Origin of the sequence: Kitasatospora sp. NPDC088346 (assembly GCF_044740765.1) — a bacterium.
In the GTDB taxonomy this organism is placed as follows: domain Bacteria; phylum Actinomycetota; class Actinomycetes; order Streptomycetales; family Streptomycetaceae; genus Kitasatospora.
Genome location: NZ_JBIURH010000001.1, coordinates 227,037 through 282,471, shown reverse-complemented (window position 1 = coordinate 282,471; position 55,435 = coordinate 227,037). Strand labels below are relative to the sequence as shown.

50 protein-coding genes, 1 tRNA gene and 2 pseudogenes (2 of these 53 only partly in view) are annotated in these 55,435 nt (G+C 74.0%); 25 read left to right on the top strand and 28 right to left on the bottom strand.

The window, feature by feature from the left end; genetic code table 11:
• The 4 genes from ACIOFR_RS01255 to ACIOFR_RS01240 all read right to left on the bottom strand — a co-directional run.
• Nucleotides 1-120, bottom strand: the 5' end (the start) of a protein-coding gene (locus tag ACIOFR_RS01255) for an acyl-CoA dehydrogenase family protein (RefSeq protein WP_400991542.1). The gene continues 1,506 nt to the left of window position 1, outside the view; only the first 120 of its 1,626 coding nucleotides appear in the window; its start codon is at nt 118-120; its stop codon lies beyond the left edge, outside the window.
• Nucleotides 121-187: 67 nt separating this feature from the next.
• On the bottom strand, nt 188-805 hold the full coding sequence (locus ACIOFR_RS01250; RefSeq protein WP_400991541.1) for a TetR/AcrR family transcriptional regulator: 618 nt from the start codon (nt 803-805) through the stop codon (nt 188-190).
• Between the two features lie 130 nt (nt 806-935).
• Entirely contained in the window at nt 936-1,766 is an 831-nt protein-coding gene (locus tag ACIOFR_RS01245; RefSeq protein WP_400991540.1) for a serine protease, read from the bottom strand.
• Between the two features lie 107 nt (nt 1,767-1,873).
• Nucleotides 1,874-2,515, bottom strand: coding sequence for a TetR family transcriptional regulator (locus tag ACIOFR_RS01240; RefSeq protein WP_400991539.1), 642 nt, complete (start codon nt 2,513-2,515; stop codon nt 1,874-1,876).
• A 95-nt stretch (nt 2,516-2,610) separates the two neighbouring features.
• On the opposite strand from ACIOFR_RS01240, the gene ACIOFR_RS01235 reads away from it, so the two are divergent.
• Entirely contained in the window at nt 2,611-2,763 is a 153-nt protein-coding gene (locus tag ACIOFR_RS01235) for a hypothetical protein (protein ID WP_400991538.1), read from the top strand.
• Nucleotides 2,764-2,796: 33 nt separating this feature from the next.
• Complete coding sequence (locus ACIOFR_RS01230; protein WP_400992108.1) at nt 2,797-3,099, top strand: DUF4190 domain-containing protein; 303 nt, start codon at nt 2,797-2,799, stop codon at nt 3,097-3,099.
• A gap of 7 nt (nt 3,100-3,106) precedes the next feature.
• Here the strand turns inward: ACIOFR_RS01230 and ACIOFR_RS01225 are convergent.
• Both ACIOFR_RS01225 and gcl read right to left on the bottom strand, forming a co-directional pair.
• Nucleotides 3,107-3,229 (bottom strand): annotated as a pseudogene (locus ACIOFR_RS01225) (RICIN domain-containing protein); the annotation flags it as partial.
• Nucleotides 3,230-3,378: 149 nt separating this feature from the next.
• Complete coding sequence (gene gcl / locus ACIOFR_RS01220) at nt 3,379-5,160, bottom strand: glyoxylate carboligase (RefSeq protein WP_400991537.1); 1,782 nt, start codon at nt 5,158-5,160, stop codon at nt 3,379-3,381.
• Between the two features lie 300 nt (nt 5,161-5,460).
• Here gcl and ACIOFR_RS01215 point away from each other — a divergent pair, with 300 nt between their 5' ends.
• Both ACIOFR_RS01215 and ACIOFR_RS01210 read left to right on the top strand, forming a co-directional pair.
• Nucleotides 5,461-6,210, top strand: coding sequence for a PP2C family protein-serine/threonine phosphatase (locus tag ACIOFR_RS01215; protein ID WP_400991536.1), 750 nt, complete (start codon nt 5,461-5,463; stop codon nt 6,208-6,210).
• A 138-nt stretch (nt 6,211-6,348) separates the two neighbouring features.
• Nucleotides 6,349-6,540 (top strand): hypothetical protein, encoded by a 192-nt coding sequence (locus ACIOFR_RS01210; protein WP_400991535.1) that lies wholly within the window; start codon nt 6,349-6,351, stop codon nt 6,538-6,540.
• Between the two features lie 3 nt (nt 6,541-6,543).
• On the opposite strand, the gene ACIOFR_RS01205 is transcribed toward ACIOFR_RS01210, so the two are convergent.
• From ACIOFR_RS01205 to ACIOFR_RS01195, 3 genes are all read right to left on the bottom strand, one after another.
• Nucleotides 6,544-8,460, bottom strand: a complete 1,917-nt coding sequence (locus ACIOFR_RS01205; RefSeq protein WP_400991534.1) for a BTAD domain-containing putative transcriptional regulator — start codon at nt 8,458-8,460, stop codon at nt 6,544-6,546.
• Nucleotides 8,461-8,651: 191 nt separating this feature from the next.
• Nucleotides 8,652-9,986: a helix-turn-helix domain-containing protein gene (locus ACIOFR_RS01200; protein ID WP_400991533.1), complete on the bottom strand. Its 1,335-nt coding sequence runs from the start codon at nt 9,984-9,986 to the stop codon at nt 8,652-8,654.
• A 615-nt stretch (nt 9,987-10,601) separates the two neighbouring features.
• A complete protein-coding gene (locus tag ACIOFR_RS01195; protein ID WP_371496870.1) occupies nt 10,602-10,829 on the bottom strand; it encodes a hypothetical protein in 228 nt (75 codons plus the stop codon).
• 462 nt (nt 10,830-11,291) lie between these two features.
• On the opposite strand from ACIOFR_RS01195, the gene ACIOFR_RS01190 reads away from it, so the two are divergent.
• Together ACIOFR_RS01190 and ACIOFR_RS01185 are read left to right on the top strand one after the other, a co-directional pair.
• Complete coding sequence (locus ACIOFR_RS01190) at nt 11,292-11,495, top strand: cold-shock protein (protein WP_350636871.1); 204 nt, start codon at nt 11,292-11,294, stop codon at nt 11,493-11,495.
• Nucleotides 11,496-11,701: 206 nt separating this feature from the next.
• Nucleotides 11,702-13,216 (top strand): DEAD/DEAH box helicase, encoded by a 1,515-nt coding sequence (locus ACIOFR_RS01185; RefSeq protein WP_400991532.1) that lies wholly within the window; start codon nt 11,702-11,704, stop codon nt 13,214-13,216.
• A gap of 88 nt (nt 13,217-13,304) precedes the next feature.
• Here the strand turns inward: ACIOFR_RS01185 and ACIOFR_RS01180 are convergent, their stop codons facing one another.
• Both ACIOFR_RS01180 and ACIOFR_RS01175 read right to left on the bottom strand, forming a co-directional pair.
• Complete coding sequence (locus ACIOFR_RS01180) at nt 13,305-15,824, bottom strand: ABC transporter permease (RefSeq protein WP_400991531.1); 2,520 nt, start codon at nt 15,822-15,824, stop codon at nt 13,305-13,307.
• Nucleotides 15,821-16,630, bottom strand: coding sequence for an ABC transporter ATP-binding protein (locus ACIOFR_RS01175; RefSeq protein WP_400992106.1), 810 nt, complete (start codon nt 16,628-16,630; stop codon nt 15,821-15,823). Before ACIOFR_RS01175 ends, ACIOFR_RS01180 begins: the two co-directional genes overlap by 4 nt.
• Nucleotides 16,631-16,781: 151 nt before the next feature.
• Between ACIOFR_RS01175 and ACIOFR_RS01170 the strand changes: the two genes are divergently transcribed.
• Nucleotides 16,782-17,324, top strand: coding sequence for an NUDIX hydrolase (locus ACIOFR_RS01170; RefSeq protein ID WP_400991530.1), 543 nt, complete (start codon nt 16,782-16,784; stop codon nt 17,322-17,324).
• Between the two features lie 348 nt (nt 17,325-17,672).
• Here ACIOFR_RS01170 and ACIOFR_RS01165 read toward each other — a convergent pair.
• Nucleotides 17,673-17,744, bottom strand: a tRNA-Val gene (locus ACIOFR_RS01165).
• A 174-nt stretch (nt 17,745-17,918) separates the two neighbouring features.
• On the opposite strand from ACIOFR_RS01165, the gene ACIOFR_RS01160 reads away from it, so the two are divergent.
• From ACIOFR_RS01160 to ACIOFR_RS01150, 3 genes are all read left to right on the top strand, one after another.
• The gene (locus ACIOFR_RS01160; RefSeq protein ID WP_400991529.1) at nt 17,919-19,172 is read left to right on the top strand and encodes a hypothetical protein; all 1,254 of its coding nucleotides are present in this window, start codon (nt 17,919-17,921) and stop codon (nt 19,170-19,172) included.
• A gap of 77 nt (nt 19,173-19,249) precedes the next feature.
• Nucleotides 19,250-19,732 (top strand): DUF4442 domain-containing protein, encoded by a 483-nt coding sequence (locus tag ACIOFR_RS01155; RefSeq protein ID WP_400991528.1) that lies wholly within the window; start codon nt 19,250-19,252, stop codon nt 19,730-19,732.
• A gap of 19 nt (nt 19,733-19,751) precedes the next feature.
• Entirely contained in the window at nt 19,752-19,967 is a 216-nt protein-coding gene (locus ACIOFR_RS01150; protein WP_400991527.1) for a zinc ribbon domain-containing protein, read from the top strand.
• A gap of 79 nt (nt 19,968-20,046) precedes the next feature.
• On the opposite strand, the gene ACIOFR_RS01145 is transcribed toward ACIOFR_RS01150, so the two are convergent.
• The 4 genes and pseudogenes from ACIOFR_RS01145 to ACIOFR_RS01130 form a co-directional block, all read right to left on the bottom strand.
• Entirely contained in the window at nt 20,047-20,943 is an 897-nt protein-coding gene (locus tag ACIOFR_RS01145) for an ALF repeat-containing protein (RefSeq protein ID WP_400991526.1), read from the bottom strand.
• A 115-nt stretch (nt 20,944-21,058) separates the two neighbouring features.
• Nucleotides 21,059-21,901 (bottom strand): HAD family hydrolase, encoded by an 843-nt coding sequence (locus ACIOFR_RS01140; RefSeq protein ID WP_400991525.1) that lies wholly within the window; start codon nt 21,899-21,901, stop codon nt 21,059-21,061.
• Nucleotides 21,901-24,442 (bottom strand): annotated as a pseudogene (locus ACIOFR_RS01135) (phosphoribosyltransferase). The gene ACIOFR_RS01140 and the pseudogene ACIOFR_RS01135 overlap by 1 nt, the downstream one beginning before the upstream one ends.
• A gap of 71 nt (nt 24,443-24,513) precedes the next feature.
• Nucleotides 24,514-25,683: an HpcH/HpaI aldolase/citrate lyase family protein gene (locus ACIOFR_RS01130; RefSeq protein WP_400991524.1), complete on the bottom strand. Its 1,170-nt coding sequence runs from the start codon at nt 25,681-25,683 to the stop codon at nt 24,514-24,516.
• A 341-nt stretch (nt 25,684-26,024) separates the two neighbouring features.
• On the opposite strand from ACIOFR_RS01130, the gene ACIOFR_RS01125 reads away from it, so the two are divergent.
• Nucleotides 26,025-27,014: a TerD family protein gene (locus ACIOFR_RS01125; RefSeq protein ID WP_400991523.1), complete on the top strand. Its 990-nt coding sequence runs from the start codon at nt 26,025-26,027 to the stop codon at nt 27,012-27,014.
• Between the two features lie 51 nt (nt 27,015-27,065).
• Here the strand turns inward: ACIOFR_RS01125 and ACIOFR_RS01120 are convergent, their stop codons facing one another.
• Nucleotides 27,066-27,812: a Tellurium resistance gene (locus ACIOFR_RS01120; protein ID WP_371496880.1), complete on the bottom strand. Its 747-nt coding sequence runs from the start codon at nt 27,810-27,812 to the stop codon at nt 27,066-27,068.
• 347 nt (nt 27,813-28,159) lie between these two features.
• Here ACIOFR_RS01120 and ACIOFR_RS01115 point away from each other — a divergent pair, with 347 nt between their 5' ends.
• Nucleotides 28,160-29,278, top strand: a complete 1,119-nt coding sequence (locus ACIOFR_RS01115) for a DUF2637 domain-containing protein (RefSeq protein ID WP_400991522.1) — start codon at nt 28,160-28,162, stop codon at nt 29,276-29,278.
• A gap of 87 nt (nt 29,279-29,365) precedes the next feature.
• Here ACIOFR_RS01115 and ACIOFR_RS01110 read toward each other — a convergent pair whose 3' ends face one another.
• The 5 genes from ACIOFR_RS01110 to ACIOFR_RS01090 form a co-directional block, all read right to left on the bottom strand.
• Nucleotides 29,366-30,451: a DUF475 domain-containing protein gene (locus tag ACIOFR_RS01110; RefSeq protein WP_400991521.1), complete on the bottom strand. Its 1,086-nt coding sequence runs from the start codon at nt 30,449-30,451 to the stop codon at nt 29,366-29,368.
• 107 nt (nt 30,452-30,558) lie between these two features.
• Nucleotides 30,559-31,134 (bottom strand): TerD family protein, encoded by a 576-nt coding sequence (locus ACIOFR_RS01105; RefSeq protein WP_400991520.1) that lies wholly within the window; start codon nt 31,132-31,134, stop codon nt 30,559-30,561.
• Between the two features lie 251 nt (nt 31,135-31,385).
• Entirely contained in the window at nt 31,386-31,961 is a 576-nt protein-coding gene (locus tag ACIOFR_RS01100; protein WP_400991519.1) for a TerD family protein, read from the bottom strand.
• Between the two features lie 207 nt (nt 31,962-32,168).
• Entirely contained in the window at nt 32,169-32,627 is a 459-nt protein-coding gene (locus ACIOFR_RS01095; protein WP_400991518.1) for a peroxiredoxin, read from the bottom strand.
• A 250-nt stretch (nt 32,628-32,877) separates the two neighbouring features.
• Nucleotides 32,878-33,315 (bottom strand): DUF3052 domain-containing protein, encoded by a 438-nt coding sequence (locus tag ACIOFR_RS01090; protein WP_400991517.1) that lies wholly within the window; start codon nt 33,313-33,315, stop codon nt 32,878-32,880.
• Nucleotides 33,316-33,832: 517 nt separating this feature from the next.
• Here ACIOFR_RS01090 and aceE point away from each other — a divergent pair.
• On the top strand, nt 33,833-36,583 hold the full coding sequence (aceE, locus tag ACIOFR_RS01085) for a pyruvate dehydrogenase (acetyl-transferring), homodimeric type (protein ID WP_400991516.1): 2,751 nt from the start codon (nt 33,833-33,835) through the stop codon (nt 36,581-36,583).
• Between the two features lie 86 nt (nt 36,584-36,669).
• Here the strand turns inward: aceE and ACIOFR_RS01080 are convergent, their stop codons facing one another.
• Entirely contained in the window at nt 36,670-38,439 is a 1,770-nt protein-coding gene (locus tag ACIOFR_RS01080; protein WP_400991515.1) for a serine/threonine-protein kinase, read from the bottom strand.
• A 127-nt stretch (nt 38,440-38,566) separates the two neighbouring features.
• Here ACIOFR_RS01080 and ACIOFR_RS01075 point away from each other — a divergent pair, with 127 nt between their 5' ends.
• Together ACIOFR_RS01075 and ACIOFR_RS01070 are read left to right on the top strand one after the other, a co-directional pair.
• On the top strand, nt 38,567-39,883 hold the full coding sequence (locus ACIOFR_RS01075; RefSeq protein ID WP_400991514.1) for a cryptochrome/photolyase family protein: 1,317 nt from the start codon (nt 38,567-38,569) through the stop codon (nt 39,881-39,883).
• 144 nt (nt 39,884-40,027) lie between these two features.
• Nucleotides 40,028-40,246: a hypothetical protein gene (locus ACIOFR_RS01070; protein WP_400991513.1), complete on the top strand. Its 219-nt coding sequence runs from the start codon at nt 40,028-40,030 to the stop codon at nt 40,244-40,246.
• Nucleotides 40,247-40,324: 78 nt separating this feature from the next.
• Here ACIOFR_RS01070 and ACIOFR_RS01065 read toward each other — a convergent pair whose 3' ends face one another.
• Nucleotides 40,325-41,935, bottom strand: a complete 1,611-nt coding sequence (locus tag ACIOFR_RS01065; RefSeq protein WP_400991512.1) for an MFS transporter — start codon at nt 41,933-41,935, stop codon at nt 40,325-40,327.
• Nucleotides 41,936-42,171: 236 nt separating this feature from the next.
• Between ACIOFR_RS01065 and ACIOFR_RS01060 the strand changes: the two genes are divergently transcribed.
• The 7 genes from ACIOFR_RS01060 (at nt 42,172) to ACIOFR_RS01030 (ending at nt 49,179) form a co-directional block, all read left to right on the top strand.
• Nucleotides 42,172-42,852 carry a TetR/AcrR family transcriptional regulator gene (locus ACIOFR_RS01060; RefSeq protein WP_400991511.1) on the top strand — a complete coding sequence of 227 codons (681 nt, stop codon included), beginning with the start codon at nt 42,172-42,174 and terminating at the stop codon, nt 42,850-42,852.
• A 108-nt stretch (nt 42,853-42,960) separates the two neighbouring features.
• On the top strand, nt 42,961-44,244 hold the full coding sequence (locus tag ACIOFR_RS01055; protein WP_400991510.1) for a sensor histidine kinase: 1,284 nt from the start codon (nt 42,961-42,963) through the stop codon (nt 44,242-44,244).
• Nucleotides 44,241-44,915 (top strand): response regulator, encoded by a 675-nt coding sequence (locus ACIOFR_RS01050; protein WP_400991509.1) that lies wholly within the window; start codon nt 44,241-44,243, stop codon nt 44,913-44,915. Before ACIOFR_RS01055 ends, ACIOFR_RS01050 begins: the two co-directional genes overlap by 4 nt.
• A 129-nt stretch (nt 44,916-45,044) precedes the next feature.
• A complete protein-coding gene (locus ACIOFR_RS01045; protein WP_400991508.1) occupies nt 45,045-46,196 on the top strand; it encodes an alpha/beta hydrolase in 1,152 nt (383 codons plus the stop codon).
• Nucleotides 46,186-47,403, top strand: a complete 1,218-nt coding sequence (locus tag ACIOFR_RS01040; RefSeq protein ID WP_400991507.1) for an acyltransferase — start codon at nt 46,186-46,188, stop codon at nt 47,401-47,403. Before ACIOFR_RS01045 ends, ACIOFR_RS01040 begins: the two co-directional genes overlap by 11 nt.
• A gap of 38 nt (nt 47,404-47,441) precedes the next feature.
• Nucleotides 47,442-47,780 (top strand): MmcQ/YjbR family DNA-binding protein, encoded by a 339-nt coding sequence (locus ACIOFR_RS01035; protein WP_400991506.1) that lies wholly within the window; start codon nt 47,442-47,444, stop codon nt 47,778-47,780.
• A gap of 211 nt (nt 47,781-47,991) precedes the next feature.
• The gene (locus ACIOFR_RS01030) at nt 47,992-49,179 is read left to right on the top strand and encodes an alpha/beta hydrolase (protein WP_400991505.1); all 1,188 of its coding nucleotides are present in this window, start codon (nt 47,992-47,994) and stop codon (nt 49,177-49,179) included.
• Here the strand turns inward: ACIOFR_RS01030 and ACIOFR_RS01025 are convergent.
• Entirely contained in the window at nt 49,176-50,153 is a 978-nt protein-coding gene (locus ACIOFR_RS01025; protein ID WP_400991504.1) for a helix-turn-helix transcriptional regulator, read from the bottom strand. The two genes, ACIOFR_RS01030 and ACIOFR_RS01025, sit on opposite strands and share 4 nt — an antisense overlap.
• A 103-nt stretch (nt 50,154-50,256) precedes the next feature.
• Here ACIOFR_RS01025 and ACIOFR_RS01020 point away from each other — a divergent pair, with 103 nt between their 5' ends.
• Entirely contained in the window at nt 50,257-50,835 is a 579-nt protein-coding gene (locus ACIOFR_RS01020; RefSeq protein ID WP_400991503.1) for a TIGR03086 family metal-binding protein, read from the top strand.
• Between the two features lie 63 nt (nt 50,836-50,898).
• Here ACIOFR_RS01020 and ACIOFR_RS01015 read toward each other — a convergent pair whose 3' ends face one another.
• Nucleotides 50,899-51,903, bottom strand: coding sequence for an aldo/keto reductase (locus ACIOFR_RS01015; protein WP_400991502.1), 1,005 nt, complete (start codon nt 51,901-51,903; stop codon nt 50,899-50,901).
• Nucleotides 51,900-52,367 carry a MerR family transcriptional regulator gene (locus ACIOFR_RS01010; protein ID WP_400991501.1) on the bottom strand — a complete coding sequence of 156 codons (468 nt, stop codon included), beginning with the start codon at nt 52,365-52,367 and terminating at the stop codon, nt 51,900-51,902. The genes ACIOFR_RS01015 and ACIOFR_RS01010 overlap by 4 nt, the downstream gene beginning before the upstream one ends.
• Nucleotides 52,368-52,474: 107 nt before the next feature.
• On the opposite strand from ACIOFR_RS01010, the gene ACIOFR_RS01005 reads away from it, so the two are divergent.
• On the top strand, nt 52,475-53,308 hold the full coding sequence (locus tag ACIOFR_RS01005; RefSeq protein WP_400991500.1) for a serine hydrolase domain-containing protein: 834 nt from the start codon (nt 52,475-52,477) through the stop codon (nt 53,306-53,308).
• Between the two features lie 59 nt (nt 53,309-53,367).
• Here the strand turns inward: ACIOFR_RS01005 and ACIOFR_RS01000 are convergent, their stop codons facing one another.
• The gene (locus ACIOFR_RS01000) at nt 53,368-54,144 is read right to left on the bottom strand and encodes a pirin family protein (RefSeq protein WP_400991499.1); all 777 of its coding nucleotides are present in this window, start codon (nt 54,142-54,144) and stop codon (nt 53,368-53,370) included.
• 196 nt (nt 54,145-54,340) lie between these two features.
• Between ACIOFR_RS01000 and ACIOFR_RS00995 the strand changes: the two genes are divergently transcribed.
• Nucleotides 54,341-55,435, top strand: the 5' portion of a protein-coding gene (locus tag ACIOFR_RS00995) for a PucR family transcriptional regulator (RefSeq protein ID WP_400992105.1). 102 nt of this gene lie beyond the right edge of the window; only the first 1,095 of its 1,197 coding nucleotides appear in the window; its start codon is at nt 54,341-54,343; its stop codon lies beyond the right edge, outside the window.

The window sequence follows — 55,435 nt, the reverse complement described above, 5'->3', positions numbered from 1 at the left end:
CTCGGGTTCGGCCCAGCCGGCGCCGGCCCGGTGCAGGGCGGCGAGCAGGGTCGGGTCGGCGGCGACGTCGTGGCCGTACGGCGCGGGCACCTGGTTGGTGACCTCGTGGGTGGCGGGCATCAGCCTGTTCTCCTCGGTTCGGCGGGAGGTGCAGCGGGATGGGGTGCCCGGGGGGGCGGGGCGGGCCTCAGCCGGCCCGGTCCCGGTCGGGTTCCCCGAGGGCGCGGAGGGTGAAGGAGACCAGGGCGGGGATGACGTCGTCCGGTCGGCTGCCGCCGGCGGCGAGCGGCCCCACCAGTGCCTCGCCGACCGCACCGACCAGCGCGGCGGCGGTCAGCGCCGCCTCCTGCGGGGGGAGTTGGCCGTCGGCCAGCGCCTCGGAGATCTGCGCGGCGAACAGGTCGCGGAAGGCCTGGCGGAAGACCAGCCGCTCGGCGTCGACCACGGCGTCGGCCGGTTCGGCGAGCAGCGCGTAGGCGAGCCGCGGCGCCCTGAGCGCCCGGGCGGCGAAGGTCTCCACGATGGCGGCCATCCGGCGGTGCGGGGTGCTCTCGCGGCCGACGGCCTCGGTGACGGCGGCCAGTTCGCGGCCGACCGTGAGGCGGAAGAGCTCCACGGAGAGCTCGGCCTTGCCGGCGAAGTGCTGGTACATGGAGCCGGTCGCGATCCCGGCCCGGTGCGCGACGGCGGCCATCGAGCAGCCGCCGTAGCCGCGTTCGGACAGCAGCTCCACGGCGGCCAGCAGCACGGCCTGGCGCTGGGCGTCCAGCCTGGCCTGGACGGCGGGGGTTCGTCGGTATGCCACGTAAGAATTGAACCATTGATTCAGTTCTTTCGACAGGGCGCACCCCCGGGCGTCCCCCGCGGGCGTCCCCGGGCGTGCCGAGGGCCACCCGCCGGAGGGGTGCGGGTGGCCCTGGCCGCGGTGGGGCCGGTTACGGCCGGGGCAGCACGCAGCCCGCGAGGGTGAGGTCGAGCCGGTTGCCGGGCGCGAAGCAGGCCGGGATGCCGTAGGTCTCCTGGGCGTAGTTGATGCCCTTGCGGACGGTCACCGCGCCGCTCTGGTCGACCTCGCACGGGTTGTTCTCGGTGCAGCGCTCGCCGTCCTCGTTGCCGGTGTTGTTCACGGCGGTGACCATGCCGGTGGCGGTGTCGACGACGGGCGAGCCGGAGGTGCCGCCTATGGTGTTGCAGCTGGAGGTGTAGCGGACCGAGTCCTTCCAGGTCCAGCCGCCCTCCTTGAGCCGGTAGACGAAGCCGTCGGCGTTGCAGGAGTAGATCTTCTTCCAGTAGCCGGAGACCACCTTGATCGAGGCGCCCTGGGTGGGGTGGTTCGGCGAGATGGTCAGCGGGCTGATCCCGTACCGGGACTGGATGCTCGCGTAGGTGCTGGTCAGCTGGTAGATCGACACGTCGGTGTCGGTCATCGTGCCATAGACGATCCTGTTGGCGCGGACGGTGCCGAGGCTGCTCCCGGAGGAGCTCAGCAGGGTGAAGCTCCGGGAGGAGGAGCGGTTCACGATCACCTGGCCCGGGGCGGGCATGCCGGTTTCGAGGCAGTGCCCGTTGGACAGGATCAGGGCCGGGTCCGAGGCGGTGGAGTTGGGGAGCCGCACCAGGGAGCCGGAGCAGTTGCTGAGCGCCACCGTACCGGCGAAGTTGACGGCGACGGAGGCGCTGGCCGACGCGGGGGCGGCACCGGCCAGGGCGGTGGCGCCGGAGAGCACCAGGGCAGCGCAGGACGCGCCGATGAGCGGCTTCTTCATGGGAGGGCCTCTCGGTGTGGGGGTCCTCGTAATTTGACGCGGGCATGACGATGTGTCAAGACCGTCGCACGGCACGACCCGCGAACACCCCGAGGCCCGACCGGCCGTCAGCCGCGGCGCCAGTGCCGGCGACCGACGCCGATCAGCAGCAGCCTGGTCCGGATGGTGGCGGCCACCGCCTCCTCCCCCTCCGGCCCGGCCTCCAGGAAGGCCGTCGCCGTGGACACCAGCAGGTCGACGTAGAGTTCGGCCAGCATCCGGACGTCCGCCACGGGCCACCCGGCGGAGACCGGCTGGGCGGCCAGCGCCTCCGCCACCTCGTCGGCGAAGCGGCGCAGTTCGGCCGCGATCGCCTCCCGCACCGCCCGCACCCCGCCATGCCGCTCACGGGCCAGGAAGCGGACGTGCGCACGGTGCTCCCGGACGTGGGCCGCGACCACCTCCACCGCCCGGTCGATCAGCGCCTCCGGATCGCCGTCCCGCCCGCCCTGCTCCGCGAACACGCCGCGGATCATGCCGTGCAGGCTGGCCAGCGACTCCTCCACCAGGGCGACGCCGAGCTCGGCCAGGCCCGGGAAGTGCCGGTAGAAGCCGGCCGGGGACATTCCGGCCTCCCGGGTGACCTCGCGGACCCCGAGCCCGCTGAGGTTCTGCCGCTCCAGCAGGTGCAGGCCCGCGTCCAGCAGGGCGCGCCGGCTCTGCTGCTTCTGGGCCTGACGGACCCCCACACCGCTCTCACTGTGACTCACATCATTCAGTAAACAACTGTTTGCCGAGCCTGGGAAGCGTAGAGTGGAGAAGTCAGCGAACAACTGTTAGCTGAACTGTCGCCGAAAGGCTCGTCATGCTTCTCGTCGCCCTTGCCGCCGTCGGCATCCTCGCCGGATCCGCCGCCCGCCTCCCCCTCCCGGCCTTCCTCGCCGCCGCCGGTGCCATCGCCGCCTGGCTGCTGCTGTTCGGCGCCCGCGAGCACCTGCCCCGCTCCCACCGGCACTGACCGACCACCGAGGAGAGTCCCGCCATGAACGCCATGCACGCCGTGAACGCCACGCACGCCGCACACGCCGTCGACGCCACCCCCACCGCCCGCCGCAGCCGGGGCGAGGCCGACCAGATGGCCGTCGCCTCCTTCGTCCTCGGGCTGCCGGGTCTGCTGGTCCTCAACCTGGTGCTGGGCCCGATCGCCATCACCCTCGCCACCCTCGCCCTGCTGCGCGGTACGGCACGCCGGGGGCGAGCCCTGCTCGGGCTCGCCCTCGGAGTGACCGACCTCGTCCTGCTGGCGGTGTCGGTGGTGGCCGGCCACGGGATGCTGCTCCAGTTCGGCGGCTGATCCACGGCGGTCCGGCTCCGCCGGTGGGCGCCGCCCACTTCTGGTCGGCCGCGCCGGTGCAGGTCCAGATCCGGGCCCTGGCGCCGTTGGCGGAGCTGTTCCCGGTGGCGTCCAGGCGCTTGCCGAGGGCGCGCACGGTGCCGTCCGCGCCGTCGCCACTGTCCGAACGCAGAGCCCGGAGCGCTTCCCGGGGTGCTCGTTCGGGAGGTGACGGGACGACAGTTCGGAGAGGTTCGCACCGGTCAGCCCGGACGGCCCCGGCCCGCGGGGCCCGACCGGTCAGACCGTCAGCGGCCGGATCGCGGTGGGGGCGTGGCCGGGCTCGGTGGCCAGCTCCTCCCACTCATTGATCGCGTCGATGCCGGCGCCGCCCATCGAGATGTTGGTGACGCGCTCCAGGATGGCCTCGACCACGACCGGGACGCGGTGTTCGGCGGCCAGCTTCCTAGCCTCCTCGAAGGCGGGCAGCAGCTGGTCCGGCTCGGTGACCCGGATCGCCTTGCAGCCCAGGCCCTCGACGACCTTGACGTGGTCGACGCCGTAGACGCCCAGCTCCGGGGAGTTGATGTTCTCGAACTCCAGGTTGACCTGGAAGTTGATGTCCAGGTTGCGCTGCGCCTGGCGGATCAGGCCCAGGTAGGCGTTGTTCACCAGGACGTGGACGTAGGGGATCCGGTGCTGGGCGCCGACCGCCAGCTCCTCCAGCATGAACTGGAAGTCGTAGTCGCCGGAGAGGGCGACGACCGGGGTCTGCGGGTCCGCGGTGGCGACCCCGAGCGCGGCGGGGATGGTCCAGCCCAGCGGGCCGGCCTGGCCGCAGTTGATCCAGTGCCGCGGCCGGTAGACGTGCAGCATCTGCGCGCCGGCGATCTGGGACAGGCCGATGGTGGTGACGTAGCGGGTCTCCGGACCGAAGGCCCGGTTCATCTCCTCGTACACGCGCTGCGGCTTGAGCGGCACGTCGTCGAAGTGGGTGCGGCGCTGCAGGGCGGCCTTGCGCTCCTGGGTGGATGCGGCCCACGCGGTGCGGTCGGGCAGCCGGCCCTCGGCCTTGAGCTCCCCGGCCACCTCGACGAACAGCTCCAGGGCGGCCTTGGCGTCCGAGGCGATGCCGAGGTCCGGGGCGAAGATCCTGCCGAGCTGGGTCGGCTCGATGTCGACGTGGACGAAGGTGCGGCCCTTGCGGTAGACGTCCAGGGCGCCGGTGTGGCGGTTGGCCCAGCGGTTGCCGATGCCGAGGACGAAGTCCGACTCCAGCAGGTTGGCGTTGCCGTAGCGGTGCGAGGTCTGCAGGCCGACCATGCCGGCGTTCAGCTCGTGGTCGTCGGCGATGACGCCCCAGCCCATCAGGGTGGGGATGACCGGCGTGTCGGTGAGCTCGGCGAACTCGACCAGCAGGTCGGCGGCGTCGGCGTTGATGACGCCGCCGCCGGCGACGATCAGCGGACGCTCGGAGGCGAGCAGGAAGCCGATCGCCTTCTCGATCTGGGCACGGGTCGCGGCCGGCTTGTAGACCGGCAGCGGCGCGTAGGTCTCCGGGTCGAACTCGATCTCGGTCAGCTGGACGTCGATCGGCAGGTCGATCAGGACCGGGCCGGGACGGCCGGAGCGCATCAGGTGGAAGGCCTGCTGGAAGACACCGGGGACCTGCGCGGCCTCCAGGACGGTGGTCGCCGCCTTGGTGACCGGCTTGGCGATCGACGCGATGTCGACGGCCTGGAAGTCCTCCTTGTGGAGCACGGCGGTGGGCGCCTGGCCGGTGATGCACAGGATCGGGATCGAGTCCGCGATCGCCGAGTACAGGCCGGTGATCATGTCGGTGCCGGCCGGGCCCGAGGTGCCGATGCAGACGCCGATGTTGCCGGCCTTGGCCCGGGTGTAGCCCTCGGCCATGTGCGAGGCGCCCTCGACGTGGCGGGCGAGCGTGTGGCGGATCTCCCCCGAGGCCTTGAGGGCCGCGTAGAACGGGTTGATCGCGGCGCCCGGCACGCCGAACGCGACCTCCACGCCTTCGCGCTTGAGGATCTCCACTGCCGCGCGGGCGGCTGTCATACGAGGCATCGGGTTTCTCCTGCGTCCGGCCCGAGGTGGTCGGGGGCTCTTCCGTCCGGCGGACCGTCAACCCTGACGTTTCCACGATGCGGAAGAATAGTTTTGGTATGCGAAAGCAAAGTAAGCAGCTGCCCGCACGGCCGTCAAGGGGGGTCGGGTCGCACCACGGCCGCCGACCCGGCGCCCGGCCTTGGCGGGGGCGGGCGGGACGTACACGTACCGGACGGGCGGGGCCCACCCGTCACACCTGCCGGTCCGGGACGGCCACAATGGGTGCAGGGGGTGCCGCCGAACGGGGACGAGGACACCATGGCCCACATCGCCGTGAGCGCACTGAGCCACGAAGGACTGGTGCGCGAACACAACGAGGACAGCCTGGCCATCGGCCCGTGGACGCTCTGCGCGACGGTCACCGAGAGCCCGCAGACGATGCTCTTCCCGCTCGGCACGCCCTGCCTGGTCGCGGTCGCCGACGGGCTCGGCGGGCACCCCGGCGGCGAGGTCGCGAGCGCCCTGGTGGCCCGCCGGCTGGCCGCCCTCGCACCGGGACTCGGTGACCCGGACGCCGTCCGGGAGGCCCTGCTGGCCTGCAACCGGGAGGTCTTCGAGGCCACCGAGCGGTCGCCGGAACTGACCGGTATGGGCACCACGGTGGCCGGCCTGGTGGTGACCGCGACGGAGGTGATCGTGTTCAACGTCGGCGACAGCCGGGTGCTCGACGCCACCGGTGGCGAGCTGCGGCGGCTGAGCACCGACGACAGCCCGCCACCGCCGCCCGGGCGGCGCACCACCAACATCGTCACCCAGACGCTGGGCGGCTCGGTCTCCCCCCGCACGGTCGAGCCGCACCTCGTGGTCCACCCGCTGCCCGCCGCCGGTGCCCGCTACCTGGTCTGCAGCGACGGCCTCACCGACCCGCTGCCGGACGAGGAGATCTCCGGCATCCTGGCCCGGCACTCCGACAGCACCGCCGCCTTCGAGCTCTGGAAAGCCGCGATCGACGCGGGCGGGCCGGACAACATCACCCTCGCCCTGGTCTCCGTCCACCACGACGAGTAGCCCCGCGACCGGCGGGCCCGGGGCCGCCCTGGACGCGGCACGTAGAATTCGACGAGGATCGAAAGAGCTGACACATCATCATCTCTTCGCCCACGGCACCCGACGCGCGCCGTGGCCGCACCGAGGGGGAGCCCGCAGATGACCGAGGTAGGGATACGCCCGACCGACCCCGAGACCGGCACCCCGGCCGGGTCCACCACCCGGCCCGGCGCCGAGCCGCCGCACGGACGCCGGCGGGCGGCCCGCCGCGCGGCGGCCGTCCTGCTCGGCGCCTGGCGCCGGCGGCCGGTCCCCGAAGGCCGGCCCGTCCAGGAGAGCGACTACCGCTGAGGCTCAGGCCACCTGCGCGTCCGACGAACGGCAGGTGGTGCACCCGCCGTGCTGCTCGACCGAGTGCCGCTGCGCGGGAACCCGCACCATCCCGACCGGCCGCCCCACCACGCCGTCCCCCGCGCCCACGGCGCACCCCACCGCACGCGAGCGCAGCCACTCCGGGTCCAGCAGCAGGCTCCGCTCACGGGCGAAGGCCCGCAGCAGGTCGTCGTACGCGTAGCGGCCCGGCGCGGGCGCGGCCAGCAGGTGGGCGTCGACCAGCCGGTCGAGCAGCGGCTCGACGGCGCCCGGCGACTCCTCCAGCAGCTCGGCGGCGTCCGCCAGCCCGACCGTCCGCCGCTCCGACCAGGCCAGCACCCGGAACGCCCGGGCGGTGGCCTCGTCCAGCGCGTCATGGCTCAGGGCGATGCTGCTCCGCACGTCCAGCGCGCCGATCCGCAGCTCGTCGAAGAGGCGCCCGCGCACGGCCAGCCGGTCGGCGAGCGCCCGTACGCTCCAGGCCGGCCGGGCCACCAGGCGCGCGGCGGCGGCCCGGACGGCCAGCGGCACCCGGCCGCAGAGCGTCACCACGTCCGCGACCGCCCGCGGGTCCGCCGCCGCCCGCTCGGCGCCCACGATCCGTCCGAACAGCAGCCCCGCCTCGCCCTCCGCCGGCACCCCGACGCCCACGTGGCGGGCACCGGGCAGGTCGGCGAGCACCCCACGGCTGGTGACCAGCGCCCCGGCGGCCGGGTCGGCCGGCAGCAGCGGGCGGACCTGGGCGCTGTCACGGGCGTCGTCCAGCACCACCAGAACCCGGCGCCCCGACAGCACCGAGCGGTAGAGCGCGGCGCGCGCCCCCAGCCCCGCCGGCACCGCGTCGCGCGCGACGCCCAGGGCGAGCAGGAAGGACCGCAGCACCGCCGCGGGCTCGGCCGGCACCGGGTCGGTGCCGCCGAGCTCGGCGTAGAGCACCCCGTCCGGGAAGTCCGCACGGACGGCTTGCCCCGCGTGCACCGCCAGGGCGCTCTTCCCGATGCCCGGCTGCCCGGACACCGCGACCACCGCGGGGCAGCTGCGCGGTGCCCGCAGAAATCCCGAAACCTCCCCGAGCTCCGCCGCACGACCGGTGAAATCGGCGACGTCCGGCGGCAGCTGGTGCGGGGTGACGGTGAATTCCTCGTCCGGTGATTCGACCACGACCGGCTCGTCCCGGAGAATGACCCGGTGCATTTCCCGGATATCCGCGCCCGGCTCGACACCGATCTCGTCCAGCAGGGTCCGGCGGACCTCCTGGTAGACGCCGAGCGCCTCGGTGCGGCGGCCGCTGCGGTGCAGCGCGGCCATCAGCTGCGCCCAGAACCGCTCCCGTTCGGGGTGCTCGACGGTGAGCGCGCGCAGCTCGGCGACGACCGCCGGGTGCCGGTCCAGCCGCAGTTCGGCCTCGACCCGCGCCTCCACGGCGTCCAGCCGGCCCTCGTTCAGCCGGCCCGCCTCGACCTGGTGCAGCGCGTCGGAGGGCACGTCCGCCAGGGCCGGACCGCGCCACAGGCCGAGCGCGGCCCGCAGCAGTTCGGCCGCCCGCTCGTGGGCGCCCTCGCGCAGGGCGGCCTCGCCCTTCGCACGCAGCACCTCGAACCGGCTCGCGTCCAGCTCGCCCGGCGCCACCTCGATCAGGTAACCACCCTCCCTGGTCTCGATCCGCTCGCCGGCCTCCCCCAGGCCGCGGCGCAGCCGCATCACGTAGTTGCGCAACGTGGTGGAGGCGCTCGGCGGCGGCGAGAAGTTCCAGATGGTGTCGGCCAGGACATCCGCCGGAACCACCTGACCCGGCCTCAGCAGCAGGGCCGCGAGCAGCACTCGCTGCTTCGCGGCCGGGACGGCGCGCACACGGCCGCCGTCCCGGACCAGCAGCGGACCAAGGACGCAGAACTCCATCAACCCGTTCCCCCTCCGGGGTCCGTCCGCCCGCAGGGGCGGGCGCGGACCACCGTTAGTCGATCATCACCTCCGTTGTATCCGGCTGACGGGTTGTCCAGCGGGGGCCGGCCCGCCGGTCAATCAATGACGGACAATCAGTGCCCCGAAGTGTCGGGTTTGCGCGGATCCGGAACGGCCGGGATACCCGCTCAGTTCTCGCGCGGGAAGGCGCACGCCGCCCGGGCCGCGACGGCCAGCTCGGCGGCGCCGAGCTCCACCCGGGCCAGTTCCCCGACCGTGCCGGGCCGGTAGAGCCGGACGTCGACGGTGTCGGTCGGGCCCTCGCCCCCGAGGCAGGCGACCGCCATCACCGGGATCCCGCCGCGCTCGGCGAGCTCGCTGCGCACCGGCCCGAGCCGCCACGGCGAGGAGAAGCCGGAGTCGGACTTGGCGACGAACCCGATCTGCTGCCACTTCGGGCCCGGGGCGGCCGCACCCGCCGGGGTGAAGAACCCCGCGAAGCCGACGATCCCCAGGTCCGTCCCGGTCGCCCCGAGATCGATCGTGTCCGAACCGGAACCCGGCTGCGAGGCGGTCATCGAAATGGAGGAGGGCACTGGCGAACCGCCCTGGCACATTTCCGGCTGCATACCCTTGGGGGGATTTCCGTGAATGACACCGGAGGAGATCACCCCGCCACCGCTCACCTTGAACCAGCGCATGTCCGGCGTGTTCGAGGTCATGTCCTTGATCACGTCCCCCAGACAGAAACCGCTGAACGAGACCGCGCACCCGGGCGGGTACTCCGCGATCGAGTCGGCGTTCAGGCTCGGCCCCTGCCGGACCCGGGTGACCGTGCCGTAGGTCCGCCCGGTGAAGGCGACCGGACCGGAGTACTCGGCGCACGGCGGCACCACCATCGAGGCGGCCGGGGCGGAGCTGCCACCGGTCAGCCTGGGCAGCACCAGCGCGGAGACGCCGATGGCCACCGCCAGCACCACCGCGGCGAGCACGGCGGGCCAGCGGCGCGAGCGGCCGGGCTCGGCCGGGTCGCCCGCACCGTCCGAGGGGGATCCGAGCTCCGCCTCCTCGCCGTTCTCCAGCGCGTCCTGCGCCGACGGGGTGACCGGTACCGACGAGGCGGCCGGTACGGGCTGTGCGGGCTGTGCCTGCGGTGCGTCCTGCGCCGGTCCCGGGCTCGGTGCCGGGGCCGGCTCCGGTATCGCCTCGGCGGCGGGCTCCGGCTCCGGGCGGGCCGGGGGTTCACCGCGCGCGGCGGCCAGCTCCCGGTCGAGCTCATGCCAACGCTGTTCCCAGCGGTCGACGTCGCCGCCGCAGGCGCCCACGTAGGCCAGCGTGACCTCCAGGCTCGGCTGGCGCACGCCGCCGGCCGCGTCGCTCAGGGTGGTGGCGCTGAAACCGGCCCGTCCGGCCAGGGCGCGGTAGGTGGGGCTGCCCGCCTCCTCGCGCACCTCTCTCAGGTCGTAGGCGAACGCCTGCAGTGGGCCTTCGGTCGGATCGATGGGGCGGGGCTTGCGAGCCAACGCGTCTCCTAGCCTCTACTCGAACTCGCCGCAGCGGTAGGACAGTCGGGGATGCCCGACCGCACGGCGCAACCTGACGAGGGCAACCTACAAGTCTCCCCGTCAGCTTCCGTGCACCGGCCGGTACCTGACCCACCCCCAGAACGTCTGCGGCGGGAAACGACAAGGGTGCGCCGGTGGGACATTGTCCCACCGGCGCACCCTTTGTCCGGACGGCCGATCAGTCGCGGCCACGACCTCCGAGGACACCGTCCTCGATCCGGTCGTACCCGCCGGGAGCCCGCAGCCGGGCTCCCCGTCCTCTCTGACCTGTCCGTTCCCCCGTACCGGCCGCACCGGTCACCGACCGGTCCGGCCAAGCCGCCCCGTACTGGCGACGTGCTGCCGGATCGCCCCGTGCCGATCGGTCGCAGCGCCGCCGGTACCCATAGTGGAGGACCGGCGTATCGCCGCCGTCGCGCGACGGTATCCCGGGGCCGCACACCCGGGCGTCCGCGCGGAGACGGGCAGGAGGCCGGCAGGAAACCGCCGGCGGACAGGCAGGAGCCCGGCAGCGGACGCACGCACCCGAACGGCCCGGCCCGCCGGAGCGGCCCGGACCGCCGAGCGGTGCCGTCAGAGCTTGAAGAGCTGGGAGAACGGCTGGACCAGCCGCTCCTGGCGCGAGCCGAAGTCGACCAGCACGGCGATCTCGCCGTCACCCTCGACCGCGATGGCCCGACCGAGTCCGTAACGGTCGTGCGAGACCCGGTCACCCACGGCGAACCGCTTGGGGACCGGCTGGACAGGAGCCTTGAAGGGACTGGTGGGCAGGTGTCGCCGGGCTGCGGCTGAATTCGTCATCTTCGCCAGTATGCGCCCCTGGGAATGCCGCCGCGCCATGTGCGCGGGCATCGGAGTTGAATAGTTATCCGGATCTTGAAGCCGTCGGGGTGAACCTCGGACGCCGCCGATGATCGCTGACGTACCGTCAGGTCCGTCCTCGCGGGCCCGCCGCCCGCTCACCCGTCCGGGCGGACCGCCGCGTCCGGGCGCGCGGGCGGCCCCGCGTACGGGGCCGCGCACGGGGCCGCGCGGGCGCCCGGCAAACTGGTGGGCCCGCGATCACCCGATCCGGCCCCCGGCCTGCTACAGTCGGTACCAGTTGCAGTTTTGGTTCCCATGAACTTTGTGTGCGCCTGTTGGCTTGTGACCGACAGGCGCATTTTTGTTTCCCGGTCTTTGTTCTCCCGGGCGGGTCATCATCACGGCGACGCGAAACCAGCGCAGTGCGGGTTTCGACAGTCCCTGAAGGAGATTCTTTAAATGGCTAATGGCACCGTGAAGTGGTTCAACTCGGAAAAGGGCTTCGGCTTCATTGAGCAGGAGGGTGGCGGCCCGGACGTGTTCGCCCACTACTCGAACATCAACGCCAGCGGTTTCCGTGAGCTGCTCGAGGGCCAGAAGGTCGAGTTCGACGTCACGCAGGGCCAGAAGGGCCCGCAGGCGGAGAACATTCGCCCCCTCTAATTCTTGCCGCTGCACCGGCACCCGCCCGCGCAGCCGGGGCCCGCACCGCGTACTTGCACGGTGTGGGCCCTTTGGCATGTCGCGGGGCGCTGCGCTCGACGCCGCCCCGCCGCCGCCCGTTTTCGGCCCGTTCTTGCGATGTCCCGGCGCGTTGTCGCGCCGCGGAGCCTTCCCGGGAGACGCGCCGCCCCAAGGAAGGCTCTCGTATGGTCAGTTCCAACCGTCCGTCCTACCGGAGTTCCGGCACCGGCTCGCGCGCCGGCGCCCGGAGCGGCTCGCGCCCCGGAGCGCGCTCCGCAGGCGGCTCGGGCCACCGGCCCCGCAGCTCCGGTCAGACGGAGTTCGCGCTGCCGGTCAGCACCACCCCCGCCCTGCCCGCCGTCGAGTCCTTCGACGAGCTGGACATGCCGCAGGCGCTGCTCACCACGCTGACCCGGCAGGGCGTGACCGCGCCGTTCCCGATCCAGGCCGCCACCCTGCCGAACTCGCTGGCCGGGCGCGACGTGCTGGGCCGCGGCCGGACCGGTTCCGGCAAGACCCTCGCCTTCGGCCTCGCGCTGCTGGCCCGCACCGCCGGCCACCGCGCCGAGCCGTGCCGCCCGCTGGCCCTGGTCCTGGTCCCCACCCGCGAGCTCGCCCAGCAGGTCACCGAGGCGCTCACGCCGTACGCGCACACCGTGCGGCTGCGGCTCGCGACCGTGGTCGGCGGCATGTCGATCAGCCGCCAGGCCCAGGCGCTGCGCCGTGGCGCCGAGGTCGTCGTGGCCACGCCCGGCCGGCTCAAGGACCTCATCGAGCGGGGCGACTGCCGGCTCGACGAGGTGACCGTCACCGTCCTCGACGAGGCCGACCAGATGGCGGACATGGGCTTCCTGCCGCAGGTCACCGAGCTGCTGGAGCAGGTCGCCGCGGACGGGCAGACGATGCTGTTCTCCGCGACCCTGGACCGCAACGTGGACCGGCTGGTCCGGCGCTTCCTGAAGGACCCGGTCACCCACTCGGTGGACCCGTCCGCCGCCGCCGTCAGCACCATGGAGCACCACGTCCTGCACGTGCAGAGCTCCGACAAGAGCGCGGCCATCACCAACATCGCCGCCCGCGAGGGCGGCGTGATCATGTTCACCGACACCAAGCACGGCGCCGACCGCCTGGTGCAGGACCTGCTCGCCAGCGGCGTACGGGCCGCCGCCCTGCACGGCGGCAAGTCCCAGCCGCAGCGCACCCGCACCCTGGAGCAGTTCCGCACCGGCACCGTGACCGCGCTGGTCGCCACCAACGTCGCCGCCCGCGGCATCCACGTGGACGGCCTCGACCTGGTCGTCAACATCGACCCCCCGGGCGACCACAAGGACTACCTGCACCGCGGCGGCCGCACCGCCCGCGCCGGCGAGTCCGGCACCGTGGTGACCCTGGTCCTGCCCAACCAGCGGCGCGAGGTCGCCCGGCTGATGGCGACCGCGGGCATCACCCCCAACTCCGCACGGGTGCACTCCACCGACGCCGAGCTGGCCAGGATCACCGGCGCCCGGGAGCCCAGCGGCGTCCCGGTGGTCATCCCCGACCCGGTGATCGAGCGGCCCCGCCGTTCGGCGGCCGCCAACCGCAACCGCCGCGGCCGCCCGGCCCACCCCGGCCGCACCGCCGCGGGCACCCCCGGCGGCTCCTCCGGCGCCCGGACCGGCACCGCCCGCCGCACCGGCGGCGGCCAGCCGCCCCGCTGACACCCGGCAGCACCGGACGGCCGCTCCCCGCCATGGGGGCGACCGTCCGGGCCCCAGGCACGCCCCCGTCCCACTCCCGGCCCGCGGCCTACTCCCGTCCCGCGGCCGCCTCCGCGGGACGGGCCCGCAGCAGCAGCCTCGCCGGCAGGCCGGTGGCCACCAGGGCCAGCCCCACCGCCGCCGCGGCCAGCGGCAGGGCCGTGCCCACCGGCACGTACGGCGCACCGCCGGTGAGACCGCGGGCGATCGGCACCAGCGTCGTCCAGGCGATGGCGGCCCCCATCAGCAGACCGGCGGCGGCCACCAGCAGCGCCTCCCAGCGGAGCATGCCGCGGACCTGGCGCCGGGTGGTTCCGGCCAGCCGGAGCAGCGCCACCTCACGGCGGCGGTCCAGCACCGTCATCACCAGGGTGTTGGCGGCCGAGACCGCCGCGAACCCGCCGAGGACGGCGGCCATCACCCGGTTCGCCCAGGCGCCGAGCTCCAGGTCCCGGTCCGCCTGCGCGGTGTACCCGGCGCGGTCGGTCACCGCGAGCCCCGGGATCCCGAGCCGCTCCAGCCCGGCGGCCACAGCCGCCCGGTCCGCGTCCGGCCGCTCCCTGACCAGCAGTTGGGAGTCGAAGCCCCCGGCGACGTGCCCGGCCACGGCCGCCCGCGGCAGCAGCACCTGGCCGAACCCCAGCCCGCGCCGGTAGGTCGCGACCACCGTCGGGCGCACCTCGGTCCCGTCCCCCAGCCACAGCGGGAGGCGGTCGCCGACCCGGACACCGGCGCCGTCGGCCAGCATCGCGTCCACGGCGACGGTGTCGGGCGACCGTCCGAGATCGCCCAACGAGCCCTCCCCGACCCCGAGATCGAGCACCCGGGGCAGGGCCGCCGGATCGCCGGAGACGCCGAGCGCCGTCACCGGGTCGAGCGCGTCGCCGGAGCGCTGGAGCACCCCGGTGCGCAGCAGACCGACCGCCGCGTCCACACCCGGCAGCCGGGCCGCCTGCCCGACGGCCGTCGACGGCAGTCCGGGGCCGGTGGAGGACACCACCCGGTCGGCCACCACACCGTCCCTGATCTGCCGCCCCGTGGCGTCGGCGAGGGTGGACTGCAGGAACAGCAGCGTCCCGCAGAACGCCGTCACCATCACGATCGGGGTGATCGCGGATGCCAGCCGGCGGGCGTTCGACCGGGCGTTGGCCGCGGCCAGCGCACCGGGTGCGCCCGCCGCGCCCGCCCGCAGCGGACCGCCGATCAGGGTCGTGGCCAGCCGGGCCAGCAGCGGCCCGAGCAGCGCGACGGCGACCAGGAAGCACATCACCACGCCGAGGGCGAGGTTCGCCGCCCTGGTCCCGCTCTGTCCGGCCGCCAGCGCGGCCAGGACCACACCGCCGACCAGGACCGACACCCCGAACACGGTCCGGACCGGGCCGGGGCCGGGGCGCTCCACCGCGGCGTCGCCGAGCGCCAGGGCCGGCCTGGCCCGGGCCGGCCGGCGGGAGGCCAGGTGACCGGCGGTCAGCGCGGCCAGCAGTCCCAGCCCGACGGCCGCCGCCATCGGGATCACCCCGACGTCCAGCGACACCCCCGCCGGAACGGCGCCGCGCTCCACCAGCTGCCCGAACCACCAGCGGGCCAGCGCCAGTCCGGGCAGGACGCCGATCGCACCCGCCACCGGCGCCACCAGGACGGCCTCGGTGGCGACCGTCCGGCGGATCTGCCGCGGCGTCGCACCGATCGCCCGCAGCAGCGCCATCTCGCGGGCACGCTGGCCGACCGCCAGGGCGACCGTCCCCATCACCACGAACACCGCCGTGATCGCGGCCGTCCCGCCGAACGAGCCGCCGAGACCGGTCAGGACCTCCTTGCCGGGCGCGAGGCCCTGCTCCTCCGCCTCGCCCCGCGCGTCCCCGGTCAGCACCCGGGCCTCCCCGGCCACGGCCTGCCGCACCTCGGCCGCCAGGACGGCGGTGGCGACGCCCTCGCGCGGCTGCACGGTGATGGCGTCCGCCCGGCCGGGGTGGCCGGACAGCAGGTCGGCGGCGCCGTCCGCGAACCAGACCGTGCCGGGGGACCGTGCGGTGTCCGGGGCCGCCGCCACGCCGGAGATCCGGTACGCGGCCGAGCCGCCGGGCGCCGTCAGGGTGAGGGCGTCACCGGGCGCCAGGTGCGCCGCGGCGGCGGTGCCGGCGTCCACCAGCACCTCGCCCGCGCCGGGCGCGCGGCCCGCGCCGACCTCGGTGTCCGCGAGGTTGCGGCCGGTCAGCGGCCGCAGGTCGGAGAGCACCGGGAAGGACAGGTCGGGCAGGGCCGCGGCCACCCCCGGCCGGGCCGCGATGCGGGCCGCCAACCCGCCGTCCACCCGGGCCCGTTCGGGCAGCGCGGAGCTCACCTCCTCGGTGTCCTCCCCGCGGTCGACGCTGATCCGCGCGTACGGGTCCGCGGCGACCACCACCGGAGCGGCCGCGTACCGTACCGGGGCGACGTGCGCGGTGATCCCGGTCTGCAGCAGCGTGCCGCAGGCGGTCATCACCGCGACGGCGAACAGCAGGGCGACGAAACCGCCCGCGAAGGACGCGGGCCGAAAGCGCACGGAGGCCCGTGCCAGACCGTTCGTCATGCCGCCGCTCCGGTGGCGTACCGGCCGGCGGACGTCAGCGCGGCCATCCGGTCCGCGACGGTCTGCGGGTCCGGCCGCCACAGCTCACCGGCGAGCGAGCCGTCGGCGAGGAAGAGCACCCGGTCCGCGTGCGAGGCCGCCACCGGGTCGTGGGTGACCATCACGACGGTCGCCCCCATCGAGTCGACCACACCCCTCAGCAGGCCGAGCACCTCCCGGGCGCTGGTGGTGTCCAGCGCGCCCGTCGGCTCGTCCGCGAACACCACCTCCGGGCGGGTGATCAGCGCCCGGGCGATCGCCACCCGCTGCTGCTGCCCGCCGGACAGCTGCCCCGGCCGCCGGCGGCCGTGCTCGGGCAGCCCCACCCTGGCCAGCAACTCCTGCGCCTGCCGGCGGTCCCTGCGCACGCCCGCGAGGCGCTGGGGCAGCAGCACGTTCTCCTGGACGGTCAGCGACGGCAGCAGGTTGAACGACTGGAAGACGAATCCGATCCGGCTGCGGCGGAGCCTGGTCAGCTGGTTCTCGTTCAGCCGGGTGATCTCCTCGCCGCCCAGCAGCACCTGGCCGCCGGTCGGCCGGTCCAGCCCGGCCGCGCACTGCAGGAAGGTGCTCTTGCCCGAACCGGACGGACCCATCACGGCGGTGAAACTGCCCGACGCCAGCACCAGGTCGATCCCGCGCAGCGCCTGCACGGCACCCGGCCCGCGGCCGTAGCAGCGCCGGACCTGGCGCAGTTCCACGGCGGGGCGGGAGGCCGGCCGCCGCTCGGGCTCGGGGTGGGGGCGGGGGCTGCGCCGCAGTTGCATGGTGTCCCTTCCTGCGCTGGTCAACGACCCTGTCCACGCTAGGGATCGGACCCCGCCGCAACCATGCGGGCGGCTGGCGTCCCGGGGGTGGGGGTAACCCCCGGCCGGTGTGGCAGGATCGCGGGGGCCGCAGCCGAGGAGAGGGCACGAGATGAGCGAGTGGACCGTGCACGGCAGCCGGCCGATCTACACCAGCCCCTGGGTCGGCCTCCACCTGGTGGACGTCGAACCCCCCGGCCACTCCCGCTACGGGCACCACGTGGTGTCCTGGGCGCCGGTCGCCGCCGCGGTCGTCCTCAACGACCGGGACGAGGTCCTGCTGATGTGGCGGCACCGCTTCACCACCGACACCTGGAGCTGGGAGATCCCGGCCGGCATCGTCGAGGACGGCGAGAGCGTCGAGGCCGCCGCCGCCCGCGAGGTCGAGGAGGAGACCGGCTGGCGGGTCACCGCCCTCGAACCCCTGGCCTACATCCAGCCGGTCGTCGGCATGTCGAACGCCGAGCACCACACCTTCCTCGCCCGCGACCCCGTCCACATCGGCCCGCCCGTCGACACCCACGAGGCGGACCGCATCGAGTGGATCCCGGTCACCCGCCTCCAGGACATGATCGACCGCCGCGAGATCGTCACCGGCGTCGCGGTCAGCGGCCTGCTCCAACTCCTCGCCGGCCGCACCCGCCCCTCCTCCTGACCCGCCCCGGGGGGTCGGACGCCGCGGATGATCTCCTGCCGGCGGGCCTGGAACTCCTCCTCGGTGACGAGCTCCCGGTCCCGGAGGTCCGGTGCACTTCGAGCAGTTCTGACGGCCGGTCCGAACCCCTGACACCATCGGCGCGTCCGCACTGCCGCCGTCCGAAGCCGAATCATCAACACGCCTGCCCGTCCGATGCCCACCACCGCCGCCCGACCTCGCCGGACGAGACCTCCCGCCGAACCCCGGGAAGCCGAGCGCACCGGCCTCGACGGCGGGCCCGGGCCCGGACAAGCCGGAAGCCCCGGACCGCGTTCGGTCCGGGGCTTCGGCACTGCTCGCACGCTGTGGGCGCAGACGGTTTCGAACCGCCGACATCCGCCTTGTAAGGGCGGCGCTCTACCGCTGAGCTATGCGCCCGTGCGTCACGTCCACCGGGGTCCGGCGGCACGACGAGAGCCAAGAGTACCTGGTCCGGTGCCCGGCTCGCCGCCCCCTTCGTCGCGGGTGGGGACCCGGGGGTGCCGGTCGGGGGTGGAGATCGGGAAGAATGGGCAGTGGATCAGGCGTGCGGGGCCGAAGAGGGAGCGCGGTGTGAGGGTGGCCGGCGGTGGCGGCGGGCGGGGCGGCTGGTGGCGCCGGGGCGAGGGCCAGCGGGCGGACGCGAAGGCCGCCCGGGACGCCGCGCAGGAGGCCTTCTACGAGCTGGACTCCACACAGCGCGAGGTGCAGCTCGCGGTGGAGACCGTCCGTGCCGTCGAGGACGAGCAGACCGTGCGCCGGACGGTGGCGGACTACCAGCAGATCGCGGCCCGGGTGGACGAGGTGACCGTCGGCTACCTGGCCGCGCTGGACGCCCAGGACCTGGAGGCCGAGGAGCTGGAGTCCTCGGCCGCCGCCCGCGCCCGGCAGGGGCTGGAGCAGGCGGAGCGTCAGCTGCAGGCCGCGCGGTCGGAGCTGTCGGGTTTCCTGACCAGGCTGCAGCCGCTGGTGGACCGGGCCGAGGCCCAGTTGATGAAGGTGACCCCGGCGGTCGAGCAGGCGAAGCGGGCACTGCTGGGCGCGACGACGGCGTTGGAGGCGGTCCGTGCGGCGGGCATGCGGGCGGACGACCTGGCGGCCCGGCTGGCGGAGCTGGCCCCGGAGCTGACCCGGCTGAACGAGGGCGCCGGGAAGCACGGGGTGCCGGACACCCTGCGGCGGGCCGAGGACGTGCAGCGGCGGGCGGAGGCGGTCCGGACGGCCGCCGAGCACTTGCCGGAGCGGGCGCGGGAGATCGACCGCCGGGTGGGCAGTCTGCGGACCCGGATCCAGGCGCTGGAGACCAGGTCGGAGGCGGTGGAGCCGGCGCTGAGCGAGCTGCGGCGCCGCTTCAGCCTGGCCTGCTGGCAGGATCTGCAGCACGTCCCGGCGCAGATCCCGGAGGCGGTGCGGACGGCGCGGGACAAGCTGGCGGAGGCGGTCCGGGCCCGGGACGAGCAGCGCTGGCCGGACGCGACGGCGGCGATCGGGACGGTACGGGCGCTGCTGGACACCGCGGAGGGCTCGGTCTCGGCCGTGACCGACCGCCTCCGGCAGCTGAACGACGTGGAGTACAACCCCCGGCAGGAGATCGACCGGGCCCGGTTCGCGCTGCGCGACGCCCAGCGGCTGGCGATGTCGGGGCGGCAGACGCCGGACCCGCGGCACGCGGCGCCGCTGGACGCCGCGGTGGGGCGGCTGGACCGGGCGGTGGCGCAGTTGGAGGAGGCGGGCCGGCACCCGGACTACTGGCACTTCCTGACCGAGCTGGCGGCGGTGCGGGAGACGGCGTCCGAGGTGGTCGCGATGATCCGGGGCAGCCACTGATCCGCCTGTCCTCCGGGGCCGGGAATCCGCACCGATCCACCCCTACCCGCCAGTAACTTAGTTGCTAGAGTTACCCCATGGCACGAAAGCGAAAGATCACCGCGTCCACCTTCAGGCGCGTGCTCACCATCTGGCCGCCGTTCCTGTTCGCCGGAATCCGGGTCCTCGCGGTCAGCCCCGACTTCCGGACGGCGAGGGTCCGGCTGCGGCTGGGGCGGCTCAACCGGAACTACGTCGGCACCCACTTCGGCGGCTCGATCTTCGCGATGACCGACCCGTTCTGGATGCTGCTGGTGATGCAGAACCTCGGCCCGGACTACCTGGTCTGGGACAGCGCCGCCGAGATCGAGTTCGTCTCGCCCGGCCGGGGCGACGTCTTCGCCGACTTCCACCTCACCGACGACCGGCTGGCCGAGATCCGGGAACTGACCGCCGAGGGCAAGAAGGCCCTGGTCTGGTTCGACACCGAGGTGCTCGGGTCGGACGGCACGGTGGTGGCGCGGGTCCGCAAGCAGATCTACGTCCGGGAGAAGCGGCGCCCCGAGCCTTCCGCCGGCTGAACCTGGGTACCCTGCGGGTATGCCTCGTTACGACTTCCGCTGCCGCTCCTGCGGAGCCACCTTCGAACTCCGCCGCACCATGGCCCAGGCCAACGACCCGGCGGTCTGCCCCGAGGGCCACACCGACACCACGAAGCTGCTCTCCACGGTGGCCGTGACCGGCGGCGCCGCGTCCTCCGGCGCCCAGGCGGCCCCGAGCGGCGGCGGCTGCTGCGGGGGCGGCTGCTGCGGCTGAGCCGGCGGCCACCCGGCCCACGCACGGCACCGCCCCCGGCAGGCTCTCCTGCCGGGGGCGGTGACGGATCGACGACCGATCAGCGCTCGTCGGCGGTGCGCCGGCGCGCGGCCAGGAGCAGGCCCGCACCGAGGGCGAGGGCCGTGGCGGAGCCGCCGAGCTCCCACCCGAGCCCGTCGCCGCCGCCGGTGGAGGCCAGCTCGGAGGTGTCCGCGGCGGTGTTGACCTCCGTGCGGACGGCCGCGGGTGTCACGGCGTGGACCCCGGTGCCGGCGTCCTGGGCGGCGGTGGCCCCGGCCGTGGCCCCGGCGGTGCCCTTCGCGGCCTCCGCGGCAGCCTTCGCCGCCTCGTTCGCCGCCTCGTTCGCGGCATCCTTCGCGGCGGCCTCGAACTGGCCGGTCTCGATGAACTTCCGCAGGACGCCCGGGTCGTCCGATCCGAACGCGATCTGCCCGGCCCGCTTCACCTCGGGGCCGCCGGCGCTGATGATCTGGACCAGCTGCACCCGGTCGTCCTGGGCCCGGGCGACGAACTGGCCGACCTCCAGGAACCGCAGCACGTCCTCGTAGGTGCCGTTGAACGCCTCGTTCGCGGCCTTGCGCACGGCCGGGCCGCCCGCCGACATGATCTGCGTGGCCCGCACCTGGTTGTCGTCCCTGCGCGCACGCTCCAGGTCGACGTCGAGGAAGTGCCGGACGTCCTGGGCGCTACCGGCGAGCGCCTTCTCGGCGGCCTCCCGCACCCCGCGGCCGGTCGCCGCGTCGTCCAGGATCGCCCGGACCGCGGCCCGGTCCTGCTCCTCCTGGGTCGGGGCGGCGGTCGCGGGCTCGGCCCCGGCCGCGGGCTCGGAGGCCGTGTCCGGAGCCGCGGCGCCGGCGGGCTGGGCGTTCCCGGCGGCGTGGGCCGCCGAGGGGAGCAGGACGGCCGGGGCGATCGCCACCGCGGCGAGGATCGCGGAGACCCGGACCAGCTTCATCGGCAAACCTGGTTTTCGTGAGAGGTTCGTGAACCCTCACAGGATAGATCGTCTTTTCGGCTTGCCGTACTGGTGAAGGGCGGGCCGTCGCCCACCCCACCGGGCTCACACGGCGTCAGACCCGGACGGAGGCAGCGGCTCTGACCCTGGCGAGGATCTGGCGGACGATCTCCTCGCCAGCCGAGACGCCGACCCGGTCGAGCGCCGTGACGCCGGGCGCCGTCCAGTCGGTCTCGGCGAGTTCGCCGTGGCCGGGACGCCAGCCGTGGTCGGCGGCGAGCAGCAGCTCGGCGTCGAGCAGCGAGTCACCGGCGGAGAGCACGGTGGCGGCGCCCGTCCGGCGCTCGACCTCGGCCAGCGCCGCGCTCTTGGTGAGCGGGGCCGGCACGGCGTACACCTTGCGGCCCTGGAGCGAGACCGTCCAGCCGCGCTCGCCGCACCAGCCGGTCAGCTCGGTCAGCCAGCCCTCGGGCAGGTCGGCGCGTTCGACGACGAGGTAGGCGAAGAGGTCCTCGGCGACCCGGCGCTTGTGGGTCCACTCCGGGTCGGCGGTGATCGCCAGGTGCTCGACCACCTCGGCCAGCGGGGCGCAGGAGGCGGCCAGCCGGGCGCCCACCTCGGCCTGCCAGTCCTGGTCCGGCACGCCGTCGACCAGCAGGTGGCCGCCGTTGGCGCAGATCGCGTACTGGGGGATCCAGCCGGGCGTCGGGCCGGGCAGGTGGACCCGCTCGTACTGCGCGCGGGTGCGGGTGGTGGCGGGGACGAAGGCGGCCAGCGCGGTGAGTTCGACCAGCATCTCGGCGGCCCGCTCGGTCATGAAGGAGAGCGCCCGGCCGTCGTGCACCTCGACAGCGAGCAGCCGGGGGGCCAGCCGGTCGGGCATCTCCAGGGCCAGCGCCCGGTTGGAGTAGATCAGGGTGCGGTCGAGGTCGCTCGCCACCAGGAACCGGCTGTCCATCAGTTGTCCTCCGCTCGCACTGCCGTCCCGTCGGCGCCGGTGGCGCCCCGGGTGTAGCGGGGGTGGATCAGGCCCACGCAGGAGTACGGCAGCCCGTCCACCTCCTCCACCGGTACGCCCCGCTGGTCGGCCAGCAGCCGGACGTGGTCCAGGTCGGCGCCGGCGCCGCGCCGGGCCAGCACCCGCCAGGGCACCCGCCGCAGCATGACCCGGGTGGTCTCGCCGACGCCGGGCTTGACCAGGTTGACGTTGTCGATGCCGTACTCGGCGCTGATCCGCTCGACCGCGGCCCAGCCCTCCCAGGTGGGGGTGCGGTCCTCGGCGGCGAGCCGCTCGGCGGCGGTCTCGGCGGCCTCGCGGACGGCGGCGAACCGCTCGACGACGGCGGCCACGAACGCCCGGGAGACGTCGGCGCCGCCCAGCTCGCGGTAGTACTTGGCGCCGTGGAACTCGTTCGGGCCGATCAGGTCGTCCCGCAGCACGGTGCGCGAGATCAGGCCGGAGACCGTGGAGTTGAGGCAGGCCGAGGGGATAAGGAAGTCGTCCCGGGTGCCGTAGGTGCGCACGCAGCCGCCCGGGTCGGCGAGGACGGCGAGGTCCGGGTCGAAACCGGTGCCGTGCAGGGCCTCGGCGAGCTCGCGGGTGATCGCGCCCTTGCCCGTCCAGCCGTCGACGAAGACGACCGTGCCGGCGTCGTGGTGGGCGGCCAGGTACCGCAGGGCGACCTGGTCGATGCCGCGACCGCGGACGATGGAGACGGTGTAGTGCGGGGCGTCGATGCCGTGGGCGAACTCCAGCCAGCGGCGGATCAGGATGCCGACCGGCGTGCCGGCCCGGGCCAGCGAGGCCAGCACCAGGGTGCGGCCGCGCTCGCGCAGCAGCGTCTCGGCGACCGTGCCGACGGCCAGCGCGATCCGCTCGGCCGAGGCGGTCAGCGCCTGCTGGAACAGCTCCTGGTACTCGGGGCTGGGCTGGTACTCGACCGGGAGGGACTCGGCGTAGTGGGCGCCGCCCGACTGGACGGCCTCCTCGCGCTCCTCGGTCGGGGCCTCCAGCGGGACCTCGGAGAGGTCCTTGAGCAGCCAGGTGACGTCCTGCGGCGGGTACGAGGAGAACGCCGGTCCGTGCAGGGGCGGCGAGCTGGTCAGGTTGGTCTGGGTGATCATGCCGGCCTTCGGTGGGGGTGCTCAGCTTGCATGGTGGTGCAGCGAGGCGTCAGCGGGGTGTCTTCGGACGGTACGAGGGGAGAACGGCGAGCACCACCTGGTCGGTGACCTGCCGCAACTGCCCCAGCAGGGCCTGCTCGCCGTGGTGCAGGGCGGGGGTGTCGGCCGGGTCGTCCACCACCAGGACCACGCTGTCGAAGCGGCGGGAGGCGTCGCCGCCGGGGGCGACGTTGTACGCGTAGCGCTCGCCCGGCCCGTCGGCCGGGTCGTCGTGGGAGGCGAAGGCGAGCCGGGTGCGGATGGCGTAGCCGGGGTCGTCCACGGCCAGCACCGGGGAGCGGGTCGTGGTGGAGAACCGGACCCGCTGCTCGCCGAGCAGGTCGGCCAGGGCGCCGGCGAGGCGCAGCGGCGCGTACATCAGCTCCTCGAAGCCGAGGACGAGCACCCGCTCGCCGGTGATCCGGGCGGCGAGGTCGGCGGCGAGGCCGGGCAGGAGCCGCTCCAGCCGGGCCCGGTGGCCGGGGGTGAAGCCGTGCCGGCCGCCGTCCGGGAGGTCGGCGGGCCAGTCCAGGTCGATCCGCTCGACGGGGGCGGGCCCGGCTTCGGGCAGGGGGGCCTCGGGGCCGGCGGCGTCGATCAGGGCCCGGGCGCGGGTCAGCACGTCGGGCGGCAGCAGGACGCCGCCGTCGGCGGTGGCCACCAGGTCGACCCGGGCGCCGAGTTCGGCGGCCGCGGCGGTCAGGCGTGCCCGGTCGTCGGCGGTGCGCAGGTCGACCAGGGCGACCACGACGTAGTGCTCGCGCGGGTGGGTGGCGTGCAGGGCACGAACGGTGTTGAGCACGGTGGTGCCGGTGGAGAACTCGTCGTCGACCAGGACCAGCGGGCCGTCGCCGGCCAGCAGCCGCGGGTCCTCCGGCAGCAGCAGGTGGGAGGTGGCGTGCGAGTGCTCCTCCTCGAAGCCGCCCACCGGGTCGATCCCGGTCACCGGGCGGCGGGTGGAGTGCAGGTAGGGGGCGTCCAGGCCGTCGGCGACGCTGTGGCCGAGCGCGGTGGCGGTCTCGGCGTAGCCGAGCACCACGGCCCGGGCGGCGGCCCCGGGGCCGAGCAGGTCACGGACCCGGCGGCCGAGCTCCAGGCCGGCGCCGTGCACCACGGCGGGGAGCTGCGGGACGTGCTTGCCGAGCACCCCGGAGACCAGCAGGTGGGCCCGCCGGGGGTTGCGCCGCAGCGCGAGCCCGATCAGTCCGGGCAGCTCGGGCGAGCCGGTGAGCCGCAGGTCGAGCCGGTCGGTGACCCACTGGCCGGTCCAGGGCGCCGGTTCGGCGTGCTGTGCTGTCAAGGCTCCTGCTTTCGGTGGTGCGGTGCGGGTGCGCATCGGGTGCGGCTCGAACGTTCGCTCGAACGAGCGTACGGGTTCCGGACGGGCCCCGGCGTGCGGCCGGGTGCTCAGGGGCACAAGCAGGCGCTCAGCAGCTCGGCGAAGCTCACGTCCTCGCGTGCCACGCCGAACACCTCCGCCCGCAGCAGCACCCGCTCGGCCCAGGCCCGGTGCGGCTTGGCCTCGTTCATCTTGTTGGTGTACGCCGAACGCAGCACCCCGCCGCCGCCCAGGCTCTGCTGCAGGATGTCCTGGGCGTCCGAGAACTCCTCGTGGGTGACCACGGACAGCGCGTGCACGGCCGGGACGTGGCTGGGGTGGATGCAGGTCTTGCCGAGCAGTCCGTTGGCCCGGTCGAGCTCGATCTCGCGGATCAGGCCGTCCAGGTCGTGCTCGATGATCTGCTGGCGCAGCCCCTCGGCGGGCGGGTGGGCCTCCGCGAACGGGGTGCGGCGCAGCTGCGGCTTGAAGATCCGCTCCTGGACCGGGAAGTACTCCCAGACCGGTCCGGTGACCGTGTAGCCGCTGCCGTCGGCCCGGCCGAGCACGTTCACCACGTCGCCGATCACGCCGGCGACCAGGGCGACGTCGTAGGCGGTCAGGTCGGGCGAGCGGCGCAGCCCGTACGCGGAGCACAGGTCGGTCACCCCGAGCCGGACGGCGAGGATGCGGTCCCGGTACTTCTCCAGCAGCCGGGCGACGCCGAAGAGCGTGTCGCGGCGGCTCTCCAGGTAGGCCAGCTCCGGGGACTCCAGTACCGGCATGGCGAACAGCCGCCGTCCGCAGGACTGCTCGGCGGCGGTGAGCGCCTCCAGGAAGGCGGCGCCGCTGTCCTCGGTGAACTTGGGCACCACGAAGCCGGTGAGCAGGGCGACGGCGGGGCCGAGCCGTTCGACCAGGTCGGTGATCTGCCCGGCGGCGCGGACCCGGACGAAGAGCAGGGGGAGGCCCTGGGGGGCGGCGGCGAGCTCGCCGAGCTGGACCACCAGGTTGGCCTCCGCGGCCGGGACCTCGTGGTCGGCTATGGCGTCCTCCAGGCACAGCACCATCGAGACCACGCCGCGGGCCGCCTGCTTGCGGATGTCCGCGGCGAGGCTGGCCCGGGTGGCGGGGCTGTAGAGCGTGGCGCCGAGCGCGGTGGCGAGCACCGCGGCGTCGCTGTCCTGGTCGAACGCGGCGGGCTCCCGGAGGAAGAGCCGGCTGCGGATGTCCTCCGCGAGATGACCGAAGTGGCGCAAAGTGCCCTCCCCTGGGATCGGATGCGGCCCGCCGGTGGCGGGGTGGCCGGCACTCACCAGTTGGACGGTTGAGCCGGACGAATGGTTCGCCCGTTCTCCGCCGCAGCCCGTGGTCGGTGCGCGCCCGTGCCTGGGGCGTTCTCGGGAAGGGGTGGGAGGCCGGGGCCGTTGGCCGCCAATGGTACGGACAGATTCGGCCACGTGGAGACGTGAAACATCGAATTCTCGGAAGGTTGCCATCCGCTTCACACAACGCCCGCCCGGTGACCCTCCGGGGGACGGTGTCACCCGGGGGGAGGTGCGTTGTCCGAACCGGTCGCGAACGGGCAGGATGGTGCGCTATGACGCATGTGATGGCGAAGGGCGCCAACATCCCGCTGACGGCCGCCGCGGTCCGCGCCGTGCTGCGCTGGACCGGTTCGCCCGGCTCCCCCGACGTCGACGCCTCCGCACTGCTGGTCGGCGCCGGCGGCAAGGTCCGGTCGGACGCCGACTTCGTCTTCTACAACCAGCCCCGGCACCCGTCCGGCCTGGTGCGCCACCTGCCCAAGCAGGGGTCCGACTCCGGTTCCGAGGTCTGGGACGCCGTCGAGGTGGACCTCGCCAAGCTGCCGCCCGAGGTCGACCGGGTGGTGCTGGCCGGCTCCGCGGAGGGCGGTGCCTTCCCGGCCGTGTCCGGGCTGCGGGTGCTGCTGTACGACGCCGGCGCGGGCGAGCCGTCCGACCCGCTGGCCGAGTTCGCCGTGGCCGACACCGGCGAGGTGACCGCGCTGGTGGCGGCCGAGCTGTACCGGCGCGACGGCGGCTGGAAGTTCCGCGCGGTCGGCCAGGGATACGCGACCGGCCTGAGCGGCCTCGCCACCGACTACGGCATCGCGGTCGAGGACGAGGGCGCGGACGGCACGGACGGCCCCGACTCCACCGGCGGCGCGCAGCTGCAGCGTCTCCCGGAGGACCAGCACCCGGCCCACGCGTCCGAGGAGCCCGACACCTACACGCTGGCGCCGGCCACTCCCGCGGCCCCGCTCGCCCCGCCGCTCCCGCCGAGCACCCCGCCGCCGCCGACCAGCCCGCCGACCGGCTACGGCTACCCCCCGCCGCACCAGCCCCAGCAGCCCCAGCAGCAACCGCAACCGACCGGCTACGCCGGATACGGCTACCCGCCGCCCCACCAGCCGCAGCAACAGCAACAGCAACAGCCCACCGGGTACGGCTACCCGCAGCAGCACCAGCCGGTCGCGCCCCCGCAGCCGCCCCCGCAGCCCGCCCGGCAGCAGCCGCAGGGCACCTTCGCGCTGCCGCCGCAGGGCCCGCAGTTCCAGCCCCGCTGACCGGCCGGCCCGACCCCGACCGGCCCCCGCGGTCCGGGCCGGGCCCGCGGTTCAGGCCGTACCGGGCGCGGTCGGGCCGGCCTTGTAGCCGCGCTGCCACTGCATGCCGAAGCCGTACAGCCGGTCCAGGTCGGACTGGAAGCCGTGCACGTACCGCACCTCGCGGCGGACGGTGAGCTGGCCGTCCCCGGAGTTCTCGATCAGGACCACCGCGCAGGAACGGGCCGCCGGTGCCCGCTCGTCCAGCTTGATCTCCAGCCGGGGACCGCTCTGCGGCACGATGGTCACCGTGGCGTGCGTGCGGTCGAAGGCCGGGGTGTCGTCGTAGATGTAGACGAAGATCAGTAAGCGCTTGAACTGGTCCTTCTTCTCCAGGTTGATGTACATCGTCTCGCCCGAGGGGGCGCCGTAGACGTCGTCGCCGCTCAGCTTGATGTACGGCGGCCGGTTCAGGTCGCCGAAGAGCTGGCCGAGCGGCTGCACCACGCCCCGGGTGCCGTCGGTCAGTTCGTACAGGCAGGCCAGGTCGAGGTCGACGTTGAGCTGCGGGCGGTTGAAGGAGTCCGGCGCCAGCGGCCGCAGGATGCGCGGGTCGAAGAGCCGGCGCAGCGAGGAGCCGCCGGCCGGGCCGTCGGCCGTGCGGGCGGCCCAGTGCAGGTTGACGTAGAGGTAGCCGGTGGTGGCCGCGGAGCCGGTGATCGCGTGCTGCGGCCGCGCCTTGGTCAACGTGATCTTGAACTGCCCCCCGGCGTCCACGCTGTTGCGTTCGCCCTTCAGGAACTCCCACACCGAGACCATTGCGTCCTCCCCCAGAGCCAGTCCGATCCGACCGGTCCATGATCCCGCAGCCGGCCGTCGCGTCGTGCCCGTACCGGGCAGTCAGAGCCATACCCATTCCCGGTCGCTGAGTCAACGTCAGCGCGCCGGTGAGTGCTTGGTGGCAGAAGGATCCCCACTCCCGTAACATGCCGCTCCCTCGGACGCGATATCGTCTAGCCGCACAGGTGTCCCGTTCGCCTTGTCCCCCGGCGTCCGCGACGGGCCGTCAGACCCTCCCCCAGCGGCGGGATCCGACCGGCACCCCCCGCCTGTGCCCGACCGCGAAGATCTCTCCTGCCCTGCGGAAAGCCGAGGCCCTCCCCGCAATGAACTTCTCCTCCATACAGCTGGTCTGGGCCGTCGTCGGCGGCGCGGCCCTGCTGTTCACCGCCATCCTGGTGGCCTTCCTGCGCTTCAAGAACAACGGCGCCGACGAGAACACCGACTCCTGGGAGCGCAGCGAGGAGCGCCGCCGCCGCAAGGAGGCGATCTACGGCGGTGCGTCCTACGTGCTGCTGTTCTGCTGCGCCGGTGTGGCGGCCGCGCTCTCCTTCCACGGCCTGGTCGGCTTCGGTCAGCAGAACCTGAACCTCTCCGGCGGCTGGGAGTACCTGGTGCCGTTCGGCCTGGACGGCGCGGCGATGTTCTGCTCGGTGCTCGCCGTCCGCGAGGCCAGCCACGGTGACGCGGCGCTCGGTTCCCGGCTGCTGGTCTGGCTGTTCGCCGTCGCCTCGGCCTGGTTCAACTGGGTGCACGCCCCGCGCGGCGGGATGCACGACGGCGCCCCGCAGTTCTTCGCCGGCATGTCCATCTCGGCGGCCGTGCTCTTCGACCGGGCGCTCAAGCAGACCCGCCGGGCGGCGCTGCGCGAGCAGGGCCTGATCCCCCGCCCGCTGCCGCAGATCCGGATCGTGCGCTGGCTGCGCGCGCCCCGCGAGACGTACGCGGCCTGGTCGCTGATGCTGCTGGAGAACGTCCGCAGCCTGGACGAGGCGGTCGACGAGGTGCGCGAGGAGCGCCAGGCGAAGCTGGACGCCAAGGCGCGGGCCCGCAGCGCCGACCGCCGCGAGCGGGCCGAGCTGAAGGCGATCGCCCGCCAGGGCGGCATGCTGGCCCGGGCCCGCGGCGGCCGCCAGGTGCCGGCGCTGACGGCGGGCGGCGACGGGCAGCCCGCTTCGGAGCCTGCCCTAGCCGAGGAGGCCGCCGACCGCACCGGTCCCTCCGCGCTGGAGCCCGCCGCCCTGTCCGCCGGCCGCCGGCCGGTGGCCGCGGTCGGTTCCGCCACCTCCTCGGTGCTCGGGGACAACCCGTACTCCTCGGACTCCTACCTCGGCTCGTCCTCGTACGGCTCGATCGACCTGACGGCCGACGACGACACCCTGGCGATGCCGAAACTGGACTCGCTGGAGCGCAAGCTGCGGGCCATCGAGCAGCAGCTCGGCTGATCCCGCCCCGGCACGTGAACGGGCCCCCGCACGGTGTGTGCGGGGGCCCGTTCACGTGTCGGCGGACGGCGCTCGGGCCGCCGGGGCTCAGCCCTCCGAGGAGCTGACCGCCGGTGCCTGCTCCCGCTTGTTGCGGACCATCGAGGAGGCCAGCGCCGCACCGATGAAGGCGACGCCGATCAGCCCGGTGACGATCTCCGGGATGTGGTACTCGATGCTCGCCAGCAGGATCAGCGCCAGCGCGCCGATCGCGTAGTGGGCGCCGTGCTCCAGGTAGACGTAGTCGTCCAGGGTGCCCTTGCGGACCAGGAAGACGGTCAGCGAACGGATGTACATCGCGCCGATGCCCAGGCCCAGGGTGATCATGAAGATGTCCTGGGAGATGGCGAACGCGCCGACCACGCCGTCGAAGGAGAACGACGCGTCGAGGACCTCCAGGTAGAGGAAGAGGAAGAACGCGGCCTTGCCGCCGACCTGGACGATCGACTTGCCGCTGCGCTCGGCCTCCTCCTCGGCCTCCTCCTGCGCCTCCAGACCGGACTCGAAGACCCCGGACAGGCCGTTGACCGCGAGGTAGGTGGCCAGGCCCATCAGGCCGGCCAGCAGCACGGTCTCGGCGTGCTCGGCGGCGAACAGCCGCGAGGAGACGGCCAGCACCACGAGGGCGATCACCGAGGAGAGCGCGTCCAGCTTGCCGATCTTCTCCAGCGGCTTCTCAAGCCAGCGCAGCCAGTTGAAGTCCTTCTCCTCGAAGATGAAGTCGAGGAAGATCATCAACAGGAAGATGCCACCGAAGGCGGCGATCGCCGGGTTGGCGGCCTCCAGGTACTGCGCGTAGGTGCTGCCGTTGTAGGTCTTGCTGGAGTCCAGCGCCAGCTCGATGACCGTACCGGGGCTCAGGTGCGCCGTCAGGCCGACCACCAGCAGCGGGAAGATCAGCCGCATGCCGAAGACGGCGATCAGCACGCCGACGGTGAGGAAGATCTTCTGCCAGAAGGGGTTCATCCGCTTCAGGACGGTGGCATTGACGACCGCGTTGTCGAACGAGAGGGAGATCTCGAGGACCGAGAGGATCAGCACCACGCCGAATCCTTCGGCCCCCCAGATCAGGCCGGCTGCGATCAGGCCGGCGATCGTGATGGCGAAGGACCATCCGAATGTGCGGAGGAACACGGAGTCAGTTACCTTTCGAATTCGTTGGGTTCAGGCGAGGGCGGACCGGCCGGGACCGACTCCCGGACGGCCCGCCCGGCGCCGCTGCGCGGCCCTTGAACCGCGCTTTACGATACGTTCACGCCGAAGTCCTGGACGATGCCCCGCAGGCCGGAGGCGTAGCCCTGGCCGACCGCGCGGAACTTCCACTCGCCCTGGTAGCGGTAGATCTCGCCGAAGATCATGGCGGTCTCGGTGGAGGCGTCCTCGCTCAGGTCGTAGCGGGCGATCTCCGAGTCGTCGGCCGTGTTCACCACGCGGATGTAGGCGTTGGCGACCTGACCGAAGCTCTGCTGCCGGGACTCGGCGTCGTAGATCGACACCGCGAAGACCACCTTGTCGACCTGGGCCGGCACCAGGTCCAGGTGGACCTGCACGACCTCGTCGTCGCCGTCCCCGTCGCCGGTGAGGTTGTCGCCCTGGTGCTCGACCGAGCCCTCGGGGCTCTTCAGGTTGTTGTAGAAGACGAAGTACTCGTCGCCGAGCACCTTGCCGCCGGAGCAGAGCAGTGCACTCGCATCGAGGTCGAACGACGCGCCGGTGGTCGACCGGGCGTCCCAGCCGAGACCGATCTGCACCTGCGTCAGGTTCGGCGCGGCCTTGGTCAGCGAGACGTTGCCGCCCTTGGCGAGCGTGACGCTCATGTACTTCCTCCCTAGTCCCCCCGCACTTCGGGGCTCCGTGTCCGCGGGGTACAGCCCTGCCGCCGCACGTCGGTGCGAGCGGCGCACCCCAAAGGTCTACGCCCACCGCGGCCCGCGCAGTGCTGCACTACCGCCTGAACTTCCTGAACTCCCCCGGCCCTGCGGCGCGCCGGGGCAACGCGCGGGGCCGGCGGGAGCGCTGATCGCTCCCGCCGGCCCCGGCCGTGCAGCTTAGCCAACCGCCACCGCGGTCAGACATTCACCCCGAAGTCCTGCGCGATGCCGCGCAGGCCGGAGGCGTACCCCTGACCGATCGCGCGGAACTTCCACTCCGCGCCGTTGCGGTACAGCTCGCCGAAGACCATCGCGGTCTCGGTGGAGGCGTCCTCGCTCAGGTCGTAGCGGGCGATCTCCGCGCCGCCGGCCTGGTTGAGCACCCGGATGAAGGCGTTGCGGACCTGGCCGAAGCTCTGCTGGCGGTTCTCCGCGTCGTAGATCGACACCGGGAAGACGATCTTGGCGATCTCGGCCGGGACGCCGGCCAGGTCGACCTTGATCTGCTCGTCGTCGCCCTCGCCCTCACCGGTGAGGTTGTCGCCGGTGTGCTCGACCGAGCCGTCGGCGCTCTTGAGGTTGTTGAAGAAGATGAAGTCGGCGTCGGAGCGGACCTTGCCCTGCTCGTCGCAGAGCAGTGCGCTGGCGTCCAGGTCGAAACCGCTGCCGGTGGTGGTGCGGACGTCCCAGCCGAGGCCCACGACCACAGCCGTCAGGCCGGGCGCCTCCTTGGTGAGCGAGACGTTGCCACCCTTGCTCAGACTGACACCCACGTGCTGCCTCCAGGAATCGGGAGGCACGGGCGGTGCCCCCGGTGGTGCGGTTCCGGACGCCGGCCGTTCGGCACGGTGCGTCCGTCCTGCCAACGGCCCGATCGTAGTGCCGGGTTCCCCACCGGGGGGCGAGTCGGCCCGGCGCGCCTCGAACCGCGCCCGCCGGGCCGCCCCGCCCGACCTGCCGGAGCGGGCTCCGGGGCGGGCTCAGAGCGCGCCGAGGGCCTTCAGGTACTCCTGCTCGTCCCGGGCGTCCGGGAGGCCGTTCACGATCGACCAGCGGACGGCGCCGCTCTTGTCGATCACGAAGGTGCCGCGCACGGCGCAGCCCTTCTCCTCGTTGAAGACGCCGTAGGCGCGGGAGACCTCGCCGTGCGGCCAGAAGTCGGACAGCAGCGGGTACTCCAGGCCCTCCTGCTCGGCGAAGACGCGCAGGGTGAACGGCGAGTCGTTGGAGACCGCGAGCACCTGGACCTCGTCGTTCTGCAGGCGCGGCAGCTCCTTCTGGATCGCGCACACCTCGCCGGTGCAGACGCCGGTGAAGGCGAACGGGTAGAAGACCAGGACGACGTTCTTCTCGCCCCGGAAGTCGGAGAGCTTCACGAGCTCGCCGTGCTGGTTCTTCAGCTCGAAGTCCGGAGCCTGGGTGCCGACCTCGATGGCCATGGTGGGACCTTCCTCTGGGGTGCCGCGGCCCTCGGTGCGCCGCGCGGACAGGGGCATCCTCGCATCCGATCCGGGCCGTTAGGCCGAACGGGTGAGAGCTTCCGGCTGGTGGGGGCCCGGTTTCGCCCTGGGTGAACACGCTCCCCGGCGGCTCCTCCAACCGGCCCGCCGATGCGGCCGGGCCCCGCTGGAGGAAGCTCCAGCGGGGCCCGGTCGGGGTCTGTTCGGGGGCGGTCGGCCCTGACGGGCCCTAGCGCTTGCCGGTGCGCGAGGCCTTCGGGGTCGCCAGCCGGGTGCCGGCCCAGTCCTTGGCGACCGACACCGAGCTGGTCTGGGAGAGACCGGCGGTGCGGGCGGCGTCGGCGATGTCGGAGGCCTCGATGTGGCCGTCACGGCCGGTCTTCGGGGTCAGCAGCCAGACCAGGCCGCCCTCCGCCAGGTACTCCAGCGCATCGACCAGGGCGTCGGTGAGATCCCCGTCCTCCTCGCGGTGCCACAGCAGGACGGCGTCTGCGACGTCGTCGTAGTCCTCGTCGACGAGCTCCGTACCAGTGATGTCCTCGATGCCCTCGCGGAGCTCCTGGTCACTGTCATCGTCGAACCCGAGCTCCTGGACGATCTGGCCCTCTTCGAAGCCGAAACGCAGTGCCGGGTTGGACTTGTCCGCGGGGTCCGCGGTCGCGCTCACGGGAATAACCTCCAGTATTCGGCTCGGCATCAATGCCGAGGCTGTGGCCGTAGTCCACACGGGACCGGCGGTTCGCGCAAGTACCCGACCGTCGATCCCACCCAAAGGTTGACGTGTCGCGGGGGGGACACGCCGCTCGGGGTGGCGGGAATCACACCGATTTGCCCTTTTCCATCCGGGCCGAGGATGCTTCCCCCGGTCCTGGGTCACATGCCGTACAGCTGACCGAGATGCGAACGGCATTCGGGGTACTCGCCCACGCGGGCGTAGAGTCTCCTGTTGGCCCTCACCCTGACCGCCCGCCATCGGGCGGCCGGGTAACCAGGTCGGACCACCTCTTCGTAACCCCCGGGGGTGCGCGGCGAAGGCAAAGAAGCCGCTCGCCGCACGCCTCCCGACCGGGCCGCCCACCAGGCGGAACGGTTACCGATCGGTAGAGATGACGGATCTCCGAGTCGCGGTACACGATGGAGGCGGCGCGACACACCTCAGTTTCGACCGACAGTGAAGGAACAGCGTGGCTTCCGGATCCGATCGCAACCCGATCATCATTGGCGGCCTTCCGAGTCAGGTCCCGGACTTCGATCCCGAGGAGACCGCGGAATGGCTGGAGTCGCTTGACGCCGCCATCGACGAGCGGGGGCGCGAGCGTGCCCGCTACCTGATGCTGCGGCTGATCGAGCGCGCCCGCGAGAAGCGTGTCGCCGTGCCCGAGATGCGCAGCACGGACTACGTCAACACCATCGCCACCAAGGACGAGCCGTTCTTCCCCGGCAACGAGGAGATCGAGCGCAAGGTCCTCAACGCGACCCGCTGGAACGCGGCCGTGATGGTCTCCCGGGCGCAGCGCCCCGGCATCGGCGTCGGCGGGCACATCGCCACCTTCGCCTCCTCCGCGTCGCTGTACGACGTGGGCTTCAACTACTTCTTCCGGGGCAAGGACGCCGAGGGCGAGTCCGGCGACCAGATCTTCTTCCAGGGGCACGCCTCTCCCGGCATCTACGCCCGAGCCTTCCTGCTGGACCGGCTCTCCGAGCAGCAGCTCGACGCCTTCCGCCAGGAGAAGTCCAAGGCGCCGTACGGCCTCTCCAGCTACCCGCACCCGCGGCTGATGCCGGACTTCTGGGAGTTCCCGACCGTCTCGATGGGCCTCGGCCCGCTCGGTGCGATCTACCAGGCGCGGATGAACCGCTACCTGGAGCACCGCGGCATCAAGGACACCTCCGACTCGCAGGTGTACGCCTTCCTCGGCGACGGCGAGATGGACGAGCCCGAGTCGCTCGGCCAGCTCTCGCTGGCCGCCCGTGAGGGCCTGGACAACCTGACCTTCGTGGTCAACTGCAACCTGCAGCGCCTCGACGGCCCGGTCCGCGGCAACGGCAAGATCATCCAGGAGCTGGAGTCGCAGTTCCGCGGCGCCGGCTGGAACGTCATCAAGCTGATCTGGGACCGCAGCTGGGACCCGCTGCTGGCGCAGGACCGCGACGGCGTCCTGGTCAACAAGCTGAACACCACGGTGGACGGCCAGTTCCAGACCTACGCGACCGAGACCGGCGCGTACATCCGCGAGCACTTCTTCGGCGGCGACCTGCGGCTGCGCGCGATGGTCGAGAACATGTCCGACCAGCAGATCCAGCACCTGGGTCGCGGCGGCCACGACCACGCCAAGGTCTACGCGGCGTACAAGGCGGCCCGCGAGCACAAGGGCCAGCCGACGGTCATCCTCGCCCAGACCGTCAAGGGCTGGACGCTCGGCCCGAACTTCGAGGGCCGCAACGCGACCCACCAGATGAAGAAGCTGACGGTCGAGGACCTCAAGCGCTTCCGCGACCGGCTGCACCTGCCGATCACCGACAAGCAGCTGGACGAGGGCTACCCGCCCTACTACCACCCGGGCAAGGACTCGGAGGAGATCCAGTACATGCACGACCGCCGGCGCGAGCTCGGCGGTTACGTGCCGACCCGCAAGGTGCGGCCGCGCAAGCTGGAGCTCCCCGGCGACGACGCGTACAAGGCGGTCAAGAAGGGTTCGGGCAACCAGACCATCGCCACCACCATGGCGTTCGTACGGGTGCTCAAGGACCTGATGCGGGACAAGGGCATCGGCAACCGCTTCGTGCCGATCGCGCCGGACGAGTACCGCACCTTCGGCATGGACTCGCTCTTCCCGTCCGCCAAGATCTACAACCCGCTCGGCCAGACCTACGAGTCGGTCGACCGCGAGCTGCTGCTGGCGTACAAGGAGTCCCCGACCGGCCAGATGCTGCACGACGGCATCTCCGAGGCGGGCTGCACCGCGTCGCTGATCGCCGCCGGTTCGTCGTACGCGACGCACGGCGAGCCGCTGATCCCGGTCTACGTCTTCTACTCGATGTTCGGGTTCCAGCGCACCGGCGACCAGTTCTGGCAGATGGCCGACCAGCTGGCCCGCGGCTTCGTGATCGGCGCCACCGCCGGCCGCACCACCCTGACCGGTGAGGGCCTGCAGCACGCCGACGGCCACTCGCACCTGCTGGCCTCGACCAACCCGGGCGTCGTCGCGTACGACCCCGCGTACGGCTTCGAGATCGCGCACATCGTCCAGGACGGCCTGCGGCGGATGTACGGCTCGTCGGCGGAGTTCCCGCACGGCGAGGACGTCTTCTACTACATGACGGTCTACAACGAGCCGATCAAGATGCCGGCCGAGCCGGAGAACGTCGACGTCGAGGGCATCCTCAAGGGTCTGCACCGGTACGCTCCGGCCACCGCCGGCCAGATCCCGGCCCAGATCCTCGCCTCCGGCGTGGCCGTGCCGTGGGCCCTGGAGGCCCAGCGCATCCTCGCCGAGGAGTGGAACGTCAAGGCCGACGTCTGGTCCGCGACCTCCTGGAACGAGCTGCGCCGCGACGCGGTGGAGGCCGAGGAGTTCAACCTGCTGCACCCCGAGGAGCCGCAGCGCGTCCCGTACGTGACGCAGAAGCTCCAGGGCGCCGAGGGCCCGTTCGTCGCCGTGTCCGACTGGATGCGCGCGGTGCCGGACCAGATCTCGCGCTGGGTGCCGGGCCAGTACCAGTCGCTGGGCGCCGACGGCTTCGGCTTCGCCGACACCCGTGGCGCGGCGCGCCGCTTCTTCCACATCGACCCGCAGTCGGTGGTCCTGGGCGTGCTCACCGAGCTGGCCAAGCAGGGCAAGGTCGACCGCGGCCTGCTGAAGGAGGCCATCGACCGCTACCAGCTGCTCGACGTGGCGGCGGCCGACCCGGGCGCGGCCGGCGGCGACGCCTGATCCGTGGCACCAGCCGAACGGCCGAGGGCCGGACTCCCACCGAGGGGTCCGGCCCTCGGCCGTTCCCGGGCCGGGAACCGGCCGGCTCACCGGACCTCGAAGGTGTTCAGCGCGGTGGTGTACTGCTCCTCGACGGCGGCCCAGTCCGCCTCGGGGGCGTCCGCGAAGACCGCGTACTCGGTGCCGGCCGAGGTCACGAACGCCTGGTCGGCCGCGTGCCACGGCGTCCCGTCGGAGGCCGTCCAGGTGTACTCCCACTGCGCGGCGTCGTTGCCCTGGAAGGTGTTGGCCCGGAGCAGGATCCGGTGGTAGTCGGCCGACCTGCCGACGCTCCGTTCCAGCTCCAGCAGGTGCGACTCGGCGCTCTGGGCCGCGCCCGGGGTGATGCCGACCCGGATCAGGTGGGTCCCGCCGTCCGGCGAGTAGTCGATCTGGCCGGCGTTCACGCTGCGGGTCCAGCCGTCCGGCACCGCCATCCGGAAGCCGGCCGGGTCGTCCACCCAGTGGTAGCCGGCCGGGGCCGGGCTCGCCGTCGCCTCCGGGCTGCTCGCCTCCGGGCTGGTCGGCCCCTCCGTGGTGGGTCCGGCGGTGCTCGGCTCGGGGGTGGTGGGCTCGGGGGTGGTGGGCTCCGGGGTGGTGGGCCCGGGGGTGGTGGCACCGGCGGTGCTCGGCTCGGGGGTGGTGGTGTTGGGGGTGGGCTGCGAGGTGGTGACCACCGCCGTCCCGCCGCCGGTGCCGTCGCTGTTGCTGTTGCTGTTGACCACGGCGAAGGCCACGCCGCCGATCAGCATCGCCGCCAGCACCGCGCCCGCGACGGCCAGCAGGGTCCGCCGGCCGCCCGGGTGCGCGGGCGAGCTCCGGACCGGCGGGGCGGCCGGGGTCGGCGGGGCGGGCCGCGTCCGGGAGGGTCCGGCCGGCGGGGCCTGCTCGGTGGGCGCGGTCGGCCCGGTCGCGGGGACCTGCGCGGTCGGCGGGTGCTCCGCACGGCCGTCCGCACCCGTCGCGCCGACCGTACTGCCGGTGTCGGCCGCCGCCTCCGCGAGCATCCGCAGGGCCCGGTCCGCCGTCGGGCGCTCGGCCGGGTCCTTGCGCAGCAGGGCCTCGATCACCGGGGCGAGCGCGCCGGCGTGGCGGGGTTCCGGGAGCGGGTCGGCGAGCACCGCCTGGAGGGTGCCCATGGTCGTGGTGCGGTGGAACGGCGACTGTCCCTCCACCGCGGCGTACAGCGTGGCCCCCAGCGACCACAGGTCGGACTCCGGCCCGGGACGGTGGCCGCTGACCCGCTCGGGGGCCACGTAGTCCGGCGATCCGACGATGTCGCCGGTCCGGGTCAGCCCGGGCGCGCCCTCCAGCAGTGCGATCCCGAAGTCGGTGAGCACCGCGCGTCCGCCGCGCTCCAGCAGGACGTTGGCGGGTTTCACGTCCCGGTGCAGGACGCCGTGCCGGTGCGCCTGGTCGAGGGCGGCGAGCACCTGTTCACCGACCCGGGCGGCGTCGCGCGGGAGCAGGATGCCCTCGGAGTCGATCACGTCGGCGAGCGAGCGGCCGTCGATCAGCTCCATCACGATCCACGGCCGGCCGTCCTGCTCCAGCACGTCGTAGACCGTGATCACGCTCGGGTGCTTGATCTTCGCCGCCGCCCTGGCCTCCTGCTTCATCCGGGAGTTGAGGGTCGCGAGCTCGTCCTGCGGGACGCCCCCGACGCTCAGTTCCTTCACCGCGACCTCGCGGTCGAGCTCGGTGTCCCGGGCCACCCAGACGGTGCCCATCCCCCCGCGGCCGAGGCGCTCCCCCAGCAGGTAGCGCCCGGCGACCAGCCGGCCGCTGCCGGGCGCCCCGTCGTCCTGAGAACTCATGGCGACCCCACTGTGCGTGTCCCGTGCGTGTCCGGAAGGCGGCCCCGAGCTGCCCTCCCAGTCTCGCGCCGGGCCCGGCTCGGCGCGTCCCGGGACGCCCGCCGCCCGGAAGGAGTAGACAGGGCGGGTGTCCGTCTCCATCGCACTGTTCACCCAGGACCTGCGGCTCCACGACAACCCCGTCCTGCGCGCCGCACTCGCCCAGTCCTCCGTGGTGGTGCCGCTGTTCGTGCTCGACGAGCGGATCGGGGCGACCGGGTTCGCGGTCCCCAACCGGGCCGCCTTCCTCGCCGCCTGCCTCGCCGACCTCGACCGGGGGCTCGCCGCCCGGGGCGGCCGGCTGGTGGTGCGGCGCGGGGACGCGGTGGCCGAGACCGTCCGGCTGGCCGGGGAGACCGGCGCGACCGGGGTGCACGTGGCCGCCGGGGTCAGCGCCTTCGCCCAGCACCGGGAGGGCCGGCTGCGGGAGGCCCTGGGCGGGCGGCTGCGGGTGCACGACTCGGTCCTGAACGCCCTCGCCCCGGGCGCGGTCACCCCGGCCGGCAAGGACCACTACGCCGTCTTCACCCCCTACTCCCGGGCCTGGCGGCAGGCCGAGCGGCGGGCCCCGCTGGCCGCGCCGCGCGAGGTGCGGGTGCCCGAGGCCGTCCGGGGGGTCGCGGTGCCCGAGGTGCGGCCCGACTCCCCGGGGCTGCCGGAGGGCGGCGAGAGCGCCGGACGGCGGCGCTGGTCGCGCTGGGCCTCGGCCGCGTACGAGGAGCAGCACGACGACCTGGCGGGCGACGGGACGTCGCGGCTCTCCCCGTACCTGCACTTCGGCTGCCTCTCGGCGACCGAGCTGGTGGCGCTCGCCGAGCGGCGCGGCGGGCCGGGGGCGGAGGCCTTCGTCCGGCAGCTGGTGTGGCGCGACTTCCACCACCAGGTGCTGGCGGCCCGTCCGGACGCGGCCCGGGCCGACTACCGGCCCCGGGAGGACCGGTGGCACCGCGACGAGGGCGAGCTGACCGCCTGGCGCGAGGGTCGCACCGGCTACCCGATCGTGGACGCCGGGATGCGGCAGCTCGCCGCGGAGGGCTGGATGCACAACCGGGCCCGGCTGCTGACCGCGTCCTTCCTGGTCAAGACGCTCTACCAGGACTGGCGGGCGGGCGCGGCGCACTTCCTGTCGCTGCTGGTGGACGGGGACGTCGCCAACAACCAGCTGAACTGGCAGTGGGTGGCCGGCACCGGCACGGACACCCGGCCGAACCGGGTGCTCAACCCGCTCACCCAGGCCAAGCGGTTCGACCCGCAGGGCGCGTACGTGCGGCGCTGGGTGCCGGAGCTGGCGGGCGTCGCGGGCGCGGCGGTGCACCGACCGTGGCTGCTGCGCGAGCCGGTGGACTACCCCGCGCCGATCATCGGTCTGGACGAGGGCCGCTTCCAGCAGGGCCGCGGCCGGTAGCGGACGGTGACGGGCCGTGGTGGATGGTGGCGGACGGTGGCCGGTGGCGCGCAGCGGCCGGTGGCACGGCTGCCGGTAGCGCCCCGGCCTCCCGGACGGGGCAGACTCGGGGGTGTGGGGGCCGTTCGCACCGGAAGGGTCGCGATGCACGAGGACGTCGTCGCCAGGGCCGGATTCCTGCTGCGCGAACTGCGACTGAGCCCGGAGGAGGCGCAGCGGCGGCTCGCCGACTGGTTCCCCGACCTGGAGCGGGAGGAGCGGATCCGGTACGTCCGCGAGGCGCGCCTGTCGGCGGGGGACGCCCCCGGCGATCGGCCCGGCCGTCGGCCCGGCGGACGGCCGGCCGACCCGGGCGGGTCCTGACACGGCGCCCGGGGCCCGGCACGGCGGCGGCCCCGGGCAGCGGGTGCCCGGGGCCGCCGTCGTCGTCGACGGGGGACGTCAGATGTGCACGGCCGGCCCGGCGTCGGTGGCGCCGCGCCTGGTGAGCAGGCCGAGCCCGGCGGCGCAGGCCGCGACCACGGCGGCGACCACGAAGGCCACCGACATGCCGCTGACGAACGAGGAGTGGACGGCGCCGGCCATCGCGTCGACCACCTGCTGCGGGGTGCCGGCCGGGGCCGGCGGCGCGATGCCGAGCTGGGCGGCCTGCTTCAGGCCCTCCGCGTCCGCCCCCTGGGGCGCCGGGAGCCCGGCGCCCGCCCACTTGCCCGGCAGCACGTCGGTGACCTTGGAGGCCATCACGGCGCCCAGCACGGCGGTGCCGAGGCCGCCGCCGACCTGCATGGCGGCCTGCTGGAGCCCGCCGGCCACGCCGGACAGCTCCAGCGGGGCGTTGCCGACGATGACCTCGGTGGCACCGACCATGACCGGGCTGAGCCCGAGCCCCATCAGCACGAACCAGCGCGACATCACGCCGGTGCCGGAGTCGACGTCCAGGGTGGACATGCCGAGCATGGCGGCGGTGGTGAAGAGCATGCCCGCGACGATCGGGATCCGCGGGCCGACCTTGCCGATCGCCGCGCCGGCCAGCGGGGCGCCGACGATCATCATGGCGGTCATCGGCAGCAGGTGGACGCCGGCCTGGACCGGGGTCATGCCGTGCACGTTCTGCAGGTAGAAGGTGACGAAGAAGACGCCGCCGAAGAACGCGAACGCCATCAGCACCATCAGCAGGGTGCCGGCCGACAGCGAGACCGAGCGGAACAGGCTGAGCGGGATGAGCGGTTCCTCGGCCCTGGTCTGCCAGAACGCGAAGACCACCATCGCGACGATCGCGCCGCCCAGGAAGGCCCAGGTGGTGGCGGAGCCCCAGCCCCAGGTCGGGGCCTTGATGATGCCCCAGACCAGCATGAACATCGCGCCCGACAGCAGCACGATGCCCGGGATGTCGAAGGACTTGGCGGCGTTCTCGCTGCGGACGTCGCGCAGGATCCACAGGCCGAGTGCCAGGGCGATCAGGCCGACCGGGATGTTGATGAAGAACACCGACTCCCAGTTGACGTGCTCGACCAGCAGGCCGCCGACGATCGGGCCGGCCGCGGTGGAGGCGCCGATCACCCCGCCCCAGATGCCGATCGCCATGTTGAGCTTCTCGGCCGGGAAGGCGCCGCGCAGCAGGCCCAGCGCGGCGGGCTGGAGCAGTGCGCCGAACAGGCCCTGGAGCACCCGGAAGAGGATCACCATCTGGATCGAGCCGGCGAAGCCGATCGCGGCCGAGGTGGCGGCGAAGCCGGTCGCGCCGACCAGGAAGGTGGTCTTGTGGCCGAACCGGTCGCCGATCTTGCCCGCGGTGATCAGGAAGACCGCGAGGGCGAGCAGGTAGCCGCTGGTGACCCACTGGATGTCGGCGGGCGAGGCACCGAGGTCGGCCTGGATGGCCGGGTTGGCGATGGCCACGACGGTGCCGTCGAGGGCGACCATCATGACGCCGACGGCCACCGTGAGCAGGGTCAGCCAGGGGTGGCCCTGCCGGCTCCGTCCGGTCGACGGCGCGGCGTTGCTCCGGGGCGGTACGTCCGCCTTGCCGGTGTTGACGACGGACTGGCTCATGCGAACGCGCCTTCCGAGGGCTCGGTGGGACAGGAGGTGGCGCCCGGGTCCACCCGTCCCCACGAGCTGTCGGACCTGACGGGCGCCACTCGGGAACATTATGTCAGCCGCTGACATTCGGCAAACTGTGACTTGTGACTCACGCTGACATATGGCAGAGCGCTATGGTTGATCTGCCGGACACCCCCGGGCACCGGCCCCGCCGCACCACCCCACGCAGTCGAAAGGCGCACGTCATGGCCTCGCAGCCCGCCGCACCCGAGACCGACCCCGGCTGCCGGGTGCTCGGGTTGCGCGAGCGGAAGAAGCAGCGCACCCGCGACTCCCTCGTCGCCGCCGCCCACGCGCTCTTCCTCGACCGGGGCTACGGCGACACCACCATCGACGAGATCGCGGCCGCCGTGGACGTCTCGCAGCGCACGTTCTTCCGGTACTTCGCCAACAAGGAGGAGGTCGCGCTGGCCGTCATGGCCGACGCGGAGGACTTCTTCATCGCCTGCCTGCGCGAGCGCCCCGCCGAGGAGAACCCGCTGCAGGCCATGCGCGCCTCGATCACCGAGGCCTGGCGCACCCTCGGCAGCGGCCGCAGCAGCGGGCCCGGCAGCGTCACCGCCGCGCTGGAGCTGTTCGAACTGATCGAGAACACCCCCACCCTGCTCGCCGCCCACCTGCGCCGCGCCACCGAGCAGGAGGGCGTGGTCGCCCGGGTGCTCGCCGACCGCGAGGGCCTGGACCCGGCCACCGACCTGCGGCCGCGGCTGCTGGCCGCCGTCCTCGGCAGCGTGGTCCGGATCTCCCACCTCTCCTGGGGGGCGGACGGCGCCGCCAACGACGCCGGCCCCGACGGCATGATCGAGCTGATCGAGCGCCACTTCGACCAGCTCGGCCCGGCCCTGGCCGGCTCCTGGCGGGAGTGAGGCGACCGGCGGCACCCGGGCGACCCCGGTGTCGTACCGGGGTATGACACCGGACCCACCCCGCAGGTGGGACGACATCCGGCCGCCGGGCCCCTACGCTCGGGCCGGGTGAACAGAGCCACCGTCCGGGGCCCGCTGCACGAGCTCGCGCTCAGCCTGACCCGCCCCTCCCCCGACCGCCGGCCGCTGCTGGCCGACGCGCCCAGCCCCTGGCTGCGCGCCCTGCCGTACGCCCTCGCCGTGATCCTGGTCCCCACCCTGCTCCCGATCGACATCGTGGTGCTCACCGGCTCGTACGGGCTGGACGGCTATCCGGCCACGGTGCTCTCGATCGCCCAGACGGTGCCGCTGCTGGCGGCCGTCCGGCGGCCGCTGCCGGTCTGGTGGGTGGTCACCGCCGCCACCGCCGCGACCGCCGCCGTCACCCTCGCCAGCGCGCCGTCGGCCGGACCCTGGCCCTGGCCCGCCGCCACCCTGATCGGCTACCTGTTCCTGCTGGCCGCACTCGCGCCGCGCGAGAGCGGCCGAACCCTGCTGGCGGTCTGGCTGGTCACCCTGGTCGGCACGGTCGGCGCGGCCGCCGCCTTCCCGCACCGGGCCGGCGGCACCCCCGCCCTCGCCGTGGTGCTCGCCGGAGCGGTGCTGCTGCTGGGCTGGAGCCTGCGCGGGCGCGGCGAGGCCCGCCGCCGGCTGGCCGAGCAGGAGCAGATCAGCGAGGAGGAACGGGCGCTGCGCACCCTCCTGGAGGAGCGCACCCGGATCGCCCGCGAGCTGCACGACGTGGTCGCCCACCACATGTCGGTGATCACCGTGCAGGCCGACAGCGCGCCCTACCGGATCGGCGGGCTGCCGCCCGAGGCCGTCGAGGAGTTCGCCGGCATCGCCACCGCCGCGCGCAGCTCGCTGGCCGAGATGCGGCGCCTGCTGGGCGTCCTGCGCAGCGGGCAGGACGGCCCCGACCGGAGCCCCCAGCCCGGCGTCGCCGACCTCGGCCGACTGGTCCGGACGGTCGCCGCGGCCGGGGTCGAGGCCCAGCTGTCGGTGGGCCCGGAGGTCGACGCGCTGCTGCCGCTGCCCGACGCCACCGACCTGTCGGTGTACCGGATCGTGCAGGAGGCCCTGGCCAACGTGGTCCGGCACGCCCCGGGCGCGCGGACCCGGGTCTCGCTCTCCGCGCAGGACGGCACCCTGCGGGTCACCGTGGTGAACGACGCCCCCCGATCCGGCGGCACCCCGGTCGAGGCCGCTGGGGGCACCGGGCACGGCCTGGTGGGGATGCGCGAACGCGTCCGGCTGCTGGATGGCAGGCTGGACACCGGCCCGCTGCCGGAGGGCGGCTTCCGGGTCGCCGCCGAACTGCCCGTCACCACCCCGGGGGAGACCGCTCCATGACCATCCGCGTACTCATCGTCGACGACCAGGCGATGGTCCGGGCCGGCTTCGCCGCCCTGCTGAGCGCACAGAGCGACATCGACGTGGTCGGCGACGCCGCCGACGGCCGGCAGGCCCTGGAGGTCAGCGGGCGCACCCACCCCGACGTGGTGCTGATGGACGTCCGGATGCCCGAGATGGACGGCCTGGAGGCCGCCCGGCGCCTCCTCGATCCTCCGCCGGGGGTGGTGCACCGGCCCCGGGTGCTGATGCTCACCACCTTCGACGTGGACGACTACGTCTACGAGGCGCTGCGCGCCGGCGCCAGCGGCTTCCTGCTCAAGGACGCCCCGCCGGCCGACCTGATCGCCGCCGTCCGGGTGGTCGCGGCGGGCGAGGCGCTGCTGGCCCCGTCCGTCACCCGCCGCCTGATCGAGGACTTCGCCCGGACCCGACCGGCACCGCGCCGCGACCCCGCCCTGCGGCTGAACGGGCTGACGCCCCGGGAGACCGAGGTGCTGGAGCTGATCGCCCGCGGCCTGTCCAACCAGGAGATCGCCGGCCGGCTGGTGGTCGCCGAGCAGACCGTCAAGACCCACATCGGCCGGGTGCTCGCCAAGCTGGACCTGCGCGACCGGGCCCAGGCGGTCGTCCTGGCCTACGAGTCGGGCCTGGTGACGCCCGGTCAGTAGTACCGCGACGCCCGGGTGGTACCCGGGTGGCAGGAGCCGGTTGGCCCCGTGGACCGACGCCCACGGGGCCTTCGCGCTCCTACCTTCCTCCCGTTCACGAACGCGTGCACGGACGAGAGGAAGAACGCGATGCTGCTGCGATTCAGGCGCACCCTGGTGGCCGCCGTGCTGGCCGCGACCGCCGTGGTGGGGGTGGGCGGCTGGGCCGCGGCCGACGGCCAGACCCCGGTCACCGGCCCGCCGCCGGGCACCGCCGCCTGGCGGGCCGACACCGGGCTGGGCGTACGGCTGCCGGACCCGGGCGGCGCCGCCCCCGACGAGGTGGCCGCGTTCTTCGCCGGGCTGGACCCCGCCCAGCAGGAGGCGTTGGCCGTCCGGCACCCGCTGGTGGTCGGCAACCTCGACGGCGTTCCGTTCCGGCTCCGCTACCGGGCCAACGCCCTGGCACTGGCCGGGGAGCGACGCACCGAGCAGGCCCGGGCGGACGACCCGGCGCTGAGCGGCCCCCGCCGCGCCGCCGCCCGCACCCGGGCCGAGCGGTACGCGGCCCTGGCCGGCCGGCAGGTCCTGGCCTTCGACCCGCGCGGCCGCGGCCAGGTCGCCGAGGTCTACGGGGACCTCGCCACCGCCCGCCGCACCGCCGTCGTCGTCCCCGGCTCCGACGTCGACCTGATGAGCTTCGACCGCGCCCGGGACCCGTACGGCACCCCCGCCGGCATGGCCCGGGAGCTGCGGGCGGCCGCCGGGGAGCAGCTCGCCGTCGTGGCCTGGGCCGGGTACACCACCCCCGTCGGGGTCGGCCTGGACGCCGCCGCCTCCGATCTCGCCGCAGCCGGCGGCCCCCGGCTGCACCGCCTGCTGGCCGGCCTCGCCCCGCAGGCCGGGCCGGTCACCGTCTTCTGCCACAGCTACGGCTCGGTGGTCTGCGCCCGTGCCGGCCTCGGCCCCGGGCTGGCCGCCGGCCTGGTCCTGCTCGGCTCCCCGGGCACCGACACCGACCGCGCCGCCGACCTGCGGGTGCCGGTCTGGGCCGCCGAGCGCAACGACACCGACTGGATCGGCGACGTCCCGCACGTCTCCGTGTTCGGCCTCGGCCACGGCGCCGACCCGACCGCGCCGGGGTTCGGCGCCCGGCTGGTCTCCTCCGCCGGCTCGCACGGCCACACCGGCTACTTCGCGCCCGGTACCGCCTCCCTCGCCAACTTCACCGCGCTGGCCCTCGGCGACACCGCCGCGGTCCGCTGCGCCGACCGCGCCCCGGAGTGCCACGATGCGAACTGACCTGCTGCGCAGGGCCGCCGCCACGGTGGACGCCCGCACCCCCGCGAGCCGCGACCGCGCCCTGGACGGGCTGCGCGCCCTCGCCCTGCTCGCCGTGCCGACCGGCCACTGGCTGCTCGGCGGCTTCACCGTCACCCCCGGGGACGGTGTCCTGCACAACGCCAGCCCGCTCGCCCGGCTCGGCTTCCTGGCCCCGTTCAGCTGGGGGCTCCAGCTGCTCGGGCTGTTCTTCCTGGTCGGCGGGTACGCGGCGGCGAAGTCCCTGGCCCGGGCCCGGGAGCGCGGCACGGACCTGGCGGGCTGGCTGCGCGGACGGGCCGTCCGGCTGCTGCGCCCGGTGCTCGGGGTGGCCGCCGTCTGGGCGCTGCTGGTCCCGCTGCTGCACGCGGCCGGGGTGCCCGCCGAGACGGTGCGCACCGGCGCGGTCCTGGTCGTCCAGCCGCTCTGGTACATCGGGATCTACCTGGTGCTCACCGCGCTCACCCCGTACTGCCTGGCGGCCGGCCGGCGGCTCGGCGCCCGGGCGGCGGCCCCGCTGCTCGCCGTGGTGGCCGTGGTCGACCTGCTGCGGTACGGGCCGTGGGCCGGGGCGGTGCCGTCCTGGCTGGCCCTGGTGAACCTGCTGCCCGGCTGGCTGTTCGCCTACCAGCTCGGGGTCAGCTGGGCGCAGGGCCGGCTGGGCCGGGCCGGCGGCCGGCTGCTGCTGTTCGGCGGGGCGGCGCTGTTCGCGGTGCTGCTGACCGTCTTCCACTACCCGGCCAGCATGGTCGGCGTGCCCGGCGCGGCCCGGACCAACTCGCACCCGCCGTCGCTGCTGGTGCTCGCGCTGGCCTCGGTGCAGTGCGGGGCCGCGGTGCTGCTGCGCGAGCGGCTGGGCCGGCTGCTGCGCCGCCCGCTGCTGTGGCTGCCGGTGGTGGTGGTCAACCTGTCCGCGATGACGATCTTCTGCTGGCACCAGACGGCGATGTTCGCGGTGGCGCTGCCGGGGTCGCTGCTCGGTACGGACGTCCCCGGGCTGACCGCGGGCCCCGACTCGCTCGGCTGGGTCCTGGCCCGGGCCGCCTGGCTGCCGGTGTTCGCAGTGGTGCTGGCGGCGGTCGGCCGGCCCGCGCGGCGGTTCGACGGCCGGTGGCCGTCCCGGCTGTGGCGGGCCGCGGCGGGCGCCGGTGCGGCGGCCTTCACGGTGTACGCGCTGGGGGTGGTCTGAGTGCCCCGGATGTCGGGGCCGGGCCCTACCCTGGCGCCATGGTGACGTTCGATCAGTTCAAGGCGATGGCGCTGGCCCTGCCCGAGGCGCACGAGGAGCCGACCTGGGAGCAGATCACGCTGCGGGTCGGCAGGAAGATCTTCGCCATGGGCGGCCCGGGGTCGGGGCGGGTCTGCGTCAAGGCGTCCAAGGAGGACCAGGCCGAACTGCTCGCGGCCGCTCCTCAGGTGTACTCCTTCGCGCCGTACGTCGGCCGGCACGGCTGGGTTCTGGTGGCCCTCGCCGAGGTGGACGCCGAGGAGCTGGGCGAGCTGCTCACCGAGGCCTGGCGCAGCATCGCGCCCAGGCGGCTGCACTCCCAGGTCGACCGCGGCTGAGCGGCCCGCGTCCGGGGCGGGTGGACCGGCGGTGAACCGATCGGAACCGGTCGGTTTACGCCACTCGCACGGACGAATGTGAGCCAGAACACAGTTTGAAGGCTCTCCCCGGCTTCCCGCTGCCTTTAACCTGGCTGACGTGTAGTTGGCAGTCGTAGCACCATCGGGCCCGGCCCGCTGTGACGGTGACCGGCCCGAGGGAGATGACGCCATGCAGCGCAGGAAGCTCAAGCGCATCCTGATAGGCGCCTTCGCGGGCTGTGCCGTGCTGGTCGACGCCGGCGCCGCCGCCGCGCAGGCCGCCGCCGCCAACGAGCAGGTCGCCATCGCGACCCCGCCGACCGGCAGCGCCGCCTGGGTGTCCGACCACTCCACGGGCCACCCGCTGCCCGACCCGGCGACCGCCGACGCCGCCACCGTCGCCGCCTTCTTCGCCGCGCTCGACCCCGCCGACACCGAGCGGCTCACCGCCGCCTACCCGCTGGTGGTCGGCAACCTGGACGGCGCCCCGCTCGCCCTGCGCTACCACGCCAACCGGATCTCCATCGCGGCCGAACGCGACCGCGCCCGGGCCCGGGCCGCCGACCACAACCTGAACGCCTCCGCCCGCGCCCTGGCGACCGCCCGCGCCGACGACTCGGAGCACCTGCTCGCCGAGGGCCGGCAGATCCTCGCCTTCGACCCCCGTGGCCGCGGCCTGGTCAGCGAGGTCTACGGCGACCTGGCGGCCGCCCAGCGGGTGTCCGTCCTGGTCCCCGGCTCGGACGCCGACCTCGGCCACTTCGACCAGGCCGTCGACCCGCTGCGCTCCCCCGCCGGCATGGCCCGCGCCCTGCTCGCCGAGGAGCGCCGCCAGGCCCCCGGCACCCGTACCGCCGTGATCGCCTGGACGGGCTACGTGACCCCGTCCGGTCTCGGCCCCGACGCGGTCACCGCCCGGCTCGCCGACGTCGCCGCGCCCCGGCTGCTGCGGCTGCTGGCCGGGCTCAAGGAGACCGGCCACCCGGACGGCCCGCCGGCGCTGTTCTGCCACTCCTACGGCTCGGTGGTCTGCGGCACCGCCGCCCCGCGGATCGACGAGGGCGGCACCACCGACATGGTGGTCTTCGGCAGCCCCGGCATGGGGGTGGAGTCCGCCGCCGAGCTGGGCCGCGGCGTCGAGGTCTGGGCGACCCGCAACCGCACCGACTGGATCGGCAACGTCCCGTACCTGGAGGTCGGCGGGCTCGGCCACGGCGCCGACCCGACCAGCACCGCCTTCGGCGCGATGGACGTCTCCTCCACCGGCGCCGAGGGCCACAACGGCTACTTCGCCCCGGGCACCGCCAGCCTGCACAACTTCGGCGCCATCGCGCTCGGCCGCTACGACAGCGTCAGCCACCCGCCGACCGTCGCCTAGAGCCGGCCCGGGCCCGCGCCCGTTCCGTACAGCGCGACCACGTCGGCGGCGGCCCGGGCCAGCTCCCGGCGCGCCCGCGGCGGGTCCGTCACCTCGACGTCCGCCCCGAAGGCCAGCAGCACCCGGACGGCCTCCACGGCGCGCAGCCCCAGCCGGACCTCCGCCCAGTCGGGGTCCTCGCCGGACGGCGGCGCCGACAGCAGTGCGGCATGGATCCGGGTGAACATGTCGAGTCGGTGCCGCCGCACCCGGGCCACCACCGTGACCACGTCCGGCAGCCCCTCCACCTGCTCGCGCAGCACCGCCCAGACCTCGGGCAGCCCCAGCCCCGGCCGCCGCCGCACCGCTTCCTGCACGACCCGGGCCGTCCGCACCCGGTCGGCCCGGAACAGCCTGGGCGCGCCGTCGAGGTCCGCCACCAGGTACCAGACGCCCGCCTTGCTCACCAGCCCGTACGGGTCGACGGTGTACCCGCTGGGCTGTGCGGCGCCGCTGTGCCGGTAGCTGAGCTCCAGCCGCAGGTCGGCGAAGACCGCCCGCTGGAGCTCGCCCAGCTCGACCGGCGCGGTGCCGACCCGCAGCCAGCGCTCCGGGTCGACCAGGATCCGTTCGCTGGTCCGCTCGGCGGCCGGGCGGTGCGGCGCGGGGAGCGCGGCCATCACCTTGCGCAGGGCGGCGGCCAGTGCCTCGCCGAGGCCCAGCGCGTCGTGCGCGCCGGCGGTGGCCAGCACGAACAGGGCGCGGGACTCGTCGGCGGTCAGGCCGGTGACGTCGGTCCGGTAGCCGGGCAGCAGGCTGATCCCGCCGTTGCGCCCGCGCTCGGCCCAGACCGGGACGCCGGCCGCCGAGAGCGCCTCCACGTCCCGGTAGACGGTGCGGACGGAGACCTCCAGCCGGGCGGCCAGCTCCCCGGCCGGGACCATGCCCCTGGTCTGGAGCAGCAGCAGGATCGAGAGCAGTCGGTCGGCCTTCACGGAAGTCAGCCTAAAACCTGACACGAGGTGTCAGGTATCGCGGGCAGAGTGTGCCCCGAAGGCAGCACCGAAGACAGCACCGAACCGCTGAGGAGCACCACGCATGGACGCCACGTTCGACCCCCGCCCGCACTACCTGCGCGCCCTCGACCAGCTGGCCAAGGTGGTCGCCCAGGTCACCCCGGAGCAGCTGGACCGCCCCACCCCCTGCACCGAGTTCGACCTGCGCACCCTGCTGGGCCACACCGTCGGCGGCATCCACCGCATCGCGTACGTCGGCGAGGGCGGCCGCAGCCTGGACGTGGCGGCCACGGTGGGCGAGGTCGGGGACGCCGAGTGGGCCGAGGCGCTCGACCGGGCCCGCGCCCGGGCCGCCGCCGCCTGGGCCGACGACGCCGTCCTGGACCGGCTGTCGTGGGTGCCGTGGGGGCAGCTGCCCGGCCGGTTCGCCCTGGGCGGCTACGTGATGGAGGCCGTCACCCACACCTGGGACATCGCCCAGGTGGTCGACCCGTCCGCGGCCCTGGACGAGGAGCTCGCGCTCGGTGCGCTGGGCGTCGCCGAGCAGGTGCTGCCGGCCGAGCCGCGCGGCGGCGAGCTCCCGTTCGGGCCGGTGCAGCCGGTGCCGGCCGACGCCGACCCGTACACCCGGCTCGCGGGCTGGCTGGGGCGCCGGGTCTGACGGCCGTCCGACCGCCGGGGCCGGGGCCGTGCGCAACGGCCCCGGCCCCGGCCCGCTCCCGGACTACTCGCGCCCGGCCGAGGTGAACGTCATGTCGGCGTACCGGTTGCCGGTGACCTGGCCGGCGACCGGCTCCAGCGCGGCCAGTTCGGCTGCGGTCAGCCGCAGCGCCGCGGCCGCGGTGTTCTCCGCCAGCCGCGAACGCTTGCGGGTGCCGGGGATCGGCACCACGGTCAGCCCGTGCACCTCGGCCCGCTGGTGCACCCAGGCCAGTGCGACCTGCGCGGCGGAGACCCCGCGGTCGGCGGCGATCTTCTGGATCGGGGCCACCAGGGCGGCGTTGCGGGCCGCGTTCTCCCCGCTGAACTGCGGGTGGGAGCGCCGGAAGTCGCCCTCGCTGAGCTGCTCCGCGGCCGTGAACGAGCCGGTCAGGAACCCCCGGCCGAGCGGTGAGTACGGCACGAAGGCCACCCCGAGCTCGGCCGCCGCGGGCACCGCCGTGCGCTCCACGTCCCGCGAGAAGACCGACCACTCGGACTGCAGCGCGGCGATCGGGTGCACGGCGTACGCCTCGCGCAGCTCCTCCCCGGTCACCTCGGAGAGCCCGAGGTGGCGGACCTTGCCGGCCTGCACCAGCTCGGCCATCGCGCCGACCGACTCGGCCAGCGGCACCCGCGGGTCGCGGCGGTGCATGTAGTAGAGGTCGATCACGTCGACGCCCAGGCGGCGCAGCGAGGCGTCGACGGCGGTGCGGACGTACTCCGGGTCGTTGCGCACGGCCCGGTAGGAGGGGTCGTCGGCCCGGCGTTCGATGGCGAACTTGGTGGCCAGCACCACCCGGTCGCGGTTGGCCCGCACGAACGGGCCGACCAGCTCCTCGTTGTGGCCGGAGCCGTACACGTCGGCGGTGTCGAACAGGGTGACGCCCAGGTCGAGCGCGGCGTCCAGGGTGGCGAGCGCCTCGACGGTGTCGGTCGGGCCGTAGAACTCGCTCATGCCCATGCAGCCCAGACCCTGGGTCCCGACGGTCGGGCCGCCGGTGCCGAGCACGGTGGTGGGGAGGGTCATGCGCTCTCCTTCCGCTCCCCTGCGTCGGGGAGTCGTGAGTACAGGTCGATCTTGTAGTCGAGGACGGCGAGGGTCGCGTGCAGGTCGGCGAGCCGCTGCCGGACCTCCTCGCGGTGGGCGACCAGCAGGTCGCGCCGGTCGTCGTAGGTGTGGTCGCCGGCCCGGACCAGCTCCACGTAGCGGAGCATGTCGGCGACCGGCATCCCGGTCAGCCGCAGCCGGCCGAGGAAGGCCAGCCGGGACAGGTCTGCGTCGCTGTAGCGCCGCTGCCCCGAGTAGGAGCGGTCGACCGGGTCGAGCAGGCCGATCCGCTCGTACCAGCGCAGGGTGTGCGCGGTCAGGCCGCTGGCCTCGGCGACCTCGCCGATGGCGTGCCGCGGCGTGCGGTCGGCGTCCGCGCCGGCCCGGCTGTAGGCCTCCCCGCAGGTGAGCGGGTCGATCGAGATCGGTGCGAGCGTTGCCATGGTCTGACCCCCGGTGATCGGCGACGACTACGAAGCTACTGACTTGGAGTGCACTCCAAGCAAGCCTCGCACGCGGCCGGCGGCGGCGGATGGCTAGAGTTCGACCCATGCAGAGCTTGCGGATGATCGAGGACTGGCCGGTGCCCAACGCTGCGGCCGCGGTGGTGCGGGGCGCCGACGGCGCACTGCTCGGTGGCCACGGACCGCAGCAGCACCTCTTCCCCCTGGCGTCGGTGACCAAGCTGCTCACCTCGTACGCGGTACTGGTCGCGGTCGAGGAGGGGGTCTTCGAGCTCGACGACCCGGCCGGTCCGGAGGGCTCGACCGTCCGGCACCTGCTGGCGCACACCTCCGGGCTGGCCTTCGACGAGCACCGGGTGATGGCCCCGCCCGGTGACCGGCGGCTCTACTCCAACGCCGGCTTCGACGTGCTGGCGCGGACGCTCTCCGAGGCCGCCGGCATCGAGTTCGGCCGGTACGCGGCCGAGGCGGTGTTCGAGCCGCTGGGCATGCGGTCGACCATGATCAACACTGCCCACCGCTCCCCGGCCGGCGCGGGCGGCCTGTCCACCGTCGGCGACCTCGCGCTGTTCGCCGCCGAGCTGCAGTCGCCCAAGCTGCTCGACGCCTCCACCCTGCGCACCGCCACCCGCGAGGTCGCCTTCCCCGGCACCAGCGGCGTGCTCCCGGGCTTCGGCCACCGCCGCCCGAACGACTGGGGCCTCGGCTTCGAGATCCGCGGCGACAAGGCCCCGCACTGGACGGGCACCACCAGCTCCGCCGGCACCTTCGGCCACTTCGGCCAGTCCGGCACCTTCCTGTGGGTCGACCCCGCCGCCGGGGTCGCCTGCGTCGCCCTGACCGACCGTGACTTCGGCCCCTGGGCCGCCGAGGTCTGGCCGCCGTTCACCGACGCCGTGCTGGCCGAGCTGCGCGGCTGAACCGCGCGGCCGGGCGGCCCGACCGGCGACCGGAGCATCCCGGCGCAGCCCGGTCCGGATCAGCCGAGGACGAGCCCGGAGTGCATCTCCAGCAGCAGCAGTTCGGCGCCGTCGGGCCCCGCCACCGGATCGGCGAAGGCCGCTCCGGTGATCCGGACGCTGTCGCCCGGCTCCAGTGAACGGCCGCCGCCCTGCGGCCCGGGCACCGTCCGGTAGCCGAGCGAACCCGCCGTCAGGTGCGCGTAGCGGTGGGGCGCCTGCGGCAGCTCGGGCAGCGTCTGCCAGGGCCCGGCGGTGACCAGGTGCAGCACCGCGTCGCTGCGCCGCAGCCGCAGCGCGTCCGAGTCGGCGTCGCGGTCGAGGCCGGAGGCGAGCAGCGTCAGCCCGCCGGGCGCGGGCTCGACCCGGCGCAGCCCGTACGCGGGTTCGGTGCCGAACTCGTCCGGCTGGAGCCAGAACTGGACGAAGCGCACCGGTTCCCGGGCGCCGCCCACGTTGCGCTCGGTGTGGGTGATGCCGCGCCCGGCGCTGAGGTGCTGGAGCATCCCGGGCCGGACCACACCCGCGTGGCCGTCGCCGTCCCGGTGCGCGAGCGCGCCGGAGACCACCCAGGTGAGCAGCTCGGTGTCGCGGTGACGGTGCTCCTCGTACCCGGCGCCGGGCGCCAAGGTCTCCTCGTTGCACGCGAGCAGCGCGCCGAAGTGCGTGTTCTTCGGGTCGTAGTGCGCCGAGAAGGAGAACGCGTGCCTGGTCTCGATGCCCTCGGCGGGCGTGGACAGGTAGCGTTCGGGAGCCCGGCGCTGATCGGCGCGGGGGCGCTGTCGGGTGTCGGTCACGCTGCCTACCGTAACGGGTGTGACCTGCCCCACCCCCTGCTTCCGGTGGGGGTGTGCACCAGCATGTCCTTCGGTGAGGCAGTCTTGTCCTGTGCCAGCCGCTTCAGCGAGTCCCGACAAGAAGTCCGCCGCCAAGAAGGCGGTGCCCGCCCGTCCCGCTGCCGCCAAGCCGCCCTCCACCGGGCGCCCGGGCCGGCTGACGGCGCAGGAGCGCAAGCTCGCCGCCGAGCGGGCGGAGCTGCGCATCGCCACCCTCAAGCGGCTGGAGAAGTCCTCCGGCAAGCTGGCGACGGCCGCGATCGCCCGCATGGACGACCAGTTGGCCTGGTACCGGCGGATGCCGCCGGAGCACCGTTCCTGGATCGGCCTGGTCGCCCAGGCCGGCATCGCCGCGTTCACCGAGTGGTACCGGCACCCCGAGGCGCCGCAGGCGATCAGTACGGACGTCTTCGGCACCGCGCCACGCGAGCTGACCCGGGCGATCACCCTGCGGCAGACCGTGGAGCTGATCCGCACCACCATCGAGGTGATGGAGGAGGCGATCGAGGAGGTCGCCGCCCCGGGCGACGAGGCCGGGATGCGGGAGTCGGTGCTGGTCTACGCCCGGGAGATCGCCTTCGCGACCGCCCAGGTCTACGCCCAGGCCGCCGAGGCGCGGGGCGCCTGGGACGCCCGGCTGGAGGCACTGGTCGTCAATTCGCTGCTGTCCGGTGACGCCGACGAGGGGGTGCTGTCGCGGGCGGCGGCGCTCGGCTGGGGCCAGCCGAAGCAGGTCCGGGTGGTGATGGGCAGTGCGCCCGACGGCGACAGCGAGCTGGTGGTGGAGGCGATCCGCCGGGCCGCCCGGTACGCCAAGCTGCACGTCCTGACCGGGGTACTGGGCCGGCGGCTGGTGGTGGTGGTCGGCGGCGACAAGGAGCCGGTGCACGCCGCGCGGGCGCTGATCGGCCAGTTCGCGCCGGGCCCGGTGGTGGTCGGTCCGACCGTGGGCGACCTGCTCTCGGCGACCCGTTCCGCGCACGCCGCCGCCGCCGGGCTGCGCGCCTGCGCGGCCTGGCCGGACGCCCCGCGCCCGGTGCTGGCCGACGACCTGCTGCCCGAACGGGCGCTGGCGGGCGACGAAGTGGCCCGGCAACAGCTGGTGGAGGAGATCTACACACCGCTGGAGGAGGCCGGGTCGGCCCTGCTGGAGACCCTCAGCGTCTACCTGGAGCAGGCCTCCTCGCTGGAGGGCGCCGCCCGGATGCTCTTCGTCCACCCAAATACCGTGCGCTACCGGCTGCGTCGTGTG

Bases quoted from the DNA above. Each gene is read 5' to 3' on its own strand.
- ACIOFR_RS01155 (WP_400991528.1), top strand. From the start codon at position 19,250: ATGGCACGAAAGCGAAAGATCACCGCGTCCACCTTCAGGCGCGTGCTC.
- ACIOFR_RS01185 (WP_400991532.1), top strand. From the start codon at position 11,702: ATGGTCAGTTCCAACCGTCCGTCCTACCGGAGTTCCGGCACCGGCTCG.
- ACIOFR_RS01215 (WP_400991536.1), top strand. From the start codon at position 5,461: ATGGCCCACATCGCCGTGAGCGCACTGAGCCACGAAGGACTGGTGCGC.
- ACIOFR_RS01120 (WP_371496880.1), bottom strand. From the start codon at position 27,812: ATGGTCTCGGTGTGGGAGTTCCTGAAGGGCGAACGCAACAGCGTGGAC.
- ACIOFR_RS01060 (WP_400991511.1), top strand. From the start codon at position 42,172: ATGGCCTCGCAGCCCGCCGCACCCGAGACCGACCCCGGCTGCCGGGTG.
- ACIOFR_RS01010 (WP_400991501.1), bottom strand. From the start codon at position 52,367: ATGGCAACGCTCGCACCGATCTCGATCGACCCGCTCACCTGCGGGGAG.
- ACIOFR_RS01170 (WP_400991530.1), top strand. From the start codon at position 16,782: ATGAGCGAGTGGACCGTGCACGGCAGCCGGCCGATCTACACCAGCCCC.
- ACIOFR_RS01095 (WP_400991518.1), bottom strand. From the start codon at position 32,627: ATGGCCATCGAGGTCGGCACCCAGGCTCCGGACTTCGAGCTGAAGAAC.
- ACIOFR_RS01245 (WP_400991540.1), bottom strand. From the start codon at position 1,766: ATGAAGAAGCCGCTCATCGGCGCGTCCTGCGCTGCCCTGGTGCTCTCC.
- ACIOFR_RS01145 (WP_400991526.1), bottom strand. From the start codon at position 20,943: ATGAAGCTGGTCCGGGTCTCCGCGATCCTCGCCGCGGTGGCGATCGCC.
- ACIOFR_RS01040 (WP_400991507.1), top strand. From the start codon at position 46,186: ATGCGAACTGACCTGCTGCGCAGGGCCGCCGCCACGGTGGACGCCCGC.
- ACIOFR_RS01230 (WP_400992108.1), top strand. From the start codon at position 2,797: ATGCACGCCGTGAACGCCACGCACGCCGCACACGCCGTCGACGCCACC.
- ACIOFR_RS01190 (WP_350636871.1), top strand. From the start codon at position 11,292: ATGGCTAATGGCACCGTGAAGTGGTTCAACTCGGAAAAGGGCTTCGGC.
- ACIOFR_RS01175 (WP_400992106.1), bottom strand. From the start codon at position 16,630: ATGCAACTGCGGCGCAGCCCCCGCCCCCACCCCGAGCCCGAGCGGCGG.
- ACIOFR_RS01015 (WP_400991502.1), bottom strand. From the start codon at position 51,903: ATGACCCTCCCCACCACCGTGCTCGGCACCGGCGGCCCGACCGTCGGG.
- ACIOFR_RS01115 (WP_400991522.1), top strand. From the start codon at position 28,160: ATGAACTTCTCCTCCATACAGCTGGTCTGGGCCGTCGTCGGCGGCGCG.
- ACIOFR_RS01195 (WP_371496870.1), bottom strand. From the start codon at position 10,829: ATGACGAATTCAGCCGCAGCCCGGCGACACCTGCCCACCAGTCCCTTC.
- ACIOFR_RS01070 (WP_400991513.1), top strand. From the start codon at position 40,028: ATGCACGAGGACGTCGTCGCCAGGGCCGGATTCCTGCTGCGCGAACTG.
- ACIOFR_RS01235 (WP_400991538.1), top strand. From the start codon at position 2,611: ATGCTTCTCGTCGCCCTTGCCGCCGTCGGCATCCTCGCCGGATCCGCC.
- ACIOFR_RS01050 (WP_400991509.1), top strand. From the start codon at position 44,241: ATGACCATCCGCGTACTCATCGTCGACGACCAGGCGATGGTCCGGGCC.
- ACIOFR_RS01105 (WP_400991520.1), bottom strand. From the start codon at position 31,134: ATGAGCGTCACGCTCGCCAAGGGCGGCAACGTCTCGCTGACCAAGGCC.
- gcl (WP_400991537.1), bottom strand. From the start codon at position 5,160: ATGCCTCGTATGACAGCCGCCCGCGCGGCAGTGGAGATCCTCAAGCGC.
- ACIOFR_RS01005 (WP_400991500.1), top strand. From the start codon at position 52,475: ATGCAGAGCTTGCGGATGATCGAGGACTGGCCGGTGCCCAACGCTGCG.
- ACIOFR_RS01030 (WP_400991505.1), top strand. From the start codon at position 47,992: ATGCAGCGCAGGAAGCTCAAGCGCATCCTGATAGGCGCCTTCGCGGGC.
- ACIOFR_RS01150 (WP_400991527.1), top strand. From the start codon at position 19,752: ATGCCTCGTTACGACTTCCGCTGCCGCTCCTGCGGAGCCACCTTCGAA.
- ACIOFR_RS01035 (WP_400991506.1), top strand. From the start codon at position 47,442: ATGGTGACGTTCGATCAGTTCAAGGCGATGGCGCTGGCCCTGCCCGAG.
- ACIOFR_RS01080 (WP_400991515.1), bottom strand. From the start codon at position 38,439: ATGAGTTCTCAGGACGACGGGGCGCCCGGCAGCGGCCGGCTGGTCGCC.
- ACIOFR_RS01210 (WP_400991535.1), top strand. From the start codon at position 6,349: ATGACCGAGGTAGGGATACGCCCGACCGACCCCGAGACCGGCACCCCG.
- ACIOFR_RS01125 (WP_400991523.1), top strand. From the start codon at position 26,025: ATGACGCATGTGATGGCGAAGGGCGCCAACATCCCGCTGACGGCCGCC.
- ACIOFR_RS01140 (WP_400991525.1), bottom strand. From the start codon at position 21,901: ATGGACAGCCGGTTCCTGGTGGCGAGCGACCTCGACCGCACCCTGATC.
- ACIOFR_RS01045 (WP_400991508.1), top strand. From the start codon at position 45,045: ATGCTGCTGCGATTCAGGCGCACCCTGGTGGCCGCCGTGCTGGCCGCG.
- ACIOFR_RS01020 (WP_400991503.1), top strand. From the start codon at position 50,257: ATGGACGCCACGTTCGACCCCCGCCCGCACTACCTGCGCGCCCTCGAC.
- ACIOFR_RS01180 (WP_400991531.1), bottom strand. From the start codon at position 15,824: ATGACGAACGGTCTGGCACGGGCCTCCGTGCGCTTTCGGCCCGCGTCC.
- ACIOFR_RS01065 (WP_400991512.1), bottom strand. From the start codon at position 41,935: ATGAGCCAGTCCGTCGTCAACACCGGCAAGGCGGACGTACCGCCCCGG.
- ACIOFR_RS01205 (WP_400991534.1), bottom strand. From the start codon at position 8,460: ATGGAGTTCTGCGTCCTTGGTCCGCTGCTGGTCCGGGACGGCGGCCGT.